The following is a 57,671-nucleotide window of genomic DNA, read 5'->3' as shown; positions in this document are numbered from 1 at the left end:
GTACGGGATCGGAACGCGCGTCTTCTCGGTCGTCTTCCTCCCCGCGATCGCGGTCGCTCGCGGCGTCGAAACGATGACCGGGCAGAACATCGGCGCGAACAAACCCGAGCGAGCGGAACAGGCAGCGGCGCTCGCATCCAAGACCCTCTTCGGCATTCTCACCGGGGCAGGCGTTCTCGTCTGGTTCCTCGCCGCGCCGATCGCGGACGTGTTTACGACCGATCCTGCGGTCGTCGATATCTCCGCGACGTTCCTGCGCTACGTCGCGTTGACGTTCGGATTCATCGGGATCATGCGAGCCTACACGGGGAGCTTCCGCGGCGCCGGAAAGACGCTTACTGCAGCGGCGATCTCCGTGCTGATGCTCGGCGTTATCCGCTTCCCGATCGCGTGGGTGTCCGCCGGTTCGATCGGCGAAACCGGCATCTGGCTGTCCTTCGCCGTCTCGAACGTCGCCGGCGCAGCGATCGCCTACGCGTGGTATCAGCGAGGCACGTGGCGCGAGAGCGATCTGACCGAATCGGCCGTCGACGTCGACGACGGAAGCATCGACGTTTCGACAACCCACGACTGACATGACTCGAACCGAGAGGCTATCCGAACGACGACTCGAGATCGACCGTCGACTCGAGGAGGCACTCGAGCAGGCCGGGCGCGACCGGTTGGGCCCTGTTCGGGCGACTATGACGGACCGCGACGACAGGCGGTACGGCCAGCTGGTGGCGCAGGTTCACGACTCGATCGCGGCGACACCGGCTCGCGAGACCGTGTTGCCCGCGGCGACGGCGATCGAACTGTTCCGCGGGTACGTCCGGCTCCGGGCGCAATTGCTCTGTCGTCTCGGCGACGAGGACGCCTCGGTGCAGTGGGACGTGACGAGCGCGCTGTTGGCCTCCGATTACCTCTATACGACCGCGTACTCGACGCTCGGCACTCTCGATGACGATCGTATCGGGTCGTGTTTCGAAACCCTTGCGTCCGTCTCGGCCTCGGTGATCGAGGCGCTGGGGACTGCCGAGAGCCAGTCGACGGTGCCGGCGACGGACTACTGTTCGCTGATCGACGAGACGGCGGGCTCACTCGGCCGCGGATCGGCCCTTGTCGGTGCGACGCTTGCGGACATCGACGAGCAGTACAGAGAACGCGTCGCGACAGTGGGCCGCGGGTTCGGAACAGTCAGTCGAATACAGTTCGTCCTCGCGTCCGATGCCGGCGCTCTCCGAACCGGTTCATCGTCATCCACTGTACGACGACTCCGGCGGCACGCGACGCGCCGTCTGACCGAGGTCGATCGGGCGCTCGACGAGCTATCGCCCGTCGCCGATGTCGCCCCCGTCCGAGCCTTCGTGAGGGAGGCTGCGCCGGACCGTCTACCGAAGCGGTGTCGGGACTGACCTCGAGTCCGGGTTTCGTTGCTCGTGATGATGGAACGCCGAGGCGGTTCACAGACGACTCAGGCCGTTTCTGACTGCTCTCCCCTCGAGCGAAGATCGGTCTCAGTGAGCCACTCCCACTCCGAAAGCTGATCCGCGAAGTCGGCGGCTGTCCGGATAGCGAAGCGTCGGCGTCATCGATCGGGACGACTCGCTTCATCGGAGACGGGGCGTGACCGAGCCGGTCGCCTCGCTGATACTGCTGTCGGTCGAATACGTGGACGCCATCGCTACTGTCGATCACGATGGCGGCGATGTCATCGTTCTTGAGATCCTCCAAGAGGCTCGCCGCTAACGGATAGCCGTTGTGCAAGTTCGAAAAATGTTCCCGCTCTCGAGAGACGTATACTGCGGCTCGACCGTCCGAAAGGGTGAATTTCGACACGGGCTCCGTTCGGCTATCGTACAGCCTCGACAGATACGTCTCCGTTACCAGCATCGGATCGTATCCGTATGATTTCTGCGTGGACGCTCGAAAACAGCGGCGGTTTTGCCAGTGTTTATCAGGGTGGTTACAGCGACCTCCACAAACGGGTACGATATCTGCAGTCGGTTCAATTCTTCACGGACCGAACCGGGCGGCATTTACAGCACTGTGCTCTACCAGGCGGACCATACTACGGGACACACGTCCCAATGGAGATCTCCCGATGTGTTGACAACTGGAGAGATGAGATGAATCATAATAGATCCTATTTTTCTCTATCGTATCCTGTCAGCGACGGTTTGCGAATCGGAACGGATGGCGATGATCCACGGCCGTAGATTCCGGAACTGAACCGACGAGAAACACACCGATCGACGGTCCGCACCGCCGTGACCGTGCATAGTACCATCGAACGAAAACCCCACTACGCCGAGTCGGACGTATAGACAGCGATTAATTGCGCTTCCTATCGGCGGCGATGTGTGACTACTAGCGGTCAGCAGCGTAGCGGATCACCGCGTGCTACTCGTCAGTCGGCGTACCTGTCTGGGGTCCGTCTCCAGACTATCGATTGCGTTCCTGTCGTGGTTCGGGATCATCGATCGCACCAAATCAATCGATACCTCTCTAGAAACCACTCACTATGAGAAACTGGTAACTACTGTATCGCGGACGGAGAGACGCAATCGCCTCGAGAAGCTTACTCGTTGACAGCCGATCGAAGCGAGTGTCTCGAGTCGGCGGTCGGTGCCGCCTACGGCGACATCGAGAACCCGGCCGTCGGTTTCGATCACCGCCGAACAGTGCCCGGTGTCGGCCGAGTTCCCTCAGCCGTCCAACGGCGACTCGGTACCGCGAACGCTGTCGATGATCACGTCGCCGTCGGGTCGGGACGCGATCCAGAACAGTTTGTGGGCGTCGACCGACTGCTCGAATCGCACGTCCGGCGCGGAACCGACGGCGATCTTCCGGAGCGTCCACTTGAACAGCGCGTTCTCGGCCTTCTCGCGGACCTGCTTGTCGGTGAGTTCGGACGGAACGACGAGGACGTCGTCGACCGTTCTCGAGACGGTCTCGGGGACAACGTCAGCCCGCACTGCGAGCCGCCGGGCGCGGTCGACGCTGACGACGTACTCGAGGTCTCGATCCGCGATTATCGGCCGGTTGACCGTTACGACCGCATCGTAGACGCGGTACGGATACGCGACCACGCCGACGCGGCCGGTCGAGTCGACGTCCTCGCGTGCCACCGTCGGTTCGATGACGGTCAGGTTCGCACGCTCTTGGGTCCGCCCCGTAATGTCGGCGGCCTCGGCCCGCTGTCGACGCGTGTCGCTCACTATTCCTCACCCGATTCCCAGTAGTCGCTCTCTTCGACGTGTGCGCGAATGGTATCCGTTTCCGTGACGGCCTTCGGATCGACATCGCGACCGCCGTCGGTCACGTAGTCGGGCGTCCCGGTCGGATCGTCGCTGCTCGAGAGCGCCGAGAGCGGCTTGTCGAACGACTCGAAGTGGTCGTCGACGCCTTCCGGCGGCGTCGTCACCAGCGAGACGACGATGAGCGTCGCCGTCGAGAAGATGAACGCGGGGAAGAGCCCGTAGACTCCAACCAGCCCCGTGAGGAACGGCGAGCCGTCGATCGCCCCCATGAGTCCGAGCAGTTCGAGGACGGTTGAGAGCTGGGTCCACAGGATCATCGTCGTCGTCCCGACGATCATACTCGCGACGGAGCCCGTCGCCGTGACCCGCTTCCACCACAGCGCAGCGATGAGCGTCGGCCCGATGGCCGCTCCGAGTCCGCCCCACGCGTAGTCGAGGACGAGCGTGTAGATCGGCGTGTTCTGTGCGAGGAAGGCGAAGGCGACGCTCGCCGCGCCGAGCGCGAGCGTGACGTACTGAGAGTATCGAACCAGCGTCTCCTGACTCGCGTCGGGGTTGACGTAGCCGTGATAGACGTCCTCGACGATGGCGCTCGTCGCGACGAGCAGCTGCGAGTCGGCACTGGACATCATCGCGGCGAGTGCGGCCGCCAGGATGATCCCCGCGATCGCACCGGGGAAGAACTCGAGCGTGAGCATCGGCATGACGTTGTTCGGGTCCTCGATGCCGCTCTGGCCGAAGACGACCAGTGCGTACAGCCCGACGAAGCCGGCCCCGATGTAGGCGACGAACATGAACAGCTGAGCGACGAGCGCGGCGAGGCGGATGTTCTTCACCTCGTCGATCCCCATGAATCGGACCATCACGTGCGGGTTCCCGGGGATACCGAGTCCGATGGCCGCGTAACTGATGATGCCGAAGATCGCTGCCCAGCCGGTCATGCCGGCCGTGGCGCTGGTGTAGGAACTCCCGACGGATGCGAGTTCCCCGAACGGAAGCCCGTAGTTGGTAAACGCGATGACCGGCAGGACGATGAACGCGGCCAGGATGATCGCACCCTGCACGTAGTCGGACCACGCGACGGCGAAGTAGCCGCCGAGCATGGTGTAGCCGACGACGATGACGCCGCCGACGAGGATTCCGACCACCGACGAGACGCCGGTGAGAACCTCGAGCAGCGTCCCGGCGGCGACGATCTGTGCGCCCACGTAGCCGCCCTCGAAGATCATCAGGACGAAGGCGGAGACGCCTTTGACGTAGCCAGTGTCGTCCTGCAGGCGCGTCTCGAAGAAGGTCGGCAACGTGACCGCTTTCACGATTTCCGTGTACTTCCGGAGGCGCTTTGCGAGCCCGGCCCACGCGAACAGGTCGGCCGGAATCATTCCGAGCCCGTTGTAGAACGCCATCACACCGGTCCCGAACGCGTCGCTCGGGACACCGAGCGTGAGCCACCCGCTCATCTCGGAGGCGCGTTCGGAGAAGCCCGTGACGACCGGGCCGATGCTGCGCCCGCCGATGACGTAGTCGTCGACGGAGTCCATGAGCCGGGAGGAGTACAACCCGATCCCGAGGAGAACGAGGAGATACACCCCGAACGTTCCGAGAACCCAGACGCCGGCCGAGCCGGCCAGTCCCTCACTGGCCATGCTCTGCCTCCTCGTATCGCTGCCGGAGTTGTTCCTCTCGTTTCCCTTCCCAGACGTAGTACACGCCGAGCATGACTAGGTACACGGCGAACGGTCCGAATAACCAGATCAGTTCGACCGAGCTACTCTCAGGCATACAGGTGTGTGCTTACCACCCACACATAAACGTACCGAATTTGCCCTTTTTTTGATGCCGAATTAGTCGGCTCGAGGAGAGTGCCGCCGCTGCCGTCCTGCAGTGAGACCGGTTTCAGTGATCGACTACGGGGAATCACAAGGTGCTGCCGTCGAGCCGAGACTCCCATGAGTCCAGTCTCGAGTAGCGAGATCGAAGAACGCGTCTCGCGCGCGGTGCAGACGCGGGGCCAGTCAGACGCCGACGACGGCGCGAAGCGCGAACAGGGCGTTCTCCTTTCGCTCGCGGATTCGGCGGTAGAAGTACTGCATCCACTTGTCACCGTAGGGGACGTACTGATTGACTTCGTAGCCCTTCGCGGCGAGGTCGCGCTGTGCGTCCTCGCGAACGCCCATGAGCATCTGGATCTCGAAGGGGGTGTCGTGTTCCTTGTGAAGGTCGATCGCAGTCTCGAGCATCGACAGATCGTGGCTTCCGACCGCGATGCCCTGATCGAACTCCCGGAACAGGAACTCGAGGTGCTCGCGGTACGCCTCGTTGACGTCTTCTTTCCGGTCGTAGGCGACCGAGGACGGTTCGTCGTAGGCACCCTTGACCAGTCGAACCGCGGCGGGAACGTCGGCGAGGCGGCGCAGGTCGTCGCCCGTGCGTTTGAGGTTCGCCTGAATGGCGACGCCGACGCCGTGGGGATGGTCCTGGGCCGTCGATTCGACGGCGTCTACGGTCGTGTCGGTCGTCGTGTGATCTTCCATATCACACCAGACGAAGACGTCTTCGTCGGCCGCGACGTCGACGATCCGTTCGAAGTTCTTCGTGAAGACCTCGGGGCCGACATCGATCCCGATCTGGGATGGTTTGACCGAAACGGACCCGTTCAGGTCGCGAGCGGCCAGTTCAGAAACGAGACGGCAGTACTCATCCGCGTCCTCGTCCGCGGGCTCGCGGTCGTGATAGTGTTCGCCGAGGAGGTTGACGATGCCACCCATCCCCGACTCGTTACAGTCGGCCACGTGATCCAGCGTGCCGGACACGGTCGTTCCGGCGACGAATCGGCTCGCGATCGGGGGGATCATACCGTGTCGGTGGTACGCAATCCCCCTAAATCGATACCCGACCAAATCATTCAGCCATCAGCACCGGGAATTAATATCGCGGTCGATCAGGACTCGTCCGGGTTGAGCAATTTCGCCTCGGCTTTCCGGAGATGCTCGAGCAGCGTCGTCTTCGAGACGCCGAGTTCGTCCGCGAGTTCGCGCGTGTCGATCTCGCGCGGCCACGCGTAGTAGTTATGCTCACAGGCGAGTTCGAACGCGTCCCGTTGGCGGGGCGTCAGCCGATCGAGTCGATCCGGCGTTCCCGACGAGTCGCCCGCCGGCGAGGCGATCTTGCTAATGGAGATCTCGGCGTCTGTCTCGGCCCGGATGGTCTCGAGTCGGCTCTGAATCTCGGCGCGGCCGTCGGCGACGAAGACCGGCCAGTGCTCGAGCCCTCGTTCGACGCGAACCGACGCGTCGTGGATGAATCCGTGCGAGACGAGCGTGTCGCTGATACTGTGTTCCGGCTCGTACTCGACGAAGAGTTCGCGGGTCGCGTTTCCGGGGCCCGGTGCCGCGCTGGTCGGGCGCTGGCCGAGTTCGACCGTCGAGTGTGTCAGCGGCGACTCGTTCGCGAATTCGACGAACTCGTCGAGTTGCGCGGTCGTGTCCGCGTAGACGGTGAAGTGGCCCTTGACCGTGTCCTCGACGGTTCGGTGGACGGTGTGGACGAGCAGTCCGGCGTCGACCGCCTCGGTCGCCTGCAACCCCCAGCAGTCGGGATGCCAGATCTCGAGCGCGAGTCGCGTGCCGTCCGCCCCTGTCGTGGTCGCCGTAGAACTCGTGCTGCTCATGTGTCGGCTCTGCTCGTCCGTTTCGGTGTGAGCAACATAAACATACTGAATAGAGACACCGCGTGACAACCGCTCGAGTCGGTCCCGACCATGGGAGGCCGTGGTTATTCCCTGACGATCCGTGACTGATACGGTATGAGCCAGCAAACGACAGCCCAGCCCAACCGTCACTACATCAACGGCGAGTGGACCGACGGCGAGGGCGACGAGACGTTCGAGAGTGAGAACCCTGCAACCGGCGAAACGCTGCGGACCTTCCACCGCGGAACCGAGGCCGACGTCGACGCGGCGCTCGAGTCCGCAGAACGCGTCCAAGACGAGTGGGAAGAACTGTCCCATATCGACCGCGCGGAGTACCTCTGGGACATCTATCAGGAACTCCGTGACCGGACGGACGAACTCGGCGAAATCGTCACCAAGGAGTGTGGGAAGGAGATCTCCGAAGGGCGAGCCGATGTCGTCGAGGCCGCACACATGGTCGAGTGGGCAGCCGGGAACGCCCGGCACCCACACGGGGACATCGTTCCGTCCGAAATCGGGAGCAAGGACGCGTACATGCGGCGCAAGCCCCGCGGCGTCATCGGCTGTATCACGCCGTGGAACTTCCCCGTCGCGATCCCGTTCTGGCACATGGCCGTCTCGCTGGTCGAGGGCAACACCGTCGTCTGGAAGCCCGCCGAACAGACGCCGTGGTGCGGCCAGATCATCGCCGAGATGTTCGAGGAGAGCGGCATCCCCGACGGCGTCTTCAACATGATTCAGGGCTTCGGCGACGCCGGCGAGGCCATCGTCGAGGACGAACGCGTCGACACCGTCCTCTTTACCGGCTCGGCGGAGGTCGGCCAGCAGGTCGGCCGGACCGTCGCCGAACAGCCCGGCAAGCTCGCGGCCTGCGAGATGGGCGGCAAGAACGCCGTCGTCGTCACCGACGACGCCGACCTCGATACGGCCGTCCACTCGGCCGTGATGAGTTCGTTCAAGACGACCGGTCAGCGCTGTGTCTCCGCCGAGCGTCTGATCGTCCACGAGAACGTCTACGACGAGTTCAAAGAGCGATTCGTCGATATCGCCGCGAACGTCGCCGTCGACGACCCGCTCGCCGAAGACACCTTCATGGGCCCGCTCGTCGAAGGCGAGCACAAAGAGAAGGTCCTCGAGTACAACGAACTCGCCCGCAGCGAGGATGTCGACGTGCTCGTCGACCGCGACGAACTGGCCGACGACGAGATTCCAACCGGTCACGAGGACGGCCACTGGGTCGGCCCGTTCGTCTACGAAGCCGACCACGAGGCGGACCTCCGCTGTACGCAGGAGGAGGTCTTCGGCCCCCACGTCGCGCTCATGGAGTACTCGGGTGACATCGAGGACGCCGTCGAGATTCACAACGACACCGAGTACGGGCTTGCGGGTGCGATCATTTCCGAGGATTACCGCGAGATCAACTACTACCGGGACAACGCCGAGGTCGGACTCGCGTACGGCAACCTGCCGTGTATCGGCGCGGAAGTTCACCTGCCGTTCGGCGGCGTCAAGAAGTCCGGCAACGGCTACCCGAGCGGCCGCGAAGTGATCGAAGCCGTCACCGAACGAACCGCGTGGACGCTGAACAACTCGAACGACATCGAAATGGCACAGGGGCTGTCCGCGGATATCACGACCGACGATGACTGAGACGACCTGTCCCCTCTGCGGGCGAGGAGTCCGCGTCTCGGGCGACTGGTGCCGGCGCTGTGGCTGGACCGGTCGCTGTGGTGCCGATTAGCGCCGATCGGCGACCGATTCGATCGACGCCAAACCGCCTGTAGAACCGATCGCCGTCGGTCCATCGCGGTAGCGGCCGCGGGATCGGCGTTCCACATGCGTGAACGAACTATCTAAAGGGGTCCGTTACCGCACGACACACCTTCGATCGATCAATGCAATTAGCGAACCACGTGGAGAGTTCACGCATTCCGAACGTCGAACCGACCGGAAGGTCCCGCGATCAATTGCTATTGACATCCGGGCAGAAGCACTACCAATACACGCCCAGTAGTATAAAATCTAATGTAATAATGTCTACAATATTCTTCGGACTGTGAAACGAAATATCAACCGACAATCCCCATCACGACCCGTTCAGCCCTGTTCACACATTCCGAACGTTTATACACGGGTGGGACGACGACTCGAAGCATGACGGACGATCGCCCTCGCCCGGTCAAGACGACGAAAGCGTCGATCGCGCTCGTTCGCGCGGTCCACGACAGCGACGGCGCAACGCTGAGCGAGTTGGCCGATCGCCTCGAGATGGCAAAGAGCACCGTCCACAACCACCTCCACACGTTGGTCGACGAGGGATTCCTCGTCCGCGACGGCGATACCTACCACGTCGGGCTCCAGTTTCTCCCGTTCGGCGAGCACGCGCGTACCCGGCATCCACTGTACACGACGGCCCGACAGCGCGTCTACGCCCTCGCCGAACAGACGGGAAACGAAGCCGACTTCATCGTCGAAGAGAACGGCCGCGCGTACTCCCTCGAGTACGCGATCGGTGAGTCCTCTCGCGGGGGGCTGCCGGAATCGAGCCCCTTCCGTGCGGGAAATCGCTTCCATATGCACAACTGCGCGTCGGGAAAAGCCATGTTGGCATCGATGCCCGAATCGCGCGTTCGGGAAATCATCGATCGGTGGGGGCTCCCGGCCACGACCGATCACACCATCACCGAGGAATCGGTCCTGTTCGACGAACTCGAGGCGATCCGCGACCGCGGGTACGCGACGAACGACGAGGAACTGATCGATGGCTATCGATCCATCGGCGCGTCGGTAACGAGCCCCGACGGCGAGGTGGTCGGCGCGTTCTCCATCGGCGGCCCGACGTATCGTATGGCCGTCGACGAGTCGACGACCGAGGAGATCGCACAACTGCTGGGAGACGAGATCGACGCGCTCGAGGCGGCCCTCTTCTGATTTGATCTTACACACATACGTGTGTAATCCCCTCTCTAGGGAACGGTACGCAGTATCGTCTCAATGCAGACCAGCAGACGGGAAGACCCATAAAGAACGAATAGTCGGACCGACCGAAGAAGTGAGCTATGAGTGAGTGGGTGTCGGCTTACCTGCTCGGAAACTCGCTCGGCGAGCGTGATGAAGCGGCGGTACCCACAGTACGTTCTCGAGCGGGGGAAATACTCCCCGCAGATAGGGCGGGTGTCTATTAGCGGAGGAAAAGTTCAGCTTTAGCTACACGCCGAAGCGATCCTCGAGCCGACATAAATACCAGATATAGATACTACTCGTATTTTCGAATTATTTGCTATCAATGGGACTTGCGGGACCGGAAATCCGATCGGTAGTCAACGGACGCGAACCGATCGGGTCAAGGTGTGATCAGCGAACTCACGAGTCGACTTGATATCGATAAATAGAGGCTATACACACGTATAACCCCGAAATCGTCGTATTCCGGTCGATCGGAGTCGGTTCACCGCGAACGACAGTATGTATCGCGGTATTTCCGAACAAATCGACTGAAAGAGGCGGTGTCGATGGCCGCATCGTTCGTCGATTCGGTATCACTGACCAGTACTGCGTTCCATCGCTGCGGCTCCGATTTCGAGACGAGAAATTCGGATATCGGAACGCCATTCGATATCCGCTTCAAAATATGAATTGGAATTTCTATCAATCCCAAAATAGTTACGGCGCGTTCACTCAGCTCGGCGATCGACATCTGGACCCGTGGGTTCGGCTTCGTCCGCAGTGATCGGATTCACTTGAGGATGTCGACGAGTGCCGTCTACCGAGTCGCGATCGTGCTTCGCAGAAAAGCGGATCTTTGTTTCCGCCCTCCGAGGCGGTTGTTACTGCAGCGGTGATTCGGATATCCGGCTTGAGATGATCATGGGCATTGTAGAAGCCTCTAAAGTTCGTTTCTCTTCGCCTATGCCGGAAGTCGCCAGAAACATTTATGCCAGTTCGTGATAACTCGGCACTATAGACCGGAAACTACTTTCCGGTGTCTGTGATGAACGATTCGACACCAATCGACGGAACGCCGACGGCGAAACTACTATCGAAGGAGTACGAACGGTACCGAGAACGGACGCCGAATTCGGAAGCAATGGCCGACGACCTCTCGGAGGTCGTCCCGGCTGGCGTCTGTAGCACGTTTCGAGCGTACGATCCGTACCCGGTCCACGCGGACCGAACGGAGGGGACGACCCTCTACGACGTCGACGGGAACGAATACCTCGATTTCGCGCTGAACAACGGAACGCAACTCGTCGGTCACACCCATCCGGAGCTATCGGAGGGCGTGATCGATCAGATCGACCGCGGAACGCTCTACACCCGTCCGAACGAACTCATCGAATTCGCGGCGCGGCCGCTGATCGACCGGTGGGATGCGATCGAGCAGGTCCGCTTTACCAATAGCGGTACCGAGTCGATCATGCACGCAACGCGGCTCGCTCGAGCCTACACCGGCCGAGAGAAGATCATCCGGATGGAAGGGGCGTATCACGGAGCTCACGATCCGGCGCTGGTGAGCAAGATGCCGCCGATCGAGCGGGCGGGCCCTGAGACGGATCCCCGCCCCGTCAGTGAATCGCAAGGGATCCCCGATTCGGTCCCGGACGATGTCCTGTTGGGGACGTACAACGATGCGGCGAGCGTGGAGCGGTTGCTTCGCGAGCACGGTCGCGAGGTTGCCGCGATTCTCGTCGAACCGGCCTGTCTGAACCTCGGACTCGTCGAACCGACCGGCGGGTTCTTGGAGCGGTTGCGGGAACTCGCCGACGAATACAACACCGTCTTGATCTTCGACGAGGTGAAAACCGGCGTCAAGCTCGCACCTGGCGGCGGCGCCGAGTACTACGGCGTCCAGCCCGACCTCGTCGCGCTGGCGAAAGCGATCGGGGGCGGGTATCCCGTCGGTGCGTTCGGCGGCCGACGCGATATCATGGACCACATCGCGGCCGATCTAGACGACGGCGTGGCTACCGGGGCCGCCCACTACGGGACGTATAATGGGAACCCGTTGGCATTGCGGGCCGTCGGTATCACGCTGCGGGAAATTCTCACCGCCGACGCGTACGACCACGTTACCGAGCTTGCCGAGCGGCTCGCGGGCGGATATCGAGACGTAATCGAAGACGAGGATCTCGAGGCGCGGGTCGCGAGCGCCGGGTCGCAGGGGATGGTCTATTTCACCGAGGAACCGATTCGGACGTTCCGCGATTGGACTGCCGTCGACGAGGAGTTCCACGAGGCGTACTGGTTCGGCATGCTGAACAGGGGCGTGATTCCGCATCCCCACGACGCCTCCCAACAGTGGACGATCAGCGTCCAGCACTCCGCCGAGGAGATCGATGATCACGTCGCCGCCTTCGCGGATCTCGCCACTGATTTAGCCGCGGCACAGCGGTAGTCACGTAATGACGAGTGATCCCGATCGACGGACGTACGATATCCTCCGCCTCCTGGCGGAACACGAACCGATCGGCAGTGTCCACCTCACGGAGCACCTTCGCGAACACGGCTACTCGGTGACCGAACGCACGGTTCGAAACACGCTCGCCGATTTGGACGAGGACGGTCTCACGGAGAAAGCCGGCGGAAAGGGGCGTCGACTGACCGAAGACGGCCGCGGGGAACTCGAGCGCGGTGGACTCAGTGGTCGGATCGAACGGGTCAGCGAGCGCATCGCCGACCTAACCGGCCGCGTTACGTACGACCCCTCGGCTGATTCGGGCGATATCATCGTCGGAACCGTAACCGTTCCACGCGAGAAGCGGCCGGTGCTCGACGAACTGTTGACGACGATCGACGACTCGGCGCTCGGACCGATCGTCGCCTCGGTCGAACCGGCCGCCGGCAGTGACGGAGACCGCCTCGAGGTCGCGGTTCCATCGAGCGTCACGATCGACGGCGTGTTGCTATCACACGGAATCGAGAGTCATCCGGACACCATCGGCGTCGTCGAATATCAGCAGAATCCCACGTCCGTTCCGTACGACGATCCGGAACCCGCGATCGACGGCGGTGCGATTCGCCGATTCACGGACGTCATCGGTGACGAACGGGCGACGGTGGACCTGGTATCGATGCTGATCAGAGCACGTCAGACGGACGTTACGCGTGCACTCGAGGGGGAGACCGGACTGCTGGTCGCCGACAATAGGGAGTTTCCGCTCGTTCATTACGAGACGGCTCACGAGCTCGCGGTGGCGACCAGAAAGAGACTGGGCGGTGCTCTCGATATCCGCCGTCCTCGAGAGAACGGCCCGTTTCCGTGGGGCGAACCCGGCTGGAAGTTTGCGTCACTCACGTACGCTGGGGCATCCGAGTGTCTGATTTCGTGTTGTGTCGAGTCGGGAATCGCGCTCGAATGGCAAACGCTCGCACGGGTACAGCCCCGCTCCGATCTGACCCCGCCTGCGAGCCAGTAATAAACGAGTGTTTCCATATTTCTTGGATAGGTAGCCACATAGCCATAATATGGGGACTTTCGGATGTAAAATAAACGTAACAGGCGGGATTTCGTGGGAACTTTTATGTGACGGCAAGAGAGAAGAGTGTGATACGGTGGCAATGCAATGCCAGGACAACACACTCGCGGACGACGGCAGTTCCTCCGAACGACCGCGGCGAGCGGAAGCGCGCTTTCGCTGGCCGGACTTGCGGGATGTACAGGCTTTCTCACCAGTGACGACGACGCACTAACGGTCGCCGTCTACGGCGGCGTGTTTCAGGAAGTAATGGACGAAGAGCTGTTCGCGCCGTTCTCCGAGGAGGTCGACTTCGAGGTGCAGTCGGAGGCACAGCCGACGTCCGAAGAAGCGCTCACCCAGTACGAGAACGGCGTTCAAGCTGGCGAAGCCCCCGTCGACGTCGCGATAATGGCCCAAACTGGCGTCAGACAGGGATTGAACTCCGATCTCTGGCATCTCTGGGAGGAAGACGACTTCGAAAACCTCGAGTACATCAGCGACGACCTCGTCGGCGAGGCCGACGGCGGCATCTCGAGTATCGGTGCGTTATCGTGGTACATCAACCTCGTACAGAACACCGACGAAATCGAGGAGTCGATCGACACCTGGGAAGCGCTGTGGGACGATCAGTACGAGGACACGCTCGGACTGCTCGGCTACGCCTCCAATTCGTTCCTGCTCGACGTTACCGCGGAGGTCCACTTCGACGGACAGAGCATTCTCGACGATCGTGACGGCGTACTCGAGGTGTTCGAGAAGCTAGAAGAGATCAAACCACAGGCAAACTTCTGGTACGAAAACGAGGCGGAGTTCCAGCAGCGGCTCAGGGACGGCGAAGTGCCGGCGGGAATGCTCTACAGCGATATCACGCTCGTCATGCAAGACGACGGTGCGCCGGTGCAGTCGAACTTCGTCGAAGAGGGATCGATCCTCGATTCCGGGCTCTGGGTCACGCTCGATACCTCAGAGCGCAAAGACGAGGCGCGACAGTTCATCGACTACGCCAGTCGACCCGAGGTCCAAGACCGGCTCGCGGAGAACCTCTATACGAGCCCGACGATCGACCGCGAACACTCCGAAATCGACGACGAGACCTACGAGATGATCGCGGGGCCGGGGCCGAGCGAGGCCATCACCCCGAGCTACGATCTCTACGTCGAAGAGGAGGACTGGGTCAACGAACGGTGGGAGGAATTCATCGTCAGCGAATGAGCGGGATTTCACTCCAGGGCGTTTCGAAACGCTATCCGGGCGGTGTCCTCGCCGTCGACGGAGTCGATATCGACATCGAGAGCGGGGAATTCGTCACGCTCGTCGGCCCGTCGGGCTGCGGGAAGACGACGACGCTCCGAACGATCGCTGGCTTCGAAACCCCGACCGACGGGTCCATCCGCATCGATGGCGAGGACGTAACCGACGCGCCGCCGTACGAGCGCGACACGGGAATGGTGTTTCAGGACTTCGCGCTGTTCCCGCACATGACCATCCGCGAGAACATCGCCTACGGAATGGAAGCCGCCGGCGAGTACACCGACGAGGAGATAGACGCCCGAGTGGCCGAAATGCTCGAGTTGGTGGAACTACCCGGTATCGGCGACCGAACGCCGGATCAGCTCTCGGGCGGCCAGCAACAGCGGATCGCGCTCGCTCGGGCGTTGGCACCCCGACCGAAGGCGCTGTTGCTCGACGAGCCGCTGGCCAGCCTCGACAAGCAACTCCGCGAACAGATGCAAGTCGAGCTGCGCCGGATTCAACAGGAAATCGGGATCACGACCGTCTTCGTCACCCACAATCAGGAGGAGGCGCTCACGATGTCCGACCGGCTCGCGGTGATGAACGACGGACAGTTCGAACAGGTCGGGCCGCCCGAAGCGGTGTACGACGATCCCGACACTCGATTCGTCGCGGACTTCCTCGGAACGGCGAATATTTTCGACGGGACAGTGCTGGCGATCGACGACGGCTACGCGACCGTTGACTGCGGGGACGTGACGATCCGGGCCCAGAACGCGGACGGAATCGATTCCGGGTCAGCGGTCTCGGTCGTCGTCCGTCCAGAGCGGTTCCGATTCGAAACCGCCAGCGCCGACGGCGGCCGTCAGAGACCCGACGCTGCGAACGTCTTCGAGGGCGAGATCACGTTCAAGCGGCACCTCGGCAGCAGCGTCGAGTTCCGACTCGAGACGGACGACGGGCAGGAACTCGTCGTCGTTCGCCGAAGCGGACTGAACGAACGGGCTCCCGGGGACCGCGTGACCGTCACCGTCGGAGCCGACGACTGCCGCATCGTGGAGACATAAATGGCGACCGAAACATCCGCAAACGACGGCGGTACGAACGATACCGGGCGTGCGGGCCTTCGATCGAACGCAAAGTGGTACGTGCTGTCGTATCCGCTAGCGTGGCTCGTCGCGATCTTCCTCGTCCCGCTGGGCATGCTCGTTGTGTTCAGTTTTTGGGTGAACGTTCCCGGCGGCCAATACGAAATCGGGTTCACCCTCGAGAACTACGTGCGCTTTCTCACGAGTCGCCTCTATCTCGGCCAGCTGTGGCTGACGGTCGAAATCTCGCTCGTAACGGCCGCTATCTCGCTCCTGTTGGGCTATCCGATGGCGTACTATCTCGCCCGGATGGAGCGGCCGTGGCTGCGGAGCGTGCTGTTGATCACCATCATCTCCTCGTTGTGGATCACCTACGTGATCAGAGCCTACGCGTGGCAGGTCATCTTGGCCTCTCGCGGCATCCTGAGTTCGATCGGCGTCACCATCGGCCTCCTCGCCGAACACCAGTCGTTCTACCCCGGCTACTGGGGCCTGATCACCGGGATGGTGTACGTCTTCCTGCCGTTTATGATACTCACGCTTTACAGCAGTATCCGAAATATCGACGGCGAACTCCTCGAGGCCTCGAAGAACCTCGGCGCCGGGCCGGCGAAGACGTTCCGTCGGGTGACGCTTCCGCTGTCGAAAAACGGCATCGCCAGCGGAACCGCACTCGTGTTCATCCTCGCACTCGGCGCGTACGTCATGCCCCGACTCCTCGGGAGTTCCGCACAGCGGACCCTTCCGGTGCTGATCGAACAGCAGATCATGAGCGAGAGCAACTACCCGTTCGGAGCCGCGATGAGTATCGGCCTCATCGCCGTCGTGCTCGCGTTCCTTTGGGTGCTCGTTCGATTCACGAACGTCACGGCCGCCAGTCTCGGCGGGAGCGACGAAATCGTCGCGGACGACGAGGACGACGGTGAGGAGGACCCGTCGAATTCGGAATCGGCCGGCATCGCCGCCCGTCTCTGGCGCGGTAGTACCGCCGCGGCCGCGAGTATCGGGCTCACTCGAGCGCTCGGGCGGATCGCGAGCGCTGGGAACTCACTCGTTACGACGGTCGATTCCAAGACGCGGGAGTCGATACTCTGGGTCGCGTTTCGGCTGTACGTCGCAGCGGTCGTGGCGTTCATCGCCGCGCCGCTCGGTATCATCGTCGCCGTCTCGTTCACGCCGGAACAGTTCCTGACGTTCCCGCCGGGCGGGTTCTCCCTGCAGTGGTACGTCGAGTTCTTCACCGACCCGTCGTGGCTCATCGCGCTGATCAACAGTCTCTCGATCGCGGCGAGTGCGGCGTTGCTCAGTACGACGATCGGCGGAACGCTCGCGTTCGCGTTGGACCGATTCGACTACCGGTGGAGCGCACTCATCGGAACGCTCGGCGTCCTGCCGATCCTGGTCCCGCCGGTGATTATCGGCGTGGCCTTCCTCGTGTTCTTCCTCCAGATCGGCGTCGCCGGCTCTCAGCTGAGCATCATCGTCGCACACGGGATCTTCTACGCGCCGTTCCCGTTCATTCTGATCTCACAGGGGCTCGGCGAGATCGATCGGACCTACGAGGAGGCCGCGATGAACCTCGGTGCCGGGTCGGTGCGGACGATCCGGACGATCACGTACCCGCTGTTGCGAGCGAACGTGATCTCCGGCGCGCTGTTCGCCTTCATCCTCTCGTTGAACGAGTACATCATCGCGTGGCTGCTCTCGCTGTTCTTGGTCGACACGATCCCGATCCAGATCTTCAACCAGCTCCGCTACTCGTATCCGCCGACGATCGCGGCTGCGAGCGTGGTCTTTATCGGGCTCACCGTCGTCGTGATGACGGCGATCGAGCGCCTCTCCGGAGGGATCTGGGAGTGAATTCGCCGACCGCCACTCGAGTCGCGGTCGCACAGACGATCCCGGAGTTCGGTGCCGTCGAACCGAATCGGGACCGGACCGTCGACATCGTCCGGGAGAACGCGAGCGCCGATCTCGTCGTTCTGCCGGAACTTTCGACCACGGGGTACGTGTTCGACTCGATCGAGGAAGTCGCGGCGCTGGCCGAACCGAGGGACGGCCCGACCGGCCGTGCGTGGGAAACGGTCGCCGCCGAGACCGACACGTGGATCGTCGGCGGGTTCGCCGAGGCCGACGGCGGCGCGTTCTACAACAGCGCGCTGATCGTCTCGCCGGACGGCATCGAGGGCGTCTATCGGAAGGTCCACCGCTGGAACGAGGAGAAGCGGTGGTTCGATCCCGGTGACGATGCGCCGGTTTTCGAGACGCCGTTCGGCCGGCTCGGCGTACAGATCTGCAACGACCTCTGGTTTCCGGAACAGACGATCACGCAGGCCCGCGCTGGCGCCGATCTCATCGCTGTGCCGACGAACTGGGTCCCCGAGCCGGCCGGGGAGGGGGCAGCCGTAAACGCCGAGCGACAGGCCGGCTGGACGATGGGAGTCCACCAGACGATCGCACACGCGAACGCGAACCGCGTATTCATCGCCTGTGCGGATCGAGCGGGCACCGAACGCGGGACATCGTTCGAGGGCCAGAGCGTCGTCGTCGATCCGATCGGCGTTCCGCTCGCAGGTCCCGCGCCGCGGACGGGAGAACACACCGTACTGGCCGATTGCGACCTACCGCGAGCACGGAGCAAGCGACTGACGGGCCGGGACGACGTGCTCGCGGACCGTCGACCGGACGTCTACGATCTCGGTTACTCGTCGAGCGGCGGCGCATGAGACACCGCTTGCACCGACTCGAGTCTGTTCCTCGCGATCGTTCCGTACAGCGTTTCCCAGGAGTCGGAGAGACCGTACTCGCGAAGGGTCGTGAGCAGTAGTTCGCCCGCGCCGACGTAGGTGATCGAACCGAACGCCCACGCCGAGTTGCCGCCCGGATGTTGCTCCTGTTCGCGCGGCCGCCGGAAATCGAGTACGCCCCCGAGCGAACTGCGATTCGCGACGGCGAGATCTCGGGCTTCTTCGTACCTGTTGATCGGAAACTCGCGGTCGTCGCCGATGAGGAGACCGGTCTCCCCGCCTTCGATAACGCTCGTGACATCGCTTCGGCCGGCTTCGATCAGGAGCGAAATAACGTCGATCGACGAGCCCTCGCCGTTGATCACGTCGACGTATCGAACGATCCGGCCGCCGTGTTCGACGCCCGACTGGCCGGCGTCCGCTTCGGCCGTGGTCGCTTCGACCGGCTCGTACTCGAGGACACCCGCCGTCGAGAGATCGGCGTTGACCCCGTGGGATAGCAAGACACCGTCGAGGGTGATACTCGAGGACGTGAGTAACCGGTAGTCGCCCGGTTCGTCCTCGCCGCTCTCCTCGAGTGAGACCGGAATCGGGCCGAACGGGAGCGAGTCGAGCCGTTCGAGAAGCCGAAGCGTTTCGTCGATGTCCGCAGCGTCGAGAAACGCGGCCGAAGCGACGGTGCTGCCGGTGTCCTCGATCGGATCGTAGCTCACGCGGCTCGTCAGTGCTGCGATGCGTGCGCGAATCTGCTCGAGGCGGCTGTTGACGTCTCCTTGCTCGAGTTCCATTCGCCCGCTCTCGGTGAGCCGTCGGCCTTTTCCGGGAACCTTCTCCGTGAGGCCGAGCTCGTCGAGTTCCGAAAGCGTGAGTCTGATCGTCCGGTCTTTGATATCGTACCCGTGTAGTTGCATCAGTTCGACGAGTTGGATGCTGCCGATCGGGGCGTGCCGGTCGACCAGCCGGAGGAGATCGTACGTCCGCCTGTCGAGCTCCGGTGCCATGTATGCAAAGACAGTAGCGGACGTCCCACACCAAGGTTTGGGTATCGGCGTGACCGCTGGCCGATTCTTGCCGTCTGTGACGAAGAGCGTGATTTGATAACCGGTCTAGCGAGCTTTTCGGCCGATATCCCCGTATCCCCGTAACCTTTTATGCCCGCTGCGTCAACACATACGATGGCAACTCGTTGCCGGCTTGTGAGAGAATGACGAACGGCACATCACAAACGACGGACGGAGCGGTGGAGTCACAGTCTGACGATTACGCAGCGTCGATCCAGAACGATCGAGACGGTCCAGTCGAGTGGGTCGACATCTGTACACTCGGGGACGGCAGGGTAACTCCCGATCTCGACCCGTTTTCCGGCATTGCGGTCACGAACGCGGGCCAGACCAACGGTGCGATCATCGGAACTGCGACGGCACAACTCGGGGAGGTCATCCGTGGTTCGAATGAGTGACTCCGAGAACCGACACGGGGCGGCCGCGTTCCGTGAGTCCGTTTCCGGGTCCGAGGTCGAACTCGCGTACGCCGGTCTCGATACGTTCCTCAAGGCCGATCCGCGGGACATCGGTGCGGTCGAGGACGTCGACGCAGCGGTGTTCGGCGTTCCGTACGACGGAGCGGTCTCTAACCGACCGGGGGCACGATACGGACCCGGTGCGATCCGACGAGCGAGCGGGTGGTGGGCCTATCTCTCGGAGTACAAAGGCGGGCTCACGAATATGCAGACCGGGAAGCAAGTTAATTTCGACGACCTCACCGTCGCGGACGTCGGCGACGCCCCGGTCTTCCCGATGGATCGCGAGACGACGGGGCGGAGCATCACCGCTCACATGTCTACGATAGCGTCGCAGACGTTTCCGGTCATGCTCGGCGGCGACCACTACTGTACATTCCCGGCGTTTCGCGGCTTCGCCGAGGGTGCGGACCACGAACGAGTCGGCTTCGTACAGATCGACGCCCACACCGATACCGTCTCCGAGAGCCCACTCTTCGGAACCGATTTCCACGGCTCGAGCACGGCGCGGATCGCGGACTCGCCATACGTCGATTACGACGCCGTCAGTCAGGTCGGTATCCGCGGCTACGAATCGCCCGCGTTCTTCGACTTCGCTGAGGAGACCGGATTGAACCTCTTCCCCATGCGGGAAATCGAGGAGCGCGGTATCGTTCCCGTCGTCGAAGCAGCGATCGAAGCCGCCGCCGAGGACACCGATGCGGTCTACGTCACCTTCGACATCGACGCCGTCGATCCGGGAACCGCACCCGGTACCGGGACGCCGGTCCCCGGCGGGCTAACCTCCAATCAGGCGCTCAAGGTAATGGAAGTGCTCGGTGCCCACGACGATGTCGGAGCCGTCGACATGATGGAGGTCGCACCTCGGTACGACTCGAGCGAAGGGACCGAGCGGCTCGCCTCGTACCTCTTGGTTACCCTCCTCGAGCGACTGTTTGCGGAGTGACTCACAATGGAGAGTACAACCGCGAAGACGGCGCTAATCGTCCGGACGAACACGGAGCAAGATACCGATGAGTGATCGAAGACGTCCGGACGATGCTGTCGGGACGCGGCGGACGGCGGGCGTCGCCGAGTCGGTCATCCGCGAGATGACCCGGGAGGCGCTCAGTCGGGACGCGATCAACCTCTCGCAGGGGATCCCCGATGTCGGCGAGACACCGACCGAGATTCGGACGGCGGCCAAGGAGGCGATCGACGCCGAGAGTCAGTACACGATCACATGGGGGCTGCCGGACCTCCGCGAGGCCGTCGCGGAACGATATGCGGCGTGGAAGGGGGTCGAATACGACTCCGAGACCGAGGTGACGATCACGAGCGGCACGAGCGAGGCGATCATGTCGACGATGCTCGCGCTCGCGGGCCCTGGTGACGAGGTGATCTACTTCGAACCGGTATACGAGAGTTACATTCCGGCGAGTCAGTTCGCCGGTGCGACGGCGATCCCCCTCGATATTACCGACGACCTCGAGCTCGACTACGATCGGCTCGCGGCCGCGGCCGAAGACGCTCGGATTCTCGTCCTCAACACGCCGATGAATCCGACCGGGAAAGTCTTCACCCGCGAGGAACTCGAGCGGATCGAAGAGATCGTCTTCGAGCACGATCTCATTCTGCTCACTGACGAGATTTACGAGCACATCGTCTACACCGACGACTATCTCAGTCCGGTCGAGGTCGGCGATCTCGCCGACCGAACGATCGTCTGTACCGGGATGTCGAAGACGTTCAGCGTTACCGGCTGGCGCGTCGGCTTCTGTCTCGCCCCGGAGTACCTCTCGAAGGAACTGCGGAAGGTCCACGATTACGCGACTATCTGTGCCCCGACGCCGTTCCAGCGAGCAGGAGTCGAGGCGCTCTCGCTGCCCGACTCGTACTACGAGGAGCTGTCGGACTCCTACGAACGTCGCCGCGACCTGCTTTACGACGGGCTCGTCGAGATCGGGCTCGAGCCCGTCAAGCCCGACGGCGCGTATTACATCATGGCGAGGTATCCGACGGACGAAGACGACATCGAGTTCTGTTACCGACTCATCCGCGAGGCGGGCGTCGCCGCCGTCCCGGGAAGTAGCTTCTACACGGATCCCGACGCCGATGCGGACTGGATCCGATTTACCTTCTCGAGAAACGAGTCGACGATCCGAGACGCGCTCGATCGGCTGCGCGAAAACCGATGGTGGTAACTCACGTCGAGAGGAGATATATCGCGGCGACGGCGAGAACGATCCCGAACCCGTTTCGCACCGTCATCGACTCGTCGAGGACGAGCACGCCGATGACCGACCCGCCGACGATGAACATCGCAAAGAGGGGCACGACGATGCTGACCGGTCCGAACTCGAGTGCGCGATAGTACGCCAAGATTCCGACGCCGAGAAACAGGCCTGCGACGTACAGATAAATCGCGCTATCGGTCCGGAGATGGTGAACGACATCCTCGTCGGTGAGCGCGAGTACGAGGAGAATGAGGCTTACGAGAATGATGTTCGAAATGAGCGCTGCAACGGTACTCGGTATCTCTCGCGTTGCGACTCGAACGAGCGGCGGGACAAACGAGTAGGAGAGACACGCGACTAGTGCCCAGAAAACGTAGTTCGTTCGTATCATATCGTCTGAAAGAACGCGTTCCGATCATCTATACCTTTTTCATCGACCACTGTGTGACCGTGCTAGATGGAGCATCTCATGACCGATTCTGCCGAGAAGACAACCACCGCTGATAGTCCGCACGGTACCGCGTTCGAACTGCGTTCGCTAGCTCGGGTAAGCCGATGACCAACCTGTGTGTCTACTACGACGACGCGGCGCTAGCACACGCTCCACCGGTGGGCGAGTTCGATATGCCCTGGACGGATCGGTTGGCGGTGAAACAGTCCCATCCCGACCGACGCGAACGTATCGAGAACGTCGTCTCGATTATCCGGAGCGAACTCGACGACAGAACGACATGGGCAGAGATCGATCCGGCGACCGAATCGGAACTGAGACGTGTCCACACCGCTTCGTATATCGATGCGATCCGGACTTGGGCCGAAGACGGCGGGGGTCGACTCACGACGGAAACGGGCGGTAACGCGGAAACCTATCGCGCCGCGCTGACCGCTGCCGGCGGCGCGATCGACGCCGCCGAACACGCCGTTACCGCCGACCGCTTGGACGTTCCGTACGCGCTCGTCCGACCGAGTGGCCACCACGCTCAGCCATCCCAAAGCGATGGCTTCTGCTTTTTCAACAACGTCGCCGTCGCTGCAGCCCATCTGCTCGAGACGGGGCAAGCGGACCGCGTCGCCGTTCTCGACTGGGATGTCCATCACGCGAACGGGACCCAAGAAATCTTCTACGATCGGGACGACGTCCTCGTCGTCAGTCTCCATAACGATCATTGGTCGTGGGACGAGGAGACCCATCCGCAGTCCTGTGATCTCACCGAACGAGGGACGGGCGACGGGACGGGATACACGGTCAATGTTCCGTTCCCCGGCGGAACCGGCGATGACGGCTACCGGTACGCGATCGACGAACTCGTCGAGCCAGTGATGGCATCGTTCGATCCCGACGCACTGCTCGTGAGCGCGGGACAGGACGCTGGAACGATGGATCCACTGGGGCGAAACACCGTCACGAAACCCGGATTCGAGTCACTCGGTGCGAGAGCACGGACGCTATCGGACGAGTACGCGGACGGGTCTCTCGCAATCGTCCAAGAGGGCGGATATCACGTGACCCACCTCGCGTATGCGACGCTCGGCGTCCTCGAGGGAGCGCTCGAACTCGAGTCGGCGATCGACGACCCGTTCACGTTTATGCCCGGGAATACGGACCTCGCCGAACAGGCAGTCGACCGGGCGAGACAGGCCCACAGTGAGTACTGGCCGCTCGAGTGACTCGCGGTGGTCGGCCGGCGTCCATCTTCGGGTCGGACTCGGTAGCCGTTCTATTCGGGAGATGGGAGAAAGACGTACGAGGTCGGGAATATGGCTGCCGCGACGAGATGAGTGACAGACCATTCGTCCGTCACAGATACCATCTGCAGGTAATGGGGTGTCGATAGCTGCGGCTTTCCGAGCCTGCGTTGTTCGGAGACTCACGGGGCGGCGACTACCCGGAGACGGATTCGGACTCGCGACCTCGAGGGCCAGCGTGAAAGCGACGTTCGATGCGTCTATGCGACTACGTCGGTGACCGGACGGTTCAACAATCAGTTCGGCCAGGTGATGTGGTTTCGCGAACCGATCAACAACACGAGTGTAGTTGTAAACTCGATATTCGGGCGTATTCCGGACACTGATCACGTTCAAACACTTCTCGAGCACTCGAGAGAGGCAGTGCTACTCGATGACGGTCGTCGGTTTCTAACCGGGTTCACGAGATCAATCAACAACTCGAGAAGGATCGAACACCGGACGGCGTTGCGGTCCCGACGTACTACGGCTGTGACCGACACCAGTTCGATTTCGGCTAGAATCGGAACCACCCCAGCACTGTGTCGGATAAAAACGAGAGATGAAACGCCATCGTCATACCATCTGATAACTCACTTTTCGAGTATAAACTCGCATCAGGTTCTTTCCATAGTTCATCGACGAGTCGGACTAGTGTGTCGGCAGGCAAATACGGATAACGCAAATCGAGGCCCGGTTGGTTGACGTAGTTCGGAAAACGACTCGTCCGTTTGACTCCTCGATCGGCGTATTTTTACAGCCATATTTTTGTAATTCTCCTCCGATAGTCGCAAAGTTCCGTTCGAACATTTCGAACGATCGGCCGGGGTTCAGCTACTCATATTGATGTTGACTTCGATCACGTTCGCCGAGCGCATGACACGTTCGGAGAGACGATCTCGAGCCTGTTCATCGCGCATGAACCGCGCCGGGGCTGACACGCTTAACGACCCGAGCACGTCACCGGTGGGGCTTCGAACTGGCGCACCGATGGCACAGAACCCCTCGATTTCCTCCTCGTCGTTGTACGCGTACCCTCGGTCACGGACCGTTTCGAGTTCATCGAACAACGTCTCGCGGTCGGTGATTGTGTTCGCCGTTTGTGCGGGGAGGCCGTGTTGATCGACGATTTCCGCAACGCGGTCGCGCGGAAGGTACGCGAGGATCGCCTTCCCAGAGGCGGTGTAGTGGAGGTGATCGCGCTGCTGGAGTTTCGCCGACTGGTAGTCGCCGTCGACACCGGTTTCGCCTTTCACCTGATAGAGATTGATTCCGCGGCCGTTTTCCTCCGTGACGATATGGGTGTACTGGTCGGTCTCGTCGGCGAGTTCGTCCACCTTAGGTTTGCCGTAGCGATAGAGCGGACTCTGGCTCCGAGCGGACTCTCCGAGGACGAAGAATTTGAATGCGAGCTCGTACCGGCCGTCTCTCTGGACGAGAAAGCCGTTCTCCTCGAGCGTCTTCAGGTGGATGTAGGCTGTACTTTTCGAGACATCGAGTTCCGTCGCGAGTTCCGAAACGCCGACGCCGCCGCTCTCGCGGACGGCGTCGATAACGCGTGACGCCATCGTCACGGTCTTCAGCGTTCGCGGCCCATCGTCGCGGTCGCCTGCTGACATACCCGAATCAATTACCCCCATCGCCATCAATGTTCGCATATTTCAAATATTGCAGCGAAACGTATTCGAATGTGTCGCGTGTCCTCGAGAAGTAACTAGATCGTTCGTATTGCTTCGGAAGTCGATGAACAGAGTTCTATTCGTCGCCGATTCGTTGCAAATCAGCCTCGACTCGGGATACAACGGGAATATTCGACTCGAACCGAAGTCGAGGGTCGTGCAATCGATCGCCGATCGCACTCGCCCGAACAACCATCGACAACGCCGTGGGCGCGGTTTCGTTCAAAATAGTCGAACGTTCGAAGAGATGAGGCGTCACTTGCAGACTGGATGGGTAGAATGCAATCACAGTCGTATCAATCAACTAAGGAAGAAATATGATCCTCATATACAGACGAACGCCGACCCACAACGTTTTTGGATTACTGACCGAAATTCGTCTATCGTGCTGCAAACAGAGACGAATGTGCAAGTGTATCGGTACGTCCCCGATCGTTTCGCAACTGAGGGGGACAGATCAATCGAGCCGTCCCGAAAGGCGACTGCCATTTCGGTTCCGACGGAACGCTCACAGGTGAGGGTGAAACCGTTGCTTCGATCGGCGGGGCGATCCGCGAGGGGGGCGAGGTGACCGGTCGCGTGGTGCAGACGCCCGCTCAAACGGACCGTCCCGCAGACGAGTTCCTCATCGCCGATCCGAGCGACGGCGGATTCCGTATCCGAGAGGGACCGTCGCGAAAAGCACGAGGCGCTTACGGATGACTGAACCGGAACTGTCGATCGACGGAAAGCGACTCCGACGAGACATCGAGCAGGTCGCATCGTTCGGTGCCGTCGACACCGAGACGGGCCGCGGGCGGACGGCACTGCCGGGCGACGAGGCGAACGGCGAGGCGCGTGACTACCTCGTCGATCGCCTCGAGGAGGCGGGCCTCGAGGTCCGAGTCGATGCAGTCGGCAACGTCGCCGGCCGGTGGACGCCGCCCGGTGCGGACCCGGACGCCGCACACGTCGCCGCCGGGAGCCACCTCGATTCGGTCCCACGCGGTGGCATCTTCGACGGCCCGCTCGGCGTCTTCGCGCCCCTCGAAGCCGTCCGGGCGATTCGAGAGAGCAACGTCTCGCCCGCCCGCGGGTTCGAGGTCGTCTGCTTCACCGGCGAGGAGGGGACCCGCTTCGCCGACGGCGTCCTCGGATCGACGGTCGCGACCGGCAAACGCAGCGTCGAGGAGACGCTCGCGCTAACCGATGGCGACGAGACGCTCGAGGACGCACTTGAGCGGATCGGTTACCGCGGGACCGGTCGCCTCGATGCGAGCGAGTGGGACGCGTGGCTCGAGCTCCATATCGAGCAGAACACGCGCCTCGAAGACGCGGGCGTGCCGCTCGGCGTCGTCACCGACATCACCGGAACGGTACGGTGTCACGTGACCATCGAAGGCGAAGCCGACCACTCGGGGACGACAGGGATGACCGAACGACAGGACGCGCTCGCGGCGGCGAGCGAACTCGTCCTCGCGGTCGAGCGGAACGCCGCCGAAGCCGCGGCTTCCGGAAGCGGGACCGCAGTCGGAACGGTCGGGCAGTTCGACGTTGCGCCGAACGCCGTCAACGTCGTCCCAGGGACGGTATCGCTCCGACTCGACCTGCGATCGGTCGAATCCGCGGAGATCCAAGCGCAACTGGACGCCGTAACTAACACCCTCGCGGCCATTGAAGACGACCGGAACGTCGCGACGACCTTCGACTGCACGTACGACGTGCCGCCGACACCGCTCTCGAGACGGTGCCGAAACGTCGTCCTCGACGCGGCGGGAGACCGCGGCGTCGAGACGCGCAGGCTTCACTCGGGGGCCGGCCACGACACGATGCAGGTCGCCGACGTGACCGACGCCGCGCTCCTGTTCGCCGCCTCCGTCGGCGGCTATTCACACTCGCCGAAAGAATGGGCCGACTGGGCGGACTGTACGGCCGCGACGGCCGTCTTGGCCGACTCCCTCGCACGTCTCGCACCGACCGACGAACGCTGACGCCCGTTCCGATCACAAACCGAACCATCAATGTTAGAAATCGAAATCGAAGACACGACGTTCACGGCCGAATTGCACGAAGATCGAGCACCGAAGTCCGTCGCCGCGGTCCGAGAGTTCCTGCCGCTCGAGTCGGAACTCATGCACGTCCGCTGGAGCGGGATCGCGACGTGGATCAACATCGACGAAATCGACCTTCCCGAGATCCCGCGGGAGAATCACACGGTTTACCCCTCGCGGGGCGATCTCCTACTCTATCCGGGCTACCGGAACGAACAGGAGATCCTCGTCCCCTGCGGCCCGACGTGTTTCAAGAGTCCGGCCGGCGAACTCGCGGGGAACCACTTCGCTACCGTGGATGCGACAGCCGACGAACTCAAGGCCGTCGAAGAGGCGACCCTTCGCGACGGCGCCCACGGCGTGACGATTCGGGAGGTCGAGCGATGACGGACATCGTCGTCCTCCACGACAAGATCCACGGGCTGGATCCGGCGGCGTACGCCGAGACGATTCGAGAGGCGGTGCCGAACGCCGACGTTTCAGTCGCACGGACGCCCGCGACGGAGCGCGACCTCCTCTGCGAGGCGACGGTCGCGACCGGTTATCAGATCGACCCCGAACTCGTTTCAGCCTCGGACACCCTCGAGCTGTTCGCCTGTACGTTTGCGGGCACCGGCCACCTCCCCCTCGAGACGCTCGAGGCCGAGGGCGTGGCCGTCACGAGCGCGTCCGGCGTTCACGGTCCGAACATCGCCGAACAGGTCCTGGGATACGTCCTCGCGGACGTGCGGAACCTCCGGCGGGGGTGGGAACAGCACGAACGCGGCGAGTGGAACCACTACCAGGGCGGCGAACTCCGCGGATCGACCGCGACCGTCGTCGGCATGGGTCCGATCGGGCGGGAAATCATCGCCCGCCTCGACGATTTCGGCGTCGAGACCATCGGCGTTCGCTACACGCCGTCAAAGGGCGGGAACGCCGACGAGGTCGTCGGCTTCGAGGACACCGTCGACGCGGCCGCGCGCAGCGACTATCTGGTGCTCGCCTGTCCGCTCACCGAGACCACCGACGGACTCGTCGACGAGCGGCTCCTCGGCACCCTCCCGACGAACGCGATGCTCGTCAACGTCGCACGCGGCCCCGTGGTCGACACCGATGCGCTCGTCGCTGCGCTTCGGGGCAACGACATCCGCAGCGCCGCACTCGACGTCACCGATCCCGAGCCCCTACCCGCCGACCACCCACTCTGGACGCTCGGCGACTGCCTCGTCACCCCCCACAACGCCGGCCACACCCCCAACTACTGGGACCGCTGCACCGAGATTCTTTGCGACGCCCTCGAGGAGACCTCGCTGATGCGGAACTCGTAGGACAGGATAGGCAGACCAACTCGGCTCGTTTTTCGCGGTATGATGTCCTCTGATGGACCGCTACGTGCAGACAGCGGTAATCGGCGGCCGCCCGCATTGACGAGGACTAACGCAAGAGGCAGGCAGACTCGTTTTGTGCCCCGTCTACCCGGCCGTTTCGTCTACCGAGAGAGACCGCGGTATCGATCGAAGCGAGCGGGCACGTTCACGATTTTCGACCGCGAGTGGTCCGCTCTGCACACGATGTCGAAGGCTCGAGGATAATCGCTACGTTCGTGTCGTCTCGAATCGGATATAAGGTAGTGGTCAGTGTGCCCGACTCCTTATTCTATATCGATGTTCGGATGGAAACACTCAAATGAGGTTTCCATCTACGTCCATCCGCATGACTGACGACTATGGAGACAATCGTGTAGTTTCGCGCCGTAGTTTTGTACGGATTGCTGGCACCGCGTCGGCGGTCGGCGTGGCCGGCTGTCTGGGTGGGAGTGACAGCAGTGATACGTTCACGCTCGGGGCCATTCATCCGCTGTCGGGTGACGCCGCGGAGATGGGATCGCGGTTTCAAGACATCGTGAGCGCGGGCGTCCAGGCCGTCAACGAGGGTGCCTCCGACCTCGAGCCGCTGGCCGGTGCCGAAGGTGAGGGCTTACCGGGACAGGACGGAACGGAAGTCGAGGTCCTCTGGGCGGATCATCAGGGGTCCTCCGACGTCGCGAGGTCCGAGGCCGAGAGCATGGTCCTCGACGACGGCGTCGACGTGCTCCTCGGGAGTTACTACAGCGGGACGACGGAAGTCGTGAGTCAAGTCGCCCAGCGCGAAGGCGTCCCTCACATTTGCGGGACCGCGATCGGCGAAGGACTCACCGAGCGGGATCTCGACTGGTTCTGGCAGGTGCCGCCCCACACCGGCGTCAAAGGCGAGTCGATGTTCGAGTTCGCCGACGGCATGAACGAGCAACACGACGCGGGACTCGAGACGGTCTCGATCATCCATCAGGACGGGACCTTCGGGACCGAGGTCGCGAACTCGATGCAACGCGTCGTCGAGGAATCCGACTTCGAACTGGCACTGGACACGATCTCCTACTCCGCGCAGTCGGTGAATTCGCTGTCGACGGAGATCCGGAACATCGAGCAGGCCGGCGCGGACATCATCGTCCACGCCGCGAACGTCCGTGACGCGGTGATCATGCTCGAGGACATGCAGACCGAGGACTACTACCCGGAACTGATGCTCACGCCGGGATCGGCCTACCTCGATCCGTCGCTGCTCGAGGAGAGCGTCTCGGACTACGTCTTCTCCGGTTCGGACTTCGCACACGATATGTTCGAAGTACACCCGCCGATGGGGGCGTACAACAGCTATTCCGAGGAGGAATCCGGGACACCGTTCGACGGGAGCAGTATCTACGCATGGGGCGAGTTCTTCACCGCGATCGCAGCGGCGGATCGGGCCGAGAGCCTCTCGTCGGACGACCTCCGGGCCAGTCTGAACTCGATGAGCGCGGAGCCGTACGTAGCGGGGCTCCCGTACCCGGTCGAGTTCGACGACAACGGCTACAATCAGGAGGCGTTCAGTTTCGTCGTCCAGTCCGAGGATAGCCAACTCGAGACCGTCTGGCCGTTCGATCAGGCACAGGACGACGCCATGACCTACCCCGTCCCGAGCTGGGATGAACGCTGACGATCACGCCTATGCTATCCATCTTACCTAGCGCGATCGTCGACGGCATCCTGATCGGCCTCACCTACGGCCTCGTCGCGGCGGGCCTCGGGCTCATCTGGGGCGTGATGGACATCGTGAATTTCGCCCACGGAGAGCACATGCTCATCGCGATGTACGTGACGCTGCTCACCGCCGCGGAGTTGAACGTCGATCCGCTCTTGCTCCTGCCGGTCAACGTCGTCCTCATGTTCCTGATCGGGTACGCGACGTATTTCCTCGTCATCAAGCGGGTCATGGACGGGCCGGTACTCGGACAGGTACTCTGTACCTTCGGGCTGTTACTGGTCATTCGGTACGGGATCATGTACGCCGCAGGCCCGACGACGCGGACCATCGACGACTTCGTCTTCGCCGGGAGCACCACGGTGTTCGGGATCTCGATCTCGTTCCCGGAGGTCCTGACCGCGCTGGTCAGTATCGTAACCGTCGCAGCGCTCTATGTCCTGTTGCAGAAAACGGAGACGGGAAAAGCAATCAGAGCGACGGCACAGGACAAGCAAGCGGCACAGGTCCTCGGTATCGAAACCGACCGCGTCTACGCGGTCGCATGGGGGATCGGCCTCGCCGCGACCGGCGTCGCGGGGACGATGGTCGCGACGTTCTTCCCGGTCCAACCCGAAGCGACGCCAGTCGTCTGGACCATCGCCTCGTTCGCGGCCGTCGCACTGGGCGGGCTCGGCGGTATACTCGGGCCGGTCGCGGGCGGCGTCGTTATCGGGCTCGTCGAGAATATCGGCGCGGCCGTCCTCGACTCGTCGTACAGACAGTTGTACGTCTACCTCGTCCTCATCGGCGCGCTGATCTACCAGCGTGAGGGGATTCTCAACTGGGTGAACAGCTAATGAGCGGGCTCGAGCAACACGTCCGCGAATCCGTCGCGAAGATCGGACGGCAGACCGGGCTTCGATCGGTCCCACTCAGCTACGTCATCCTGGCGTTTTTCGCGGCGACACTCGCAATTCCGTCCCTGTCCACGAGTTACTTCTTCCTGAACACGGCCATCTACGCGTTCCTGTTCATCGGGTTGGGCCACTCGTGGAACGTGATCGGCGGCTACGCGGGACAGATCTCGCTCGGTCACGCGGCCATGTTCGCCATCGGCGGCTACACGACCGCCGTCCTGTTCATCTTCTACGACGTGACGCCGTACGTCGGGCTCGTCGCGGGCGGACTACTCGCTGCGGTCGCCGGACTCGCGCTCGGGGCGATCACCTTTCGGCTCCGCTATCACTACTTCTCGATCGCGACGCTCGCCGCGTCGCTGGGCATGTCCATCGTCTTCCTTCGGTGGGACTGGATCGGTGGTGCCGTCGGACTGGAGTACCCGCTGGCCGAGATCGGGAACGCGTACGCCTTCGCCTTCCGCGATCGCCGGCTCTACTTCTACGTGATGTGGGCATTCGCGCTCGCGACCACGCTGTTCGTCTACCGGCTCCACACGTCCAAGCTCGGAATCTACCTTCGAGCGATCGACATGGACCAAGAACTCGCGGAGAACGCCGGTATCAGCGCGTTCTGGTACAAGATGTACGCGATGGGGCTGAGCTCGTTCATCGCGGGCGTCGGCGGCGGCCTGTTCGCCCAGTACCTGCTGTACATCGACCCGCAGACGACGCTGAAACTCATACGGAACGTTGAGTTCGTCCTCATCGCAGTCATCGGCGGCCTCGGAACCGTCCTCGGCCCCATCGTCGGTGCGCTGATCTATATTCCGACGCGCGAGTACACTCGGACGATCCTCAGCGGGAGCCACACTGGCCTCGACTGGGTGATCTTCGGTACGATTCTGGTCCTGCTCTCGATTTACAAGCCGAACGGGCTGATCGAGCGCCGCCCCGTCATCGGCGATAGGACCGGTCGGAAACCGAACAGTTCGGAGGGTGAAAGCGATGATAACTGACACCGATACGCGCCGTGCTACCACGGAACCGGTACTTCGGATCGACGGACTGCGCAAGGAATTCCCGGGAGCCGTCGCGCTCGACGGCGTCTCCTGTGAGATCCGACGCGGGGAAGTCGTCGGCATCGTCGGCCCGAACGGCGCGGGCAAGTCGACGCTGTTCAACTGCATCATGGGCGTCCACGATCCGACCGACGGACAGGTCCACCTCAACGACGAGGAGATCACGGCCGAGTTCACCTCGAGAATCGTCCGCAGCGGCGTTTCGAGGACGTTCCAACTCGCGCGCGTGTTCCCGGACCTCACGGTTCGGGAGAACATGGTCGCGAATCAAGACCACGCCGACGAGCACATCCTGAAGACGGTGGTCGCCGACGCGGAGTCAACCCCGCGAATCGACGACCTCGTCGAACTGGTCGGCCTCTGGGATCTCAGGGACAGGAAGGCGGGCGAACTGTCGACCGGGCAGAAGAAACTCCTCACGATCGCCGCGTCCCTGCTCCAAGACCCTGAGATCGTGCTGCTGGACGAACCGACTGCAGGCGTCAATCCGAATCTGGTCGACGACATCATCGAGACCGTCGTCGAACTCAACGACAATGGGGCGACGTTCTGTATCATCGAGCATGACATGGACGTCATCCAGACGCTGAGCGATTACATCTACGTGCTCAACAACGGAACGAACCTCGTGGACGGAACGCCGGACGTCGCCCTCGAGGACCCGGCGGTCTTGGAAGCGTACTTCGGAGAGTGAATACGATGGCACTACTAACAGTCGACGACGTACACGCCGGCTACGAGAACTTCCTCGTCCTCACGGGCGCATCACTTCGGGTCGAGGAGGGCGAGATCGTCTGCGTTATCGGACCGAACGGTGCGGGAAAATCGACGCTGTTCAAGACGATCTACGGTTTGTTGGATCCGACGCGCGGGGAGATCCGTTACGACGGCCGAGACATCACCGGTTCGACCCAAGAGGAACTGCTCACATCGGGCATCTCGTACGTGCTCCAGCGAAACGCCGCGTTCCCCGATATGTCCGTCCGAGACAACTTGGAACTGGGCGCACACGTCGCCGGACGGAACCACGACACTGCGGCGGCAATCGAGGAGGTCTACGAGATCTTCCCGGCACTCCGCGAGTACGAGGACACCCCCGCAGGAAATCTCAGCGGCGGCCAACAGCAGATGGTCGAACTCGGCCGCGGACTGATGCTCGACCCCGAGTTGCTCCTCCTCGACGAACCGACGGCGGGACTCGCACCGAAGGCGATCGACATGATCTTCGAGAAGATCGAGGCGATAAACGACCGCGGCGTTACCGTCTTAATGATCGAACAGAACGTCAAAACGGGCGTCGAGCACTCGGATCACGTCTTCGTCCTGGAGAACGGGTCCACTCACCACGACGGCGATGCGGCGACGATCCTCGACCGACCCGAGATCCGCGAAGCGTACCTCAAAGTCGAACGGGACCAATGACCCGAGTCGAGACGATACTTACGGGCGGAACCGTCGTGACGGCCGAGTCGATGTTCGACGCCGCCGTCGCCGTCGATGACGGGACGATCGTCGGCGTCGGAAAAGAACGGACGCTGCCGGCAGCCGAGCGCTCGATCGACGTCTCGGGGAAGCTCGTCCTCCCGGGCGTCGTCGATCCGCACGTCCACGTCGCTGGCTACAACTCGATCGACTCGTACGAAACCGGAACGGCAGCAGCGGCCGCCGGCGGCGTCACGAGTATCGTGAACTTCGCGTGGCAGGGCTGGCAGGACGGAACGTGGGGTGAGGGAACCCTGCGTGACGCCATCGAACGACACCGCGCCAAGGCCTCCCCGGTGGTCGATTACGGGCTCCACGCCGCCATTACGCAGGAAACGGCTGCCGTACTGGATGAACTCCCGGAACTACTCGAGGAGGGGGTCACGTCGGTCAAACTGTTCATGACCGACGACATCCGGTTGTCGAACGGCTTCATCGGCGAAGTGTTCGACCGCCTCTCGGACACGGGTATCGTCGGAATGGTCCACGCGGAAGACTACTCGGTCTGCCAGCAGCGGGCAGACGCGGTGCGGGCAACGCCGTCGGTGGATTCCCCGACATCCTATCCCCGGACGCGGCCGGAGTACGCCGAGGCGATGGCAGTCGACTCCGCGGTCAGACTGGCCCTCGCCGCCGACGCGAAGTACTACGGCGTCCACACGACATCGGAAGCGGCCGCCGACGTAATCGCGTCGCTCCGGGACGACGGGTCGAACGTGCGAGCCGAGACGTGTACGCATTACATGGCGCTCGATGAGACCGCCTACGAGCGATTCAGCAACGCGGCGCTCATGGCGCCGCCACTCCGGACTTCCGACGATGTCGACGCGTTGTTCGACCGCCTGCGCGACGGAACCCTCACGACCGTCTCGACCGATCACGTCGCCCAGAAGCGGGCGCGGAAAACGGGAGGTCCGTGGTGGGAGAGCCCGTTCGGCGTGAACAGCCTGCAGACGAGTCTGCCGGTCTTCCACGACGAGGCCGTCATCCGGCGGGGCCTCTCCTACCCTGATCTGGTTCGTCTGAAGTGTCGGAACCCGGCCCGTACCTTCGGATTGCCACAGAAGGGACGAATCGAACCCGGCACGGACGCCGACCTCGTGGTCTTCGACCCGAACGAGACGGATACCGTCACCGCCGACCGGAACCACTCGAGGGCGGACTACTCGGTCTACGAGGGACGCGAACTCACCGGTCGAGTGAAGCAAACGTTCGTCCGCGGCGAGGAAGTCTATATCGACGGGGAGATCGTCGCCAGTCCGGGCCACGGCGAGTTCCTCGCTCGCGACGTTCCCGACTGGGACGAGGGGACCGGGTAGCGAGAGCGGACTCCCGAGTTTGCTGGACGGCGACGGCACCGTCCGGTGGGTGACCCTCGAGACCGTCACATTGTCTCCGTCACCCATCGCCTTCGTTTGCGTTTTCGTCCGAGTAGAGGCTTTGTGAGCGAAAAATATGAACGAATCCATCTCAAAGTCGTATAAGGAATGGGAGAACGGTCGGTCCGGTAAATTTGGCCGTTATCAGGATATTCACTACCGGTATCCCACACTAGATGTGTGTATGCTCGATATTCCGCTACACACCGGCGCACAGCATCCCGACCTCCTCTGGGTACTCGTTCCAAGCATCCTCTCGTTCATCGCGGGACTCGGCCTCGGGTCGTTCTCGGATCGACTGCGCAGTTGGGTCCGCCCGCAACGGGCTGTTTCGAACGACTGAGGCCGTCGTGAGCGCACCGCGAGGACGTCTCGAAGGGGCTGCGGGAGCGACATCTGTAGACAGTGGATCGGTTATCGGCGTCGTCCCGGGTTTCGCAAATATTGTTGTCCGCGTGTGTATTTACGTACTCCGTCCGTCTTGTCCGGGACGTAATGACGTTTCGTGTTATCGTACGTCCCATTGCGAGGGCCGGAGTGATCGAGCGATGAGCGAGTTCGTCCCGGGCGAACTGCTCCCATCCGACGAGCCGGTGACGATAAACGAGGGCCGACCGACCGAGACGGTGACAGTCGAGAACACCGGCGATCGACCCGTCCAAGTCGGCTCGCACTTCCACTTCCTCGAGGTCAACCCCGGGCTCGAGTTCGATCGGGAGGCCGCCTACGGAATGCGACTGGACATTCCAGCGGGGACCGCCGTCAGGTTCGAACCGGGGTGTGAACGCGATGTCGATCTCGTCGATATCGGCGGCGATCGAATCGTCCGCGGTATGGGCGGCTTGGTCGACGGCCGCCTCGACGACGAAGGTGCGAAAGCGGCGGCACTGGAGCGCGCTCGAGAGCAGGGCTACATTTCGGAGGGAGCAGAATGAGCCGCGACCTCCCGCGGAGAGAGTACACGGAACTGTTCGGGCCGACCGAGGGCGACCGACTCCGGCTCGGTGATACGAACCTGCTGGCGAAGATCGAACGGGATCACGCCGTCCCCGGCGAGGAAGCCGTCTTCGGCGGCGGGAAGACGATGCGCGACGGGATGGGAATGCAGTCGGGGACGACCCAAGCCGACGGGGCGCTCGACTGGGCGTTCACGAACGTCGTGATCATTGACCCGGTGTTGGGCGTTCGGAAGAGCGATATCGGCGTTCGAAACGGGAAAATCGTCGGTGTCGGCAAGGCGGGCAATCCCGATACGATGGACGGCGTCGACATGGTGATCGGGGCGAGCACGGACACGATTCCCGCCGACGGGCTGATCGCGACGCCCGGCGCGCTCGACATCCACGTCCACTTCAACAGCCCGCAACTGGTCGAACACGCGCTCGGATCGGGTGTGACGACGATGCTCGGCGGCGGCTTCGGCGGCGGCGCGACGACCTGTACGCCCGGTCCGGAGAACGTCAAACGGTTCCTGCAGGCCGCCGAAGATTGGCCGGTCAATGTCGGCTTCTACGGCAAGGGCAACAGCAGCGAGCCCGAGGCACTCCGCGAACAGATCGAAGCCGGCGTGGCCGGGCTCAAGCTCCACGAGGACTGGGGCTCGACCCCCGCCGCGATCGATACCTGTCTCGCGGTCACCGACGAGGAAGACATCCAGGTCTGTATCCACACGGACACGTTAAACGAGTCGGGGTTCGTCGAGGACACCTTCGACGCCATCGACGGCCGCGCGATCCACACGTTCCACATCGAGGGCGCCGGCGGGGGCCACGCCCCCGACGTGCTCGAGTTGATCGGCCACGAGCACATGCTGCCGTCATCGACGAACCCGTCGATGCCCTACACCGAGAACACGTTCGACGAACATCTCGACATGGTCATGGTCTGTCACCACCTCGATCCCGACATTCCGGAAGACGTCGCCTTCGCTGAGTCGCGCATCCGCGCGGAGACGATCGGCGCGGAGGACGTCCTCCACGACACCGGCGCCATCTCGATGATGACCTCCGACTCCCAGGCGATGGGGCGAATGGCGGAGGTCGTCAGCCGCACGTGGCAAACCGCCCACAAGATGAAGGCCCAGCGGGGTCCCCTCGAGGCAGACGAGGGAACCGAGGCCGACAACGCCCGAATCAAACGCTACGTCGCGAAGTACACGATCAACCCCGCGATCACCGCGGGGATCGACGACTACGTCGGCTCGCTCGAGCCGGGCAAGCTGGCGGACATCGCGCTGTGGCAGCCGGAATTCTTCGGGGTCAAGCCGAAGGCGGTCATCAAGGGTGGCTTCCCGGTCTGGTCCCAGATGGGGGAGGCGAACGGCTCGCTGATGACTTGCGAACCCGTTATCGGCCGCGAACGCGCCGGGGCGCAGGGTCGGGCGAAACAGGGCCTCTCGGTGTCGTTCGTCAGCGAGGCGGCCGACGAGAACGATGTCGGCGAGGCCTACGACCTGAAAACGCCGGTCCGTCCCGTCAGCGGCACGCGAGCGGTCCGGAAATCGGACATGCACCACAACGACCACTGTCCGAACGATATCGAGATCGACGCCCAGACGTTCGAGGTCGAAGTCGACGGCGAACACGTCACCTGCGACCCGGCCGACGAAGTCCCCCTTGCCCAGCGATACCTGCTCTGAACTCATGATCGACAGCTCCACACGGACATCCACGACAGCGAGTGCGGTAGTACCGACGACGCGAACAGCCGACTCGAGCCGGCGCGGCCGGCCGAACGGGTCGACGGAGGTGCGCCGATGGGAATGAACCTCTCGCCGAAGGAAATGGAGCGGTTGACGGTCTTCATGGCCGCCGAACTCGCGCGACGACGCAAAGAACGGGGCGTGAAGCTCAACCATCCCGAGACGGTCGCGTACATCTCCGACTGGGCCTGCGAGGCCGCCCGCGAGGGCAAGTCCGTCTCGCAGATCCGCTCGGAGGCGACCCAGCTGCTGACTCGCGAGGACGTCATGGACGGCGTTCCCGAGATGGTCGACATGATCCAGATCGAACCCGTCTTCCCCGACGGCACCAAGCTCGTCACCGTCCACGATCCGATCCGGGCCGACAGCCACGAGCAACTCGAGACCGTCGATCCGGATCCCGACGAGGAACTCGGGACAGAGAGCGAGACGGACGCGGCCGCCGAGAGCGACGCACGCGAAATCGACGACGGATCGCAGCCGATGGAGGGAGACTGATGGGGTATCGCGACGTTGCGAAGGTCGGCCTCGGCGGTCCCGTTGGCTCGGGCAAGACGGCGCTGGTCCGTCGGCTCGTCCCCGAACTCGTCGAGCGCGACTACGAGGTCGGCGTCATCGCCAACGACATCATGACCCAAGAGGACGCCGACGTCTTCCGCGAGTCCTTCGCGGACCTGCTCCCCGCGGATCTGGTCGAGGGCGTCGAAACCGGGGCCTGTCCCCACACGGGCATCCGCGAGGATCCGTCGATGAACCTCGCGGCCATCGACGAGTTCACCGAGCGCCACCCCGAACTGGACGTGGTCCTGATCGAGAGCGGCGGCGACAACCTCGCCGCGACGTTCAATCCCGAACTCGCGGACTACTTCCTGTTCGTCATCTCGGTCGCCGAGGGCGAGGACATCCCGCGCAAGCGCGGCCCCGGCGTCACCCAAGCCGATCTACTGGTCGTCAACAAGACCGACCTCGCACCCCACGTCGACGCCGATCTGACCGTGATCGAAGAAGACGCCGCCGCAGTCCGGGGTGACGACCCCTTCGTCTTCACCAACTGCAAGGACGGCGAGGGGGTCGATAGCGTCCTCGAGCACGTCGAGCGGGAGGTGTTGTTCGCGTGAGCGCCGGCGCAGATCCGGCGCGGCTGCCGCCCGCCTTCGAGGCCTACGCCGACGAATCGCTCGCGCAGGCCCCCGCCGGCGGTCCCGGGAAGAACGGGCTGCTCGAGGCGACCTTTGCCCGCAGCGGCGACGGGCCGACCCGCATGGTCCGGGACCGCGTGAAGGTACCCTACCACCTGACTGGAACTCTCGACACCGATCCAGCGCCCGGGCTCGCGACGCTGGTCGCACAGGAGCCGACCGGCGGCGTCGCACAGGGCGACCGCCACCGGATGGCTATCGAGACCAAGCTCGGTGCCCGCGCGCACGCCACCACCCAGAGCGCGACGAAGGTCCACAGCATGGCCGCCAACTACGCCCACCTCGAGACGTCGCTTCGAGCCGAGTCGGGGAGCTACCTCGAGTACGTGCCGGGACCGACGATCGTCAACGAAAATGCACGCTGTCTCCAGACGGTAGCCGTCGACCTCGCGGCCGACGCGGTCGTGGTCGTCGCCGACGTGCTCGTCCCGGACGGGTTGACCGACCACGAGCCGTTCGGGTTCGACCACTACCACGCGCGCGTCGAGGCCGAGTGCGACGGGCAATTAGTCTGTGCCGACGCCGTCGATCTGCGCCCCGACGAGCGCGATCCGCGGGACCCGGCCAGCGTCGGCGAGTACGGCGTCGTCGGGACGCTGTACGTCTTCGCTCCGAGTGCCGAGCACGGAGACAGGGACGACGGTGCAGTCGCAGCCGACGGATCGAGCCGGAACCCGGACCTCGAGTCACTGACCGAGGCCGTGCACGACCGGATCGCGGACCGCGACGGCGTCCACGTCGGCGTCTCGAGGCTGCCGTACGACGCCGGGGTGATCGTCCGACTCCTCGGCCACCGGCAAGCCGACGTGACCGAGGCGCTCCGCGGTGCGTGGGACGAAACGAGACAGGCGACACTGGGGGTCGGCATACCCGCCGACCGGCGATACTGATGGAACGAATCGACGGCATCGTCGGGAACGTCCACGCCGACGACGACCTCGCAGCGCTGCGCACAGAGTACGCGGTCCGCGACGCCGTAGAGCGCGTCGTTATCGACGCCGAGAACCGCCGCCGGTCGCGGTTCCGGACGACGACCGATGCGGGGACGGACGTCGGCGTCATCGTCGACAAGCCCGCGGTGTCGGCCGGCGACGTCCTGCTCGTCGATGACGATCGGATGATCGTCGTCGCGTTCGAACCGCTGGACGCGATCTCGATCTCGCTGCCCGAGGCGACGGACGAGGCGCTCGCGGCGGCGGTCGAACTCGGACACCGCGTCGGGAACCAGCACTGGGACCTCGCCGTCGAGGACGGGACCGTCTACGTCCCGCTCGAGGCCGACCGGCACATCGTCGAGCGCGTCGTCGAGGATGTCGTCCCCGGCACCGAACTTCGGGAGACGACCGTCGAGGCCGACCTGTTCGTGACGGATCTCGACAACGGAGGGGACAGGTCGGGCGGTGAGCCTGGCCACACCCACGGTGCGGACCACGACCACAGCCACGGTACAGGCCACGACCACAGTCACGGTACAGGCCACGAGCACAGCCATGACCACTGATCCGAGTGCGTTTCTGACGGCGCTTCGACTCTCGGACTCGTTTCTCCCGGTTGGCGGCTACACCGCCTCCTACGGGCTCGAGCAGTACCTCAACGAAGACCGGATCGAGGACGGCGACGACCTTCGGAAACTGATCGCGGCCTACCTGCAGCGCGTGGTCGGCCCGTGCGAGACCGTGGCGCTGTCGAACGCACACGCCGCGAGCGCCGCCGTCGATCTCGAGCGGTTGCTGGCCGTCGACGAACGGCTGCACGCGGTAACGATGCCGCAGGAGTTCCGCGAGAGTTCGACGAAAGCGGGTGCGAAGCTCTGTGAGCTGCTGGAATCGGGCGCGGGGACGACGGTTTCGAACCCGAACGGGAGCCGTCAAATGCAGGACGAAGCCTCTGCGTCGGCGACTGACGGGGGCGACATCGTGGCCGACTTCGCCGCCGCGATCAAGGCCGATGCGACGCCGGGCCACTATCCGGTCGTCTTCGGTGTCGTCACCGCGGCGCGGGGACTCTCGCGACTCGAGTCCTGTCTCGCACACGCACACTCGTTCGTGACAGGACTGCTCGGGGCCGCACAGCGACTCGGCCGGTTCGGCCACACCGAGATCCAGTCGGTACTCGAGATACTGGAACCGGAGATAAGGGCGATCTGCGAGCGCCACATCGACGACGACATCGCGGCGATGGCCTCGTTCGCGCCGCTGGCCGAGATCATGGGGATGCGGCACGAACACGCCGGCAGACGGCTGTTTATGAGCTGATCGAGACGATTCTCGATCGGCTCTCCCACGAGCGGTCCCGCTCGGTCTCCGGCGATCGACGAGTGTCGTGCTATCAACTGCGGCTGCGCCATGTACGGAGATACTGCTCGAATAGCAATCCTATTCAGATCGCAGCGAGAGAGGAGCAGTAATGACCACGCCACTAACGAGACGACGGTTCGGACTCGGTGCGATCGGAGCGACAGCAGTACTCGGCAGCGGCTGTCTGAGCGATCTCACCGGGAGCGACGATCACGAGCACGAACACGAGGACCCGCCGTGGGAATGGGGCGGACTGTACGATCTCGATTCGGGGACGTACGCGTACACCTATCAAGAGGGTCCCGACCCCGATATGCAGTTCGCGTTTGTTTCGGCGGAAGAGGGCGGCGATCACGGTCTCTACCACGCCGGGGAGACGGCAACGGATCTCTTCGAACACGGCGACGCAGACGTCAGCGTCACCGACGGCGAGACCGTACAGCCGTCGTCAGACACGTTGTACCGCGTCGATTTCGCGGACTCGGGGGAAACAACGATGGAACTCGAGGTCGAATCCGGCGGATACTACTCGATCTTCACCGCACACGTCCCCGATGAGTTCGAGGCGGAACTGCTCTCGGAAGACGGCGAGGAGCTGTCGCCGGACGCGACGGAACGCCATTCGACGCACGGCCACAGCGACGACGGCCACGAAGAGTAGGACGCTCACGAGCACTGAGAAACGGGAGTCCGACGTTCGATCGTTCTGTTCGGACCGCGAGCAGCTGATTCTGTGAAAGATGGGGAACGAGACGGATCGAATACCTCTTGAGTCAGCGGTTGCTTCGTCCCGATATTCTATGTAGCATCATAGAGTTTATCATGGCCTGCAGGTGTATCCGCTTTAGACTCGAATATCCTCAAGCGGTTCGAGAGCGTCCCAGCCGGTTAACGGTCGATAATCGGGAAAACAGCAACACAACGTAGTGAAAAGAGCGGTGAGTCACTCGCCCTCGAATGCCGTTGCCAACTGTTCGCGCATGAACTCCCGCCGCCGTTTTCGAGTTTCTTCCTCGCCCAGATAGTTGGTGACGACGCGGGAATCGTCACTGTCCTGTTCGTCGGCGATCACGTCGATCCGGTCCGCGAGCCGTTTCACGGCGTCGTCATACGTTCGGTACCAGAATCGCCGCCGTATGCGGCGTCGCCGTCTCAGTCACACCGGCCCGCCCTGCGAGTGCCTTGAACCGGGACGTGATCGTATTCGGAGCGCGATGCCCACTCTCAGCGGCCGTGCTCGGAAAGAGATAACCGTTCCACTGGTCCCGATCGGCGAGTTGTTCTCATCGGTCGGCCAGCATCTCGAGGCCGTACTGGACCGAGACGCGTCCGGAACCGTTCTTTCGGCCGTCACCGAAGACGATTCGCGGGTCCTCGGCGTCGAAATCGAAGGTTCCCTCGTCGTCCGTCGGTTCGAACTGGTCGCTGACCGTACTCGGTCGGACATCGCGTTGTAGCCCGCTCGTCTAACCACTCACGCATACCCTGTTCGAATGTCGGGTGCATATCCTCTTCTTCGCGTCTGAAGGTCATCGTTCGTCACTCCTTTGCTCGAGGATGTCAGTGACGTCTTTCGCCGTTTCGCTGGCCTTCACGTTCTGGTAGGACTGTTCGGTCACATCCGGCGAGCCGTGGCGCAACGATTTCTGTGCAACTGTCGTGTGACCTTTGCGGACCAGTTCGTGCCCGAGTCCACGTCTCGCGCCGTGGGGTTTCAGATAGACGTTCGCATCAGAATCGTACTCGATACACTCATACAGCGGTGCCAGCGACTCCGAGATCCGTTTCAGGACCGACCGCGTGCCGTTCGTTGAGATCGCGGGTGGCGGAACCTCGTGCTCGCGTAGCAGCTCATCGATTGCGTTTCGCTCGAGCATCGTATCGACGCGGGTCTCGGAGAACTCTCGCTCAAGCGCTTTCCGCTTCGAGGGGTAGTGATTCGTGGGAAAGACCGGCCACTCGTCGGTCGGTGGGTCGGCGACCTCGTAGTACTTTGCGAGTTTCGACGCCGCCCGATCAGGGAGCTGCACGTCTTCGAAGGGATTGCGATCAGTTCGTTTGACCTTCCCGCGGACGGTGAGCGTATCCCCCTCAATATCGACATCGGTCCACGTGATCCCGTTGCGGCGTTCGTCACGCGGTTTCGAGAACACTTCCCCACCGCGGACGCCCGTCAGTCCGAGAACGGCGATCAGTGCCCGAAGCCGGTACCGCTCGAGACGGATCTCGTAGGGGGCACGTGGCGGCTCGAGGGCGCTGTCGACCTGCCGGTCGAAGTGCCGAAGTAGTGTCTCTCGTTGGTCAACCGACCAGAACTGGCGGTCGGGCTGGGTGTCGATTCCCGGCAGGAATTTCTCGATATCGTTCTGGTGAGCCGGATTCGTATCTAACAGCCCTTCGCCGACACAAAAAGAGAGGAACGCCCGCACGTAGTCGTAGTAGGTGTGAGCCGTCCGTCCCGAGAGGTCGCGGTCGGTGCGATTGGTTTCGGCGGTCAGATACTCGCCATAGACACGACAGAGATCGCGATTGATATCGTCGAACCGCTCGAGTTCGCATTCGCGGATGAACTCATCGAGGACATGTCCGACGGCCGTCCGTGAGCCGTCGCCGAGCGTTTTCAGGTACGACTGCGTTGCATCTCTGACCGGGTTGTCCCCTCCTCTCGAGCGGTCAGAAACCCGGGTTTCGCTGGAATCCATCGGTTCGGATGTTGGTACAGTAGCGACCCTAGTAAATCTACTGTGTCAAACTCGTCTTTGACACAGTGGATTGGTGTATGGGAGAACAGGTGTTTCGGGCCGTCAGAGGGGGAGAAATCCGCATATCCTCTCATCATAAATCAAATATTGCTATATTGAATTAGCGACACAACTCACAAGTTCTCGGAACCCGGACTCAACCCCGATAAGCGACAGTAGCCGACCGGAGGCTTCATCGAACCCCTCGACGGGAAATTCTTTGGAGAACTGCGTTACTATCCTCGGTGCGACCCCGGCGGGCCGTACTCATAGGAACGCTGTACCTCGTCGACACTGAAAACGAGATGGGGCTTGGTCAACTCTGTAGCCAGTCATTCCCATGTATCCGACCATCGAAGTTTCACCGTCCACAACGAGATCGGCGACGATCTTCCCGGTCGCTAGACCACGCATGAACGCCCGCCCAGAGCGACCGATATCGTCGATAAAACCGGGATACTCTCCTCGAGATCCATCGTTCCAAAGCCGACCGCACCAAGCATCTCGACGGCCATGAACGCAAACGAGCCGTATAAGAGACCGAGTGCGACGTCGGTTTCTTGGAATGCGGCCGCGATGTCAACACCTGTCTGGTGACCGCCACGGAAACACCACATCGAGACGATACCGACGATCAACAGCGTGAGAACCGGAGCGAAGAAGTTGACTAAGGAAGGATTCTTTTCGCTTGGCACGCCAACATCGGTCGTGATGTCGGACAGCGGGTCGCGGCGGGTCTTCTTTTCGGCTCGCGATCACCACTCGGCGTTCAACATAGGACCAAGCATACTAGATAGCCATATATTACGCCCATATGCTCGTAATCCCTCATCGAATGGACCGATACGAAACAACGAGTCACTCGAACGACCGATAGAGAACAAGGCACAACTGAAGGCGGATACCGGGAAACGATTGTGCATCGCTTCGAACGCATGGATACAGATGCCGCCGACCCACAGAGACGCAACGGGGACCGTCGATCTGACCGAGTCAGTACGAGACGAGATCGGCGAGCCAGTTCGAATCGATGGCTTCGAACGAATCCGGCGACATGAGCGGGGGCTTCGTGGACAGCGTAAACGAGATAGCCGGCCAGCGCGAAGGTGAGTCCGGTTACTTCGCGTTGGCTCTTGGAGCGGTGATCGATCGTATCCTCGTACCCGTCTCGGGTTCGGCCGTCCGCACGACTGTAACTCGAACGTCATCTTTTCGACGCCCTTCTCTAACGGTCTCCTCGACGCGTTTGATCCGGATCCGAGATCGGATTCGAACCCGGAATAACAATCCGATGTCTGGTATTTTCTTCGGGCGGAGTTCCGGTCCGTGGCGTGATCTGCTGGCGAGTCGGGGATGGGTTCGAGCACTTCGAACGCGCTGTGACGACTGGGTACTCATATTGATACTGACCTCGCTGACGTTCGTCGAGCGGGTGACTCGTTGGATTACCCCGCTTGGAATCGGTCTTCCCGCATGACTGGTCGGGTCGGAGACGCTCAGCGATTCGAGAACGTGGTCGTTAGCGTCACGGGTCGGCGCGCTGAGGGCCCGAAACCCGTCGAGTTCCTCCGCAGCGTTGTATGCGTACCTCGTTTCCAGATCTGGTCGAGTTCCGCGAATAGCGTTTCGGCGTCGGTAACGGGAGTAATCGTTTCGTTCGCATATTTCGAACGTCGCTACTGAATCGCTTTTGCACTGTTCCGGGGAGTATTAAATAGATAGTGAGAAGCAGACAGGATAATTCTAAATACACCCACTCTCCTCCGCGATATCTCAAATACCTCGATTACCTGTAACTGACCGTTCGAGATGTTCGAACGCATATCTATAGGAGCTAGACACATCCGCCCAAAATTCCGTTTGTATCTCGAGTAGCCGAATAGAATAAGATAATCGTAGGTATAATAGGTGTCTAAGGGGTGCTTTGAAAAGGTATGACGGGTAGAACCAAATGTATGAGTGGTCCATCAGCCACCAAATCAGAAAGCGACTCCGTCGTACTGTACGATATCGAAGACAGACCACCGATGGCGGAGGCGATTCCGCTGGGCATCCAGCACGTCCTTGCGATGTTCCTCGGAAACGTCGCGCCGCCGCTGATCCTCGCGGGTGCAGTCGGCTCCGCGACTGGAGAGACGACGTTTCTGGTCCAGATGGCGCTGATCGTCGCTGGCGTCGCGACGCTCGTTCAGGTCTTCCCCATCGGGCCGGTCGGTGCGCGACTCCCGATCGTCATGGGAACGAGTTTCGCCTTCCTCGGTCCGTTGATCGGGATTGGCAGTCAGTTCGGATTAGCCGCGGTGTTCGGGACGGCGTTGATCGCCGCGCCCGTCGAGATGGTCATGGGAGTCACGTTGGACCGATTCAGGCGATACTTCCCACCGCTGGTCACGGGCATCGTCGTGATGCTCATCGGGCTGACGCTCATTCCGACCGGGATGGACTACGCCGCTGGTGCCTCTGCAGGACCAGGTGCCGAGGGGTACGGCTCCTTCCTCAATCTCGGTCTCGCGGGGCTCGTCTTGGTGACGACGCTCGTCCTCAACCAGTTCTTCGAGGGGTTCCTTCGAGTGATCAGCGTCTTCGTCGGTATCGCTGTCGGCTACGTCGCAGCGATCGCGCTGGGCGTCGTCGACTTCTCGGGCGTCGCGACTGCCGGATGGATCACCGTTCCGATCCCGCTGAAATACGGGCTCTCGTTCCCGCCGAGCGCCGTCCTCACGATGGCATTTCTGTACATCGTTACCGGGATGGAGACGATCGGCGATATCTCCGGGACCGTCGCGGCGACGGGCCGGGACGCGACCAAAGCGGAACTCCGCGGTGGGTTGCTCGCTGACGGCGTGATGAGCATATTCGGGGCCGTATTCAACGCAATGCCGAACACGTCGTTTTCACAGAATGTCGGACTCGTGAATTTTACCGGCGTCGCGAGCCGCTACGTCGTCGGAATCGGTGGTGTCGCCCTGATAATCCTCGGGTTCGTCCCGAAGATCGGTGCGGTCGTCTCCGCGATGCCGGACGCCGTCCTCGGCGGCGGTGCGCTGATTCTGTTCGCAATGATCTTCTCCTCGGGCGCACGCATCATCCTCCAGAACGTCACCCTCGACCACCGGAACTCGACGATTCTCGCCCTGTCCATCGCGCTCGGACTCGGCGTCTCGCTCCGCCCCGAACTCCTTGCGAACTTTCCCGACGAGGTACAGACCCTGTTCGGCTCCGCGCTCGTCAGCGGCGGGATCTCCGCGCTCGTCCTCAATATCGTTCTTCCCGGCGGGGGCGTTGGATTCGGACCGACGGAGTACACCGACGGGCTCACGCCGGAGATGCCGATGCAGATCGGCGAGAAGACGACCGACAGTCCGACCGAACCCGTGCCTGACGATGATTGATACCGCGGCTCTACGAACCGGTACCGTCCGCTGTACCGATTTGCCGGCGCGACCGCAGAACGGGTTACGATCGTTCCGGAAAAGCCGTCCGACAGTCCGTATGAGATCCGTGACGCCCGCGCGGCCGTTCCGGCGAATGCGCTCACGGACCCGTAACGCGCCGCCGGGACAGTTCACTCGCGCTCGAGACACTGCTCGAGGAGACAGACGGTGTCGCACATCGGACTGAGGGGCCACGCAAGCGGTTCGAGGCCATTTACGGGGTCGCCCAGCGAACGGCAGGGCCGATCCGTCCCCGGCCGAGATCGGTCTGAGACAGACCATCATAATCGGGTCCAGTAGTCGCCACGACTGTGCGTCGACATACCGAAACCGTGTAGAATGGTTCACCTGTGTCGAACCAGTAGCCACGACGCGTGAGAAAAGCTAGTGACTGTTAGTAGTGTCTCGTAAATAGCACACATATCCAAAGGATTTAGTCGATATGGTGTGCAATGCGTAAGAGAATGAGCCAGGAAAAGAAATCAGCAGATTCTATCCGCGTCTGCATCAACGGCGAACGCGAACGGCTCGATATCGAGCCCGGCGAGACGCTCATGTCAAGTCTCCGGCGAGCGGGCCACTACAGCGTCAAAAACGGCTGTGACGAGGGGGTCTGTGGTGCCTGTAACGTGATCCTCGGAGAGGAGGGCCTCACCCGCTCGTGTCTCGTTCCCGCGGCGAGTTGCGACGGTGACGACGTGATGACCGTCGAGGGGCTGCTCGACGACGACGGCCGGCTCCATCCGCTCCAGGAGGAATTTCTCGACCGGGGCGCTGCCCAGTGTGGCTACTGTATCCCCGGCGTGTTGCTCTCCGGCTATGACCTGCTTCAGCGCGACACGGTACCGACCGAGGAGGCGATCGCCGACGCCCTGAGCGGGAACATCTGCCGCTGTACCGGCTACGTCCAGCAGATCGAAGCGATACAGGCCGCGGCCGAGCGCCTCCCCGACGCGGAGCCGGCGGCCGAGGGAGAGCACTGAGATGCCTCCGTCCGAACTCACCGAGCAGTCGACGGCGTCCGGAGAGACGAACGAGACAGACGAGACGAGCGCAGCCGTCGGTGAGAGCGTCGAGAAGGTCGACGGCTGGGGGCTCGTCACCGGCAATGCACGGTACACTGACGATATCCCGACCGAAGACGCGCTCGAGGGACGGCTCCTCCGCAGCCCGCACGCCCACGCTCGCATCCGATCGGTCGACACCGAGGCCGCCGAGGCGATCGAGAGCGTCGAAGCGGTGCTCACCAACGAGGACGTTCCAGACAAACGGTTTACGCGAACCGGTTTTCCGTACCCGGCACCGGCACCGTTCGACGAGCACGTCCTCAACGAGACGGTGCGACACGTCGGCGAACCGGTCGCGGCGGTCGCAGCGCGATCCGCCGACGCCGCCGAGCGGGCTATCGAGGCCATCGACGTCGACTACGAGGTGCTCGAACACGTACTCGAGCCCGAGGAGGCGATGGAGCCGGACGCGCCGACGCTGCACCCAGAGGAGTACGAGAACCCACAGGAAAACGCCGTCCCCGAGCGGAATATCGTCTGTGAGACGCGTCACGAGGAGGGCGATGTCGAGGCGGGCTTCGAGCGGGCAGACGCGGTCGTTGCGGGCGAATACGAGAGCCAGATCGTCCAGCACCTCCCGATGGAGCCGAACACGACCATCGCGTGGATCGACGACCGCGAGCGGCTGGTACTCCGAACGACGACGCAGGTCTCGCACATCTGTCGGGACAAAATCGCCCGCGCGTTCGGGCTGAACCGGACCGACGTGACGGTGATCAAACCTCGCGTCGGCGGCGGCTTCGGCGTCCGACAGGACACGGTCCCGAACCAGTTCATCAGCGCGGCACTCGCTCTAGAGACCGGCCGGAAGGTCCGGCTCAAAAACAGCCGCAAGGAAGACCTTCACGTCTCCCAGACCCGCCACGCCCAGACCGTCGAGGTCAAAACCGGCGTCCAGGAGGACGGAACGATCACCGCGATGCACGTCGACATCACCTCGAATACGGGTGCGTACGGCTGCCATGCCCTGGCGGTCCTCTCGAACTCCGCTCACGAGCCGATGTCTATCTATCCGACCGGGAACCGTCTCTTTACGGGCCGGGCGGTCTACACCAACCTCACCCCCGGCGGGGCGATGCGCGGCTACGGTGCCGTACAGGGTACCTTCGGCCTGGAGAGTCACATCGACGAGGTCGCCGATGCGATCGGGATGGACCCCGTCGAGTTCCGACGCCGGAACGTCATCGAGGAAGGCGAAGAGAGCTTCGAGCCAGCACACAGCGAGAGCAAGCCGAAACTCGAGTCCGTCGGCGTCACGGAGTGTCTCGACCGCACGTGTGCGACCGTTGGTTGGGCCGATGGACCGGACCAACCCGACGACGACCGCTACCAGCGCGGCTACGGCATCGCCCTGACGATGGCAAAATCAGGCGTCCCAAACAGCGAGTACTCCCGCTGTACCATCACCCTCGAAGACGATGGCACGCTCACTGTCCGGATCGGCGTCGGAGACACGGGACAGGGGTCGGAGACGGTGATGGGCCAGATCGCGGCCAGCGTCTTCGGCCTCGATATCGAGTCGGTCCACGTGAAGGCTGACGACACCGATGCGACGCCGTGGGACAACGGCGCGTACGCGAGTAGCACCACCTACATCAGCGGCAACGCCACCGAGAAAGCGGCCCGCGATCTCGCCGGGAAGGTCCGGGAACTCGCGGCCGAGTGGCACGAGACGGATCCTGAGTCCGTCGAGTTGGCTGACGGGAACGTCTCGTTCCCAGACGGAACGTCGATGACGCTCGGAGCGTTCGCCGCTGAAGCCTTCGAGGGCGTTCGGGGGCCGAAACGCCGGCTCATCGGCACCGGCGAACACTTCACGGCACTGTCGCCAAAACCGTTCGCTGCGCAGTTCGCCGAGGTCGAAGTCGACACGCAAACTGGCGAGTTCGAGGTCTTGCGACTGGTCAACGCCGTCGACTGCGGACAGGCTCTCAACCCCGCGAACGTGCGCGGCCAGATCGTCGGCGGCGCGGTCATGGGACTCGGACAGACTCTCTCGGAGACGCTGCCCTTCGACGAGGACGGCCGGCCGGATATCCGCGGGCTCCGAGATTACGAGGTGATGCACGCGCCGGATTTGCCGGAGATCGAGACAGAGATCGTCGAGACCTACGAGCCGACGGGGCCCTACGGCGCGAAAAGCGTCGGGGAGGTGTCGATCCTCGGCCCGTCTCCGGCCGTCGCAAACGCCGTCGACGACGCCGTCGGGGTTCGAATCACCGAGCTCCCGATCACTGCCGCGTCGATCTGGGACGGACTCCAAGAGGGGAGCTAGATGTCGAACCAACTCCCGGTCGAGTACGTCGAGGCCGAGAGCGTCGACGCGGTGCTCGAACTGCTCGCCGGCGACTCCGAGACGCGGATCGTGGCCGGCGGCTATTCGCTCGTCCCACGTTTGAAAGACGGGATCGAGACGCCGGATCGGCTCGTCGATATCAGCGGTATCGACGCGCTCCGCGGGATCTCCCGGCAGGACGGGGGAACTCGTATCGGCGCGCTGACGACTCACGACCGGATCGCCGCGTCCGCGACCGTCCGCGATCACGCCCGCGCACTCGCAGAGGCGACCGACTCCGTGGGCGACTATCAGGCGAAACACCAGGGAACAATCGGTGGCAACCTCGTGGTTGCCGATCCGAAGTACGACGCTCCGGCCGCCGTTCTCGCTCTCGGCGGCACGATCGTCGTCCGCGGGCCGAACGGCCGCCGCCGGATCGACGCCGAGGAGTGGTTTTGCGGACCCGATGAAACCGCTATCGAACCCGACGAATTGCTCACCGAAATCGCCATCCCTGACGGGGCTCGGAGCGGGTACATCCGGACCTCGGAATACTCCGGCTACGCGATCGTGAGCGTCGCTGCCCGACTCGAAACCGACGGCGGTCTCGTCGAGTCGGCACGGGTCGCGGTCAACGGCGCGAAGCCGTATCCGATTCGTCTCCCGCGGGTCGAGGAGACGCTCGCCGGCGGAACACTCGATGACGAGCGGCGAGCGCGGGCCGCCGACGCTGCACTCCGCGATGTCGATCCCGGGACGCTGGTGGCGAACGAGGTGGCCGACGGACGCCATCGGCTCGGTCTCGTCCGGTCGTACTGCCAGCAGGCGCTCGAACGTGCGTCTGTATCGCCTGCAGTGGATTCGTAAGTTCGGCCGCTCTCACTCAATGCCGACTCGTTCGACGACAGTCTCGGCGGCCGCGGTTGCATCGTCCAGTAGTTCGTTCGTCTCCCCGAGCGTCTGTACCTCGCGGTCGGACATGACGACCTCCCCCGCACACAGCAGCGTCTCCACCTCGAAGCCCTGCGCGCCGGCCACCAGTGCGAACACCGGATCCGGGGCCGGGGTGAGATGTGGCTGGTCCATATCGACGATCGCGAGGTCGGCCTGTTTGCCCACCTCGATCGAGCCGAGGTCGTCCTCGCGGCCGATGGCGCGTGCGCCGTCGATGGTGACCATGTCAAACGCCGTCGCCGCGTCGAGGACGCTCGCGTCCCGGTGAAAACCCTTGTGGGCCGCAAAGACCGCCCGGAGATCGTTCAGCGGGTTGACCGTGTCGCTGAGGTTCGCGTTGTCCGTCCCGAGACCGACGGTCGCGCCGTGGTCGAGCAGGTCTGTGATCGGCGCGAACCCGGTGGCCAGCCGCATGTTGGCGAAGAAATTGTGGGCGACGGCGGTGTTCGACTCGGCCAGGATCCGCACGTCGGCACTATCGATCTGAACGCAGTGGCCCAGCAGGGTACGGTCGCCGAGATAGCCAATGTTTCGGAGATACTCGATACTGGACAGCGCCGGTCCGCGCGTCTGCGCCTCGGCCTCCGCGACGTGGGCCGTCGTCATCACGTCGTACTCCTCTGCGAGTCGAGCGGCCCCCTGAAAGCCCTGCGTCGTCGTGGTTTCGACGACGATGGGAGCGGGCCAGACCGACTGGCGGCCGTCAGCACGACCGTGATGGTCCTCCAGCAGCGACTCCACCTCGTGCAGGGCGGTCTCCGTCTCGACAGTCAGACGATCCGCAGGCGGATGCTCCACCGACGGCTCGCGGCCCATGATATCCGTAAGCAGCGCCTCGAATTCCCCGTCGGGGGGATCGTCCGCGAAGCCAGCGCCGTAGACGTTTCTGATCCCCGACTCTTCGTAGACATCGAGTTTGGCTTCGATCTCCGCCCGACCGTCCCAGATGATCTCCGTATCGTTTTCGACGAACGTCGTCACGCCGGACTGGATGGCCTCGAGGCAGTACAGCGCCGCGGCAGCGGCGTGGTCCTCCGACTCCATCGCGATGCAGGCCGGGCGCTTGACGTTGTACAGCCAATCGTACAGCCCTCGATCCGCGCTGTACGCGCCCCGGAGAATGATGTCGGAAACGTGGGTGTGTGCATTGATCAGCCCCGGGATGATGGTTCCGCCGTCGGCGTCGATGCGTCGTTCGGAGTCGTACTCGGCTTCCAGTTCGGCTGCCGGCCCGACGGCAGCGATCACGTCGTCTCTGAGGAGGATTGCCCCGTCCGAGATCAGTTCTCGATCGGCGTTCTGGGTGATGATCCGTCCGTTCGTGACGAGCGTCTCAGTCATCGGTTCGACCTCGCTGTGCTCCGTCTGCAACCGCCTGTCCTGACAGAACCGAGAGTCCTGCCGTTGGTTCCTTCGAAAGGTACCATACTCAGACATTTCACCCCAGTATCTAAACATTTGTGGGGTTCGAACTCCGGAAGGATGACAAATAACAGAGTGGCTCCGTATTCCGGTTCCCCGGTATCGTTGCGGTTTCGCCGAGCACATCGACCGGCGGATTTCGGCTCGAGTGGAGAGTGATCGGTATCTATAATTTCTTCGGGACAGTACCGGTAGCGCATGTCGGTCGATACAGTCATCGCGGGCGGTACCGTCGTTACTGCCTCGTCGACGTTCGACGCCGCGGTCGCCATCAACGACGGGACCATCGTCGGCGTCGGCGAGGAGGGAAATCTCCCCGAGGGAGACGTCCGAATCGACGCAACGGACCAGTTAGTTATGCCCGGGATCGTCGATCCACACGTCCACATCGACGACCACGTCTCGATCGATAGCTATCGGACCGCCACGAGCGCGGCCGCACTGGGCGGCGTCACCACCGTCATCGATTTCGCGTGGCAAGCCTACGAGAGCGAAGAGAGCCCGTGGGACGAACCGGCCCCGATCACTGACGGGCTCCAACGAAAGCGTGCCAATCAACGGGAGGCGCTCGTCGACTTCGGACTCCACGGCGGCATCCTCCGCGAGGGAGACGATCTCTTCGAGGAAATTCCAGACCTCATTGATGCCGGTGTGACATCGTTCAAAATGTACACGGCCTACGACTTCGGCGTCTCGAGCGGCTATCTGCGGCGGGTGTTCGACGTGCTCGCGGATCACGGAGCTGTCGGCGTGGTCCACACGGAAGACGACTCGGTCTGTCGATCCCTCGCGGCCGAGTTACGGGCGGCCGGAAAGGCGGCTCCCGAAGAGTATCCACAGTCTCGACCGGACTACGCGGAGGCGATGGCCGCCGAAGACGCAGTCCGGCTCGCCACCGAGGCCGGAGCGAAGTACTACGGCTTTCATACGAGCTGCCGCGAAGCGGTCGATGCGATCGCCCGGTTTCAGGACGACGGCTCTCGCGTCCGGGCGGAGACCTGTACGCATTATACGACGCTCGATGCGTCGATTTACTCGAGGCTCGGTAATCTCCCGAAAATCGCGCCGCCGATCCGGACGCCGGACGATGTCGAAGCGATGTTCGAGTCGCTCCGCCGTGGTGTGCTGAGCGTCATCTCGACGGACCACGTCGCCCAGCTGCGGTCGAGCAAGGAGAACCAGCCGTGGTGGGAGGGGCCCTACGGCGCGAACGGTGTGCAGGTGAGCCTGCCGGTGTTTCACGACGAGGCGATCAACGAGCGAGGGCTGAGCTACCCGTTTCTCGTCCGCGTCATGAGCACCAATCCGGCGGAAACGTTCGGACTCCCGAACAAGGGGACCCTCGACCCGGGAACGGACGCCGATATCGTCCTGTTCGACCCCGAAGCAACAGACACGATCACTGCCGAAGACAACGCATCTAAGGCGGATTACTCGATTTACGAGGGACGGGAGGTGACGGGACGAGTCACGAAGACGCTCGTCCGGGGAGCAGTGGTCGCTGAGGACGGCGAGATCGCGGCCGACCCCGGTCACGGGGAGTTCATCGAACGGAACGTCCCCGACTGGAGCGTGTGAGATTCTGTATTGCACGAAGGCAACAGTTTAAGTCATCGGCAGTGCGAACAACAACCGGCGATGGCCGACCTCACGATCGACGAGATCAATCACCTCGATGAAGCGGCGTTCGTCGACGAGTTGGACGACATATACGAGCACTCCCCCTGGGTCGCTGAGCGGGTCCGCTCGGAACGACCGTTCGCGTCGCTCGCGGAGCTACGAGACGCGATGAAACACGCGGTCGACGACGCATCGCGGGAAAAGAAACTGGAACTGCTCCGAGCGCATCCGGATCTCGGCGACCAGACCAGGATTACGGAATCATCCGCGGAGGAACAGGCCGCTGCCGGTCTCGACCAGCTTTCCCCCGAGATGTACGAGGCCTTCCAACGACTGAACGAACGCTACCTCGAGACGTTCGGGTTCCCGTTCATCATGGCCGTCAGGGACGAATCACCAGAGACGATCCGGGAGGCGATGGAACGGCGAGTTGAACACTCGGAAGCCGACGAGTTCCGGACGGCGCTGGCGGAAGTACACACGATCGCCCGGTTCCGGCTCGAAGATCGGTTTCCCACGTGATGGCAGCCGCCGACTGGTCCGCTCGGTACCGACGGCTGGCGTAGAACCGTCATTCTCGAGCTGTGCTGAATTACAGCTTCAGCGGCCCCCAGTTGATATTCTCCTCCGTTTATCGCGTATTATCCCCCCAATGTTGTACGAATACCAGTGTTTTTGTATGCTGATCCAGATGGTCCAGACAGACAATGACGGTTAATCAGAAGCGATCAGCGAGTCGTACTGCGGACGATTCCGAGCAGCGGACGATGAACTACGGCAAGGAGAAAATCGCCGTCTACCGTACGTACGCGTCCCCGCTCGAGGGGATTCGGACGATTCCCGAATCGTCGTTCGACGGTCGGGATAACACGCTGTTCGGCCTCGACGTGCGCGTCCAGGTCGATGGCGAAGCGTTCTTACCGTCGTTCAGCGAGGGTGACAACAGCACGGTGGTCGCGACGGACTCGATGAAGAATTTCGTCCTCCATCAGGCCGGCGAGTACGAGGGAGCCACCATCGAGGGCTTTCTCGAGTTCGTCGGCTCGCAGTTTCTGGACACCTACTCACAGATGGAGTCGATCCAGCTGTCCGCCGACGAGATTCCGTTCGAGGAGCGGGACGTTCCCAGCGAGGACGGCTTTGAGGATAGCGGCCTCGTCTTTCGCCAGTCTCACAACGAATCGGGCTTCGGGGAGATCTATCTCGAACGGAGCGAGGACGGTCCGGTTATCGCGGACCACATCAGCGGCGTAACCGACATCGAACTGGTCAAGGTCAAGGGGAGTTCGTTCACCGACTACGTCCAAGACGAGTACACGACGCTGCCGGAACGGGAGGACCGAGCACTGCACATCACCCTCGACATCTTCTGGACGTACGCGGAGTCGGCGGACGCACTGGGAACGGATCCGGAGCGATACGTTCCCGCCGAGCAGGTCCGCGATATCGCTCAGGTCGTCTTCCACGAGGTCGACTCCAACTCGATCCAGGATCTGATCTACCAGATCGGGCTGCGAGTACTCGAACGGTTCCCGCAGCTCGAATCCGTCAGCTTCGAGGCGAACAACCGCACCTGGATCCAGGAGCGCGATCTCGACGGGGACGCGAAAGTGCTGAAAGAGCCTCCGCGACCGACCGGATTCCAGCAGTTTTCGATGGATCACAGCGACCTCGAAGAGATGTCGGAATGAGCGCCGAACTGACGACACACGTTCTGGATACGGGTCGAGAAGGGCCCGCTCCCGGCGTCGAGGTTACGCTTCAGCGGCTGGATGAATCGAGCGAGGCCGAACAACTCGCACAGGGTGTCACCAACGACGACGGACGGCTAACCGAGCCCCTGCTCACCTCCGAAGAGATGGAGGCAGGCACGTACCAACTGTTGTTCGACGTCGGCGAGTACTACCGATCGGTCGACGACGAGTCATCGTTTCTCGACACGGTTCCCGTGCGCTTCGTGATCGCTGAACCGGACGAACACTACCACGTCCCGCTGCTCCTCTCGCCGGGAGGGTACACGACCTACCGGGGAAGCTAACGGGCAGTCTCGTCGCGGTTGTGGCGGTTCTTTTCACCACGGCGACGAAGTCGAGGCTTTCATGCCCGGAAATGTACCGTCCTCTTCACCCGGTGAGAAAGAGCTGCAATAATGATCACGTGCCGTCGGCCGTTTCGCCGGACGGTTCTTCTGTGAGAAGCATTGTCTGTCTGTCCGTTTCGAGCGGTACTCGCCATATCTAATGTATCGTTTTCGCTTTTCTACGTTAAAGATATATTTCCCAAACTGTTGCCTCTCTATCGTGCGATATCTGCCCAGACAGGAATATATAAATGCAAATGTTTGGAATATCGACGTGAGATGAGTTCCCCAGCCCCAGTTTCCCCGGCTTTTCGCCGTTCGACTCGCACACGGCGTAGGAGGGGTCTGACTCCCGTTCAGGCGGTTACGATTCAACGTTTCAATGGA

53 protein-coding genes (1 of these 53 only partly in view) are annotated in these 57,671 nt (G+C 62.6%); 41 read left to right on the top strand and 12 right to left on the bottom strand.

The window, feature by feature from the left end; genetic code table 11:
* From FEJ81_RS21525 to FEJ81_RS24290, 3 genes are all read left to right on the top strand, one after another.
* On the top strand, positions 1–574 hold the 3' end of the coding sequence (locus FEJ81_RS21525; RefSeq protein WP_138247262.1) for an MATE family efflux transporter. It extends 899 nt beyond the left edge of the window; 574 of the gene's 1,473 nt are visible here — the last part of the coding sequence; its start codon lies beyond the left edge, outside the window; the stop codon is at positions 572–574.
* Between the two features lies 1 nt (position 575).
* Positions 576–1,394 (top strand): polyprenyl synthetase, encoded by an 819-nt coding sequence (locus FEJ81_RS21520; protein WP_138247261.1) that lies wholly within the window; start codon positions 576–578, stop codon positions 1,392–1,394.
* A gap of 211 nt (positions 1,395–1,605) precedes the next feature.
* Complete coding sequence (locus FEJ81_RS24290; protein WP_267877958.1) at positions 1,606–1,728, top strand: hypothetical protein; 123 nt, start codon at positions 1,606–1,608, stop codon at positions 1,726–1,728.
* Positions 1,729–2,687: 959 nt separating this feature from the next.
* On the opposite strand, the gene FEJ81_RS21515 is transcribed toward FEJ81_RS24290, so the two are convergent.
* The 5 genes from FEJ81_RS21515 to FEJ81_RS21500 form a co-directional block, all read right to left on the bottom strand.
* Positions 2,688–3,200: a hypothetical protein gene (locus FEJ81_RS21515; protein ID WP_138247260.1), complete on the bottom strand. Its 513-nt coding sequence runs from the start codon at positions 3,198–3,200 to the stop codon at positions 2,688–2,690.
* Positions 3,200–4,888 carry a sodium/proline symporter gene (locus FEJ81_RS21510; protein WP_138247259.1) on the bottom strand — a complete coding sequence of 563 codons (1,689 nt, stop codon included), beginning with the start codon at positions 4,886–4,888 and terminating at the stop codon, positions 3,200–3,202. Before FEJ81_RS21510 ends, FEJ81_RS21515 begins: the two co-directional genes overlap by 1 nt.
* A complete protein-coding gene (locus tag FEJ81_RS23530; RefSeq protein WP_175416536.1) occupies positions 4,878–5,024 on the bottom strand; it encodes a hypothetical protein in 147 nt (48 codons plus the stop codon). Before FEJ81_RS23530 ends, FEJ81_RS21510 begins: the two co-directional genes overlap by 11 nt.
* A 233-nt stretch (positions 5,025–5,257) precedes the next feature.
* Positions 5,258–6,097 carry a proline dehydrogenase family protein gene (locus tag FEJ81_RS21505; RefSeq protein ID WP_138247258.1) on the bottom strand — a complete coding sequence of 280 codons (840 nt, stop codon included), beginning with the start codon at positions 6,095–6,097 and terminating at the stop codon, positions 5,258–5,260.
* Between the two features lie 86 nt (positions 6,098–6,183).
* Positions 6,184–6,912 (bottom strand): helix-turn-helix domain-containing protein, encoded by a 729-nt coding sequence (locus FEJ81_RS21500; RefSeq protein WP_138247257.1) that lies wholly within the window; start codon positions 6,910–6,912, stop codon positions 6,184–6,186.
* Between the two features lie 135 nt (positions 6,913–7,047).
* On the opposite strand from FEJ81_RS21500, the gene FEJ81_RS21495 reads away from it, so the two are divergent.
* The 8 genes from FEJ81_RS21495 (at position 7,048) to FEJ81_RS21460 (ending at position 18,438) form a co-directional block, all read left to right on the top strand.
* Positions 7,048–8,583: an aldehyde dehydrogenase family protein gene (locus FEJ81_RS21495; protein ID WP_138247256.1), complete on the top strand. Its 1,536-nt coding sequence runs from the start codon at positions 7,048–7,050 to the stop codon at positions 8,581–8,583.
* Positions 8,584–9,087: 504 nt separating this feature from the next.
* Complete coding sequence (locus FEJ81_RS21490; RefSeq protein WP_138247255.1) at positions 9,088–9,864, top strand: IclR family transcriptional regulator; 777 nt, start codon at positions 9,088–9,090, stop codon at positions 9,862–9,864.
* A 1,060-nt stretch (positions 9,865–10,924) separates the two neighbouring features.
* Positions 10,925–12,328 (top strand): aspartate aminotransferase family protein, encoded by a 1,404-nt coding sequence (locus tag FEJ81_RS21485; RefSeq protein WP_138247254.1) that lies wholly within the window; start codon positions 10,925–10,927, stop codon positions 12,326–12,328.
* 7 nt (positions 12,329–12,335) lie between these two features.
* Complete coding sequence (locus FEJ81_RS21480; protein WP_138247253.1) at positions 12,336–13,349, top strand: NrpR regulatory domain-containing protein; 1,014 nt, start codon at positions 12,336–12,338, stop codon at positions 13,347–13,349.
* A gap of 147 nt (positions 13,350–13,496) precedes the next feature.
* Positions 13,497–14,603, top strand: coding sequence for an ABC transporter substrate-binding protein (locus FEJ81_RS21475; protein WP_138247252.1), 1,107 nt, complete (start codon positions 13,497–13,499; stop codon positions 14,601–14,603).
* Entirely contained in the window at positions 14,600–15,691 is a 1,092-nt protein-coding gene (locus FEJ81_RS21470; RefSeq protein WP_138247251.1) for an ABC transporter ATP-binding protein, read from the top strand. Before FEJ81_RS21475 ends, FEJ81_RS21470 begins: the two co-directional genes overlap by 4 nt.
* Positions 15,692–17,572 carry an ABC transporter permease subunit gene (locus tag FEJ81_RS21465; protein WP_138247250.1) on the top strand — a complete coding sequence of 627 codons (1,881 nt, stop codon included), beginning with the start codon at positions 15,692–15,694 and terminating at the stop codon, positions 17,570–17,572. It begins immediately after the preceding gene.
* Positions 17,569–18,438 carry a nitrilase family protein gene (locus FEJ81_RS21460; RefSeq protein ID WP_138247249.1) on the top strand — a complete coding sequence of 290 codons (870 nt, stop codon included), beginning with the start codon at positions 17,569–17,571 and terminating at the stop codon, positions 18,436–18,438. The genes FEJ81_RS21465 and FEJ81_RS21460 overlap by 4 nt, the downstream gene beginning before the upstream one ends.
* Here FEJ81_RS21460 and FEJ81_RS21455 read toward each other — a convergent pair.
* Positions 18,414–19,460 carry an NrpR regulatory domain-containing protein gene (locus tag FEJ81_RS21455; protein WP_138247248.1) on the bottom strand — a complete coding sequence of 349 codons (1,047 nt, stop codon included), beginning with the start codon at positions 19,458–19,460 and terminating at the stop codon, positions 18,414–18,416. The two genes, FEJ81_RS21460 and FEJ81_RS21455, sit on opposite strands and share 25 nt — an antisense overlap.
* Before the next feature lie 450 nt (positions 19,461–19,910).
* On the opposite strand from FEJ81_RS21455, the gene FEJ81_RS21450 reads away from it, so the two are divergent.
* On the top strand, positions 19,911–20,924 hold the full coding sequence (locus FEJ81_RS21450; protein ID WP_138247247.1) for an agmatinase family protein: 1,014 nt from the start codon (positions 19,911–19,913) through the stop codon (positions 20,922–20,924).
* Between the two features lie 67 nt (positions 20,925–20,991).
* Positions 20,992–22,161 (top strand): pyridoxal phosphate-dependent aminotransferase, encoded by a 1,170-nt coding sequence (locus tag FEJ81_RS21445; RefSeq protein ID WP_138247246.1) that lies wholly within the window; start codon positions 20,992–20,994, stop codon positions 22,159–22,161.
* A 1-nt stretch (position 22,162) separates the two neighbouring features.
* Here FEJ81_RS21445 and FEJ81_RS21440 read toward each other — a convergent pair whose 3' ends face one another.
* Complete coding sequence (locus tag FEJ81_RS21440) at positions 22,163–22,585, bottom strand: EamA family transporter (protein WP_138247245.1); 423 nt, start codon at positions 22,583–22,585, stop codon at positions 22,163–22,165.
* A gap of 164 nt (positions 22,586–22,749) precedes the next feature.
* Here FEJ81_RS21440 and FEJ81_RS21435 point away from each other — a divergent pair, with 164 nt between their 5' ends.
* Positions 22,750–23,862 carry an arginase family protein gene (locus tag FEJ81_RS21435; protein WP_138247244.1) on the top strand — a complete coding sequence of 371 codons (1,113 nt, stop codon included), beginning with the start codon at positions 22,750–22,752 and terminating at the stop codon, positions 23,860–23,862.
* Positions 23,863–24,749: 887 nt separating this feature from the next.
* Here the strand turns inward: FEJ81_RS21435 and FEJ81_RS21430 are convergent.
* The gene (locus FEJ81_RS21430) at positions 24,750–25,538 is read right to left on the bottom strand and encodes an IclR family transcriptional regulator (protein WP_138247243.1); all 789 of its coding nucleotides are present in this window, start codon (positions 25,536–25,538) and stop codon (positions 24,750–24,752) included.
* Positions 25,539–26,296: 758 nt separating this feature from the next.
* On the opposite strand from FEJ81_RS21430, the gene FEJ81_RS21425 reads away from it, so the two are divergent.
* The 18 genes from FEJ81_RS21425 to FEJ81_RS21345 all read left to right on the top strand — a co-directional run bounded on the left by FEJ81_RS21425 (position 26,297) and on the right by FEJ81_RS21345 (position 42,349).
* Positions 26,297–27,568 carry a Zn-dependent hydrolase gene (locus FEJ81_RS21425; RefSeq protein WP_138247242.1) on the top strand — a complete coding sequence of 424 codons (1,272 nt, stop codon included), beginning with the start codon at positions 26,297–26,299 and terminating at the stop codon, positions 27,566–27,568.
* A gap of 30 nt (positions 27,569–27,598) precedes the next feature.
* Complete coding sequence (locus tag FEJ81_RS21420) at positions 27,599–28,015, top strand: DUF3830 family protein (protein WP_138247241.1); 417 nt, start codon at positions 27,599–27,601, stop codon at positions 28,013–28,015.
* Positions 28,012–28,938 (top strand): D-2-hydroxyacid dehydrogenase, encoded by a 927-nt coding sequence (locus FEJ81_RS21415; RefSeq protein ID WP_138247240.1) that lies wholly within the window; start codon positions 28,012–28,014, stop codon positions 28,936–28,938. Before FEJ81_RS21420 ends, FEJ81_RS21415 begins: the two co-directional genes overlap by 4 nt.
* 358 nt (positions 28,939–29,296) lie before the next feature.
* The gene (locus FEJ81_RS21410; RefSeq protein ID WP_138247239.1) at positions 29,297–30,625 is read left to right on the top strand and encodes an ABC transporter substrate-binding protein; all 1,329 of its coding nucleotides are present in this window, start codon (positions 29,297–29,299) and stop codon (positions 30,623–30,625) included.
* 11 nt (positions 30,626–30,636) lie between these two features.
* Positions 30,637–31,509, top strand: coding sequence for a branched-chain amino acid ABC transporter permease (locus FEJ81_RS21405; protein ID WP_138247238.1), 873 nt, complete (start codon positions 30,637–30,639; stop codon positions 31,507–31,509).
* Positions 31,509–32,567, top strand: a complete 1,059-nt coding sequence (locus tag FEJ81_RS21400) for a branched-chain amino acid ABC transporter permease (protein ID WP_138247237.1) — start codon at positions 31,509–31,511, stop codon at positions 32,565–32,567. Before FEJ81_RS21405 ends, FEJ81_RS21400 begins: the two co-directional genes overlap by 1 nt.
* Positions 32,557–33,324 carry an ABC transporter ATP-binding protein gene (locus FEJ81_RS21395; RefSeq protein WP_138247236.1) on the top strand — a complete coding sequence of 256 codons (768 nt, stop codon included), beginning with the start codon at positions 32,557–32,559 and terminating at the stop codon, positions 33,322–33,324. The genes FEJ81_RS21400 and FEJ81_RS21395 overlap by 11 nt, the downstream gene beginning before the upstream one ends.
* A gap of 5 nt (positions 33,325–33,329) precedes the next feature.
* Positions 33,330–34,052: an ABC transporter ATP-binding protein gene (locus tag FEJ81_RS21390; RefSeq protein WP_138247235.1), complete on the top strand. Its 723-nt coding sequence runs from the start codon at positions 33,330–33,332 to the stop codon at positions 34,050–34,052.
* On the top strand, positions 34,049–35,431 hold the full coding sequence (locus FEJ81_RS21385) for a dihydroorotase (RefSeq protein ID WP_138247234.1): 1,383 nt from the start codon (positions 34,049–34,051) through the stop codon (positions 35,429–35,431). Before FEJ81_RS21390 ends, FEJ81_RS21385 begins: the two co-directional genes overlap by 4 nt.
* Before the next feature lie 244 nt (positions 35,432–35,675).
* Positions 35,676–35,834 carry a hypothetical protein gene (locus FEJ81_RS23525; RefSeq protein WP_175416534.1) on the top strand — a complete coding sequence of 53 codons (159 nt, stop codon included), beginning with the start codon at positions 35,676–35,678 and terminating at the stop codon, positions 35,832–35,834.
* Positions 35,835–36,039: 205 nt separating this feature from the next.
* The gene (locus FEJ81_RS21380; protein ID WP_138247233.1) at positions 36,040–36,426 is read left to right on the top strand and encodes an urease subunit beta; all 387 of its coding nucleotides are present in this window, start codon (positions 36,040–36,042) and stop codon (positions 36,424–36,426) included.
* Positions 36,423–38,129 (top strand): urease subunit alpha, encoded by a 1,707-nt coding sequence (gene ureC / locus FEJ81_RS21375; protein ID WP_138247232.1) that lies wholly within the window; start codon positions 36,423–36,425, stop codon positions 38,127–38,129. Before FEJ81_RS21380 ends, ureC begins: the two co-directional genes overlap by 4 nt.
* Positions 38,130–38,246: 117 nt before the next feature.
* Positions 38,247–38,690, top strand: a complete 444-nt coding sequence (locus FEJ81_RS21370) for an urease subunit gamma (RefSeq protein ID WP_394349676.1) — start codon at positions 38,247–38,249, stop codon at positions 38,688–38,690.
* Positions 38,690–39,310, top strand: a complete 621-nt coding sequence (gene ureG, locus FEJ81_RS21365; protein WP_138247231.1) for an urease accessory protein UreG — start codon at positions 38,690–38,692, stop codon at positions 39,308–39,310. Before FEJ81_RS21370 ends, ureG begins: the two co-directional genes overlap by 1 nt.
* Positions 39,307–40,281, top strand: coding sequence for an urease accessory protein UreD (locus tag FEJ81_RS21360; protein WP_138247230.1), 975 nt, complete (start codon positions 39,307–39,309; stop codon positions 40,279–40,281). Before ureG ends, FEJ81_RS21360 begins: the two co-directional genes overlap by 4 nt.
* A complete protein-coding gene (gene ureE / locus FEJ81_RS21355) occupies positions 40,281–40,892 on the top strand; it encodes an urease accessory protein UreE (protein ID WP_138247229.1) in 612 nt (203 codons plus the stop codon). The genes FEJ81_RS21360 and ureE overlap by 1 nt, the downstream gene beginning before the upstream one ends.
* The gene (locus FEJ81_RS21350; protein ID WP_138247228.1) at positions 40,882–41,646 is read left to right on the top strand and encodes an urease accessory protein UreF; all 765 of its coding nucleotides are present in this window, start codon (positions 40,882–40,884) and stop codon (positions 41,644–41,646) included. The genes ureE and FEJ81_RS21350 overlap by 11 nt, the downstream gene beginning before the upstream one ends.
* A 151-nt stretch (positions 41,647–41,797) precedes the next feature.
* Positions 41,798–42,349 (top strand): hypothetical protein, encoded by a 552-nt coding sequence (locus tag FEJ81_RS21345; RefSeq protein ID WP_138247227.1) that lies wholly within the window; start codon positions 41,798–41,800, stop codon positions 42,347–42,349.
* A 282-nt stretch (positions 42,350–42,631) separates the two neighbouring features.
* Here FEJ81_RS21345 and FEJ81_RS24005 read toward each other — a convergent pair whose 3' ends face one another.
* Complete coding sequence (locus FEJ81_RS24005; RefSeq protein WP_229504849.1) at positions 42,632–42,787, bottom strand: hypothetical protein; 156 nt, start codon at positions 42,785–42,787, stop codon at positions 42,632–42,634.
* A 115-nt stretch (positions 42,788–42,902) separates the two neighbouring features.
* Between FEJ81_RS24005 and FEJ81_RS24000 the strand changes: the two genes are divergently transcribed.
* Positions 42,903–43,145: a hypothetical protein gene (locus tag FEJ81_RS24000; RefSeq protein ID WP_229504848.1), complete on the top strand. Its 243-nt coding sequence runs from the start codon at positions 42,903–42,905 to the stop codon at positions 43,143–43,145.
* 72 nt (positions 43,146–43,217) lie between these two features.
* Here the strand turns inward: FEJ81_RS24000 and FEJ81_RS21335 are convergent, their stop codons facing one another.
* Positions 43,218–44,390 carry a tyrosine-type recombinase/integrase gene (locus FEJ81_RS21335; RefSeq protein ID WP_138247226.1) on the bottom strand — a complete coding sequence of 391 codons (1,173 nt, stop codon included), beginning with the start codon at positions 44,388–44,390 and terminating at the stop codon, positions 43,218–43,220.
* Between the two features lie 440 nt (positions 44,391–44,830).
* Entirely contained in the window at positions 44,831–45,124 is a 294-nt protein-coding gene (locus tag FEJ81_RS21330; protein ID WP_394349675.1) for a hypothetical protein, read from the bottom strand.
* Between the two features lie 1,260 nt (positions 45,125–46,384).
* On the opposite strand from FEJ81_RS21330, the gene FEJ81_RS21325 reads away from it, so the two are divergent.
* From FEJ81_RS21325 to FEJ81_RS21310, 4 genes are all read left to right on the top strand, one after another.
* Positions 46,385–47,821 carry a uracil-xanthine permease family protein gene (locus FEJ81_RS21325; protein ID WP_138247225.1) on the top strand — a complete coding sequence of 479 codons (1,437 nt, stop codon included), beginning with the start codon at positions 46,385–46,387 and terminating at the stop codon, positions 47,819–47,821.
* Between the two features lie 506 nt (positions 47,822–48,327).
* Positions 48,328–48,846, top strand: a complete 519-nt coding sequence (locus FEJ81_RS21320) for a (2Fe-2S)-binding protein (RefSeq protein WP_175416533.1) — start codon at positions 48,328–48,330, stop codon at positions 48,844–48,846.
* A gap of 1 nt (position 48,847) precedes the next feature.
* Positions 48,848–51,205 carry a xanthine dehydrogenase family protein molybdopterin-binding subunit gene (locus FEJ81_RS21315; RefSeq protein ID WP_138247224.1) on the top strand — a complete coding sequence of 786 codons (2,358 nt, stop codon included), beginning with the start codon at positions 48,848–48,850 and terminating at the stop codon, positions 51,203–51,205.
* Positions 51,206–52,075, top strand: a complete 870-nt coding sequence (locus FEJ81_RS21310) for an FAD binding domain-containing protein (RefSeq protein ID WP_138247223.1) — start codon at positions 51,206–51,208, stop codon at positions 52,073–52,075.
* A 12-nt stretch (positions 52,076–52,087) separates the two neighbouring features.
* Here the strand turns inward: FEJ81_RS21310 and FEJ81_RS21305 are convergent, their stop codons facing one another.
* Positions 52,088–53,503, bottom strand: a complete 1,416-nt coding sequence (locus FEJ81_RS21305) for an amidohydrolase family protein (protein WP_138247222.1) — start codon at positions 53,501–53,503, stop codon at positions 52,088–52,090.
* A 279-nt stretch (positions 53,504–53,782) separates the two neighbouring features.
* Between FEJ81_RS21305 and FEJ81_RS21300 the strand changes: the two genes are divergently transcribed.
* From FEJ81_RS21300 to uraH, 4 genes are all read left to right on the top strand, one after another.
* Positions 53,783–55,162, top strand: a complete 1,380-nt coding sequence (locus FEJ81_RS21300) for a dihydroorotase (RefSeq protein ID WP_138247221.1) — start codon at positions 53,783–53,785, stop codon at positions 55,160–55,162.
* Between the two features lie 60 nt (positions 55,163–55,222).
* On the top strand, positions 55,223–55,726 hold the full coding sequence (gene uraD / locus FEJ81_RS21295) for a 2-oxo-4-hydroxy-4-carboxy-5-ureidoimidazoline decarboxylase (RefSeq protein ID WP_138247478.1): 504 nt from the start codon (positions 55,223–55,225) through the stop codon (positions 55,724–55,726).
* Positions 55,727–55,911: 185 nt separating this feature from the next.
* The gene (gene pucL, locus FEJ81_RS21290; RefSeq protein WP_138247220.1) at positions 55,912–56,895 is read left to right on the top strand and encodes a factor-independent urate hydroxylase; all 984 of its coding nucleotides are present in this window, start codon (positions 55,912–55,914) and stop codon (positions 56,893–56,895) included.
* Positions 56,892–57,242, top strand: coding sequence for a hydroxyisourate hydrolase (gene uraH / locus FEJ81_RS21285; protein WP_138247219.1), 351 nt, complete (start codon positions 56,892–56,894; stop codon positions 57,240–57,242). The genes pucL and uraH overlap by 4 nt, the downstream gene beginning before the upstream one ends.
* Positions 57,243–57,671 lie beyond the last annotated feature (429 nt).

Origin of the sequence: Natrinema versiforme, from assembly GCF_005576615.1 — an archaeon.
Lineage (GTDB): Archaea > Halobacteriota > Halobacteria > Halobacteriales > Natrialbaceae > Natrinema > Natrinema versiforme_A.
This window is presented reverse-complemented; position numbering and strand designations above follow the sequence as displayed.

What these genes read in the sequence shown, in the direction of transcription:
- FEJ81_RS21415 (WP_138247240.1), top strand. Translation starts at nt 28,012, where the DNA reads ATGACGGACATCGTCGTCCTCCACGACAAGATCCACGGGCTGGATCCG.
- FEJ81_RS24000 (WP_229504848.1), top strand. Translation starts at nt 42,903, where the DNA reads ATGCCCACTCTCAGCGGCCGTGCTCGGAAAGAGATAACCGTTCCACTG.
- FEJ81_RS21450 (WP_138247247.1), top strand. Translation starts at nt 19,911, where the DNA reads ATGAGTGACTCCGAGAACCGACACGGGGCGGCCGCGTTCCGTGAGTCC.
- FEJ81_RS21465 (WP_138247250.1), top strand. Translation starts at nt 15,692, where the DNA reads ATGGCGACCGAAACATCCGCAAACGACGGCGGTACGAACGATACCGGG.
- FEJ81_RS21495 (WP_138247256.1), top strand. Translation starts at nt 7,048, where the DNA reads ATGAGCCAGCAAACGACAGCCCAGCCCAACCGTCACTACATCAACGGC.
- FEJ81_RS21315 (WP_138247224.1), top strand. Translation starts at nt 48,848, where the DNA reads ATGCCTCCGTCCGAACTCACCGAGCAGTCGACGGCGTCCGGAGAGACG.
- ureE (WP_138247229.1), top strand. Translation starts at nt 40,281, where the DNA reads ATGGAACGAATCGACGGCATCGTCGGGAACGTCCACGCCGACGACGAC.
- FEJ81_RS21390 (WP_138247235.1), top strand. Translation starts at nt 33,330, where the DNA reads ATGGCACTACTAACAGTCGACGACGTACACGCCGGCTACGAGAACTTC.
- FEJ81_RS21440 (WP_138247245.1), bottom strand. Translation starts at nt 22,585, where the DNA reads ATGATACGAACGAACTACGTTTTCTGGGCACTAGTCGCGTGTCTCTCC.
- FEJ81_RS21400 (WP_138247237.1), top strand. Translation starts at nt 31,509, where the DNA reads ATGAGCGGGCTCGAGCAACACGTCCGCGAATCCGTCGCGAAGATCGGA.
- FEJ81_RS21425 (WP_138247242.1), top strand. Translation starts at nt 26,297, where the DNA reads ATGACTGAACCGGAACTGTCGATCGACGGAAAGCGACTCCGACGAGAC.
- FEJ81_RS21395 (WP_138247236.1), top strand. Translation starts at nt 32,557, where the DNA reads ATGATAACTGACACCGATACGCGCCGTGCTACCACGGAACCGGTACTT.
- FEJ81_RS21470 (WP_138247251.1), top strand. Translation starts at nt 14,600, where the DNA reads ATGAGCGGGATTTCACTCCAGGGCGTTTCGAAACGCTATCCGGGCGGT.
- uraD (WP_138247478.1), top strand. Translation starts at nt 55,223, where the DNA reads ATGGCCGACCTCACGATCGACGAGATCAATCACCTCGATGAAGCGGCG.
- FEJ81_RS21320 (WP_175416533.1), top strand. Translation starts at nt 48,328, where the DNA reads ATGAGCCAGGAAAAGAAATCAGCAGATTCTATCCGCGTCTGCATCAAC.
- FEJ81_RS21485 (WP_138247254.1), top strand. Translation starts at nt 10,925, where the DNA reads ATGAACGATTCGACACCAATCGACGGAACGCCGACGGCGAAACTACTA.
- FEJ81_RS21305 (WP_138247222.1), bottom strand. Translation starts at nt 53,503, where the DNA reads ATGACTGAGACGCTCGTCACGAACGGACGGATCATCACCCAGAACGCC.
- FEJ81_RS23530 (WP_175416536.1), bottom strand. Translation starts at nt 5,024, where the DNA reads ATGCCTGAGAGTAGCTCGGTCGAACTGATCTGGTTATTCGGACCGTTC.
- FEJ81_RS21350 (WP_138247228.1), top strand. Translation starts at nt 40,882, where the DNA reads ATGACCACTGATCCGAGTGCGTTTCTGACGGCGCTTCGACTCTCGGAC.
- FEJ81_RS21345 (WP_138247227.1), top strand. Translation starts at nt 41,798, where the DNA reads ATGACCACGCCACTAACGAGACGACGGTTCGGACTCGGTGCGATCGGA.
- ureG (WP_138247231.1), top strand. Translation starts at nt 38,690, where the DNA reads ATGGGGTATCGCGACGTTGCGAAGGTCGGCCTCGGCGGTCCCGTTGGC.
- FEJ81_RS21385 (WP_138247234.1), top strand. Translation starts at nt 34,049, where the DNA reads ATGACCCGAGTCGAGACGATACTTACGGGCGGAACCGTCGTGACGGCC.
- FEJ81_RS23525 (WP_175416534.1), top strand. Translation starts at nt 35,676, where the DNA reads ATGCTCGATATTCCGCTACACACCGGCGCACAGCATCCCGACCTCCTC.
- FEJ81_RS21455 (WP_138247248.1), bottom strand. Translation starts at nt 19,460, where the DNA reads ATGGCACCGGAGCTCGACAGGCGGACGTACGATCTCCTCCGGCTGGTC.
- ureC (WP_138247232.1), top strand. Translation starts at nt 36,423, where the DNA reads ATGAGCCGCGACCTCCCGCGGAGAGAGTACACGGAACTGTTCGGGCCG.
- FEJ81_RS21505 (WP_138247258.1), bottom strand. Translation starts at nt 6,097, where the DNA reads ATGATCCCCCCGATCGCGAGCCGATTCGTCGCCGGAACGACCGTGTCC.
- FEJ81_RS21520 (WP_138247261.1), top strand. Translation starts at nt 576, where the DNA reads ATGACTCGAACCGAGAGGCTATCCGAACGACGACTCGAGATCGACCGT.
- uraH (WP_138247219.1), top strand. Translation starts at nt 56,892, where the DNA reads ATGAGCGCCGAACTGACGACACACGTTCTGGATACGGGTCGAGAAGGG.
- FEJ81_RS21370 (WP_394349676.1), top strand. Translation starts at nt 38,247, where the DNA reads ATGGGAATGAACCTCTCGCCGAAGGAAATGGAGCGGTTGACGGTCTTC.
- FEJ81_RS21475 (WP_138247252.1), top strand. Translation starts at nt 13,497, where the DNA reads ATGCCAGGACAACACACTCGCGGACGACGGCAGTTCCTCCGAACGACC.
- FEJ81_RS21420 (WP_138247241.1), top strand. Translation starts at nt 27,599, where the DNA reads ATGTTAGAAATCGAAATCGAAGACACGACGTTCACGGCCGAATTGCAC.
- FEJ81_RS21310 (WP_138247223.1), top strand. Translation starts at nt 51,206, where the DNA reads ATGTCGAACCAACTCCCGGTCGAGTACGTCGAGGCCGAGAGCGTCGAC.
- FEJ81_RS21480 (WP_138247253.1), top strand. Translation starts at nt 12,336, where the DNA reads ATGACGAGTGATCCCGATCGACGGACGTACGATATCCTCCGCCTCCTG.
- FEJ81_RS21300 (WP_138247221.1), top strand. Translation starts at nt 53,783, where the DNA reads ATGTCGGTCGATACAGTCATCGCGGGCGGTACCGTCGTTACTGCCTCG.
- FEJ81_RS21445 (WP_138247246.1), top strand. Translation starts at nt 20,992, where the DNA reads ATGAGTGATCGAAGACGTCCGGACGATGCTGTCGGGACGCGGCGGACG.
- FEJ81_RS21510 (WP_138247259.1), bottom strand. Translation starts at nt 4,888, where the DNA reads ATGGCCAGTGAGGGACTGGCCGGCTCGGCCGGCGTCTGGGTTCTCGGA.
- FEJ81_RS21500 (WP_138247257.1), bottom strand. Translation starts at nt 6,912, where the DNA reads ATGAGCAGCACGAGTTCTACGGCGACCACGACAGGGGCGGACGGCACG.
- FEJ81_RS21405 (WP_138247238.1), top strand. Translation starts at nt 30,637, where the DNA reads ATGCTATCCATCTTACCTAGCGCGATCGTCGACGGCATCCTGATCGGC.
- FEJ81_RS21325 (WP_138247225.1), top strand. Translation starts at nt 46,385, where the DNA reads ATGAGTGGTCCATCAGCCACCAAATCAGAAAGCGACTCCGTCGTACTG.
- FEJ81_RS21380 (WP_138247233.1), top strand. Translation starts at nt 36,040, where the DNA reads ATGAGCGAGTTCGTCCCGGGCGAACTGCTCCCATCCGACGAGCCGGTG.
- FEJ81_RS21410 (WP_138247239.1), top strand. Translation starts at nt 29,297, where the DNA reads ATGAGGTTTCCATCTACGTCCATCCGCATGACTGACGACTATGGAGAC.
- FEJ81_RS21490 (WP_138247255.1), top strand. Translation starts at nt 9,088, where the DNA reads ATGACGGACGATCGCCCTCGCCCGGTCAAGACGACGAAAGCGTCGATC.
- FEJ81_RS21435 (WP_138247244.1), top strand. Translation starts at nt 22,750, where the DNA reads ATGACCAACCTGTGTGTCTACTACGACGACGCGGCGCTAGCACACGCT.
- FEJ81_RS21335 (WP_138247226.1), bottom strand. Translation starts at nt 44,390, where the DNA reads ATGGATTCCAGCGAAACCCGGGTTTCTGACCGCTCGAGAGGAGGGGAC.
- pucL (WP_138247220.1), top strand. Translation starts at nt 55,912, where the DNA reads ATGACGGTTAATCAGAAGCGATCAGCGAGTCGTACTGCGGACGATTCC.
- FEJ81_RS21430 (WP_138247243.1), bottom strand. Translation starts at nt 25,538, where the DNA reads ATGTCAGCAGGCGACCGCGACGATGGGCCGCGAACGCTGAAGACCGTG.